Annotated in this window: 50 protein-coding genes, 2 tRNA genes and 1 riboswitch (2 of these 53 only partly in view); of the genes, 27 read left to right on the top strand and 25 right to left on the bottom strand. The window is 52.4% G+C overall.

Going from position 1 to position 57,671, the window contains the following annotated elements; all coding sequences use genetic code 11:
* The 3 genes from dsrO to K1V27_RS05335 all read left to right on the top strand — a co-directional run.
* Positions 1–246, top strand: the end of a protein-coding gene (gene dsrO / locus K1V27_RS05345) for a sulfate reduction electron transfer complex DsrMKJOP subunit DsrO (protein WP_258928530.1). Its footprint begins 540 nt before the window's first position; the window shows 246 of its 786 coding nt (coding positions 541–786); its start codon lies off the left edge, out of view; the stop codon is at positions 244–246.
* 10 nt (positions 247–256) lie between these two features.
* Positions 257–1,420 carry a sulfate reduction electron transfer complex DsrMKJOP subunit DsrP gene (dsrP, locus tag K1V27_RS05340; protein WP_258928529.1) on the top strand — a complete coding sequence of 388 codons (1,164 nt, stop codon included), beginning with the start codon at positions 257–259 and terminating at the stop codon, positions 1,418–1,420.
* 89 nt (positions 1,421–1,509) lie between these two features.
* Positions 1,510–3,252, top strand: a complete 1,743-nt coding sequence (locus tag K1V27_RS05335) for a B12-binding domain-containing radical SAM protein (RefSeq protein WP_258928528.1) — start codon at positions 1,510–1,512, stop codon at positions 3,250–3,252.
* A 62-nt stretch (positions 3,253–3,314) separates the two neighbouring features.
* Here K1V27_RS05335 and K1V27_RS05330 read toward each other — a convergent pair whose 3' ends face one another.
* Positions 3,315–3,770: a universal stress protein gene (locus tag K1V27_RS05330; RefSeq protein WP_258928527.1), complete on the bottom strand. Its 456-nt coding sequence runs from the start codon at positions 3,768–3,770 to the stop codon at positions 3,315–3,317.
* Between the two features lie 238 nt (positions 3,771–4,008).
* Between K1V27_RS05330 and K1V27_RS05325 the strand changes: the two genes are divergently transcribed.
* From K1V27_RS05325 to K1V27_RS05315, 3 genes are read left to right on the top strand one after another with little or no spacing between them, the layout of a single operon-like run.
* Entirely contained in the window at positions 4,009–4,713 is a 705-nt protein-coding gene (locus tag K1V27_RS05325; protein WP_258928526.1) for an ABC transporter ATP-binding protein, read from the top strand.
* Positions 4,701–7,292: an FtsX-like permease family protein gene (locus K1V27_RS05320; protein WP_258928525.1), complete on the top strand. Its 2,592-nt coding sequence runs from the start codon at positions 4,701–4,703 to the stop codon at positions 7,290–7,292. Before K1V27_RS05325 ends, K1V27_RS05320 begins: the two co-directional genes overlap by 13 nt.
* Positions 7,293–7,318: 26 nt before the next feature.
* Positions 7,319–8,452 carry a lipocalin-like domain-containing protein gene (locus tag K1V27_RS05315; protein WP_258928524.1) on the top strand — a complete coding sequence of 378 codons (1,134 nt, stop codon included), beginning with the start codon at positions 7,319–7,321 and terminating at the stop codon, positions 8,450–8,452.
* 126 nt (positions 8,453–8,578) lie between these two features.
* On the opposite strand, the gene K1V27_RS05310 is transcribed toward K1V27_RS05315, so the two are convergent.
* The 3 genes from K1V27_RS05310 to K1V27_RS05300 form a co-directional block, all read right to left on the bottom strand.
* Complete coding sequence (locus K1V27_RS05310) at positions 8,579–9,766, bottom strand: 4Fe-4S dicluster domain-containing protein (RefSeq protein WP_258928523.1); 1,188 nt, start codon at positions 9,764–9,766, stop codon at positions 8,579–8,581.
* 150 nt (positions 9,767–9,916) lie between these two features.
* The gene (locus K1V27_RS05305) at positions 9,917–12,133 is read right to left on the bottom strand and encodes an FAD-dependent oxidoreductase (RefSeq protein WP_258928521.1); all 2,217 of its coding nucleotides are present in this window, start codon (positions 12,131–12,133) and stop codon (positions 9,917–9,919) included.
* A 5-nt stretch (positions 12,134–12,138) separates the two neighbouring features.
* Positions 12,139–13,401 (bottom strand): CoB--CoM heterodisulfide reductase iron-sulfur subunit A family protein, encoded by a 1,263-nt coding sequence (locus K1V27_RS05300; RefSeq protein ID WP_258928519.1) that lies wholly within the window; start codon positions 13,399–13,401, stop codon positions 12,139–12,141.
* Positions 13,402–13,562: 161 nt separating this feature from the next.
* Here K1V27_RS05300 and K1V27_RS05295 point away from each other — a divergent pair, with 161 nt between their 5' ends.
* From K1V27_RS05295 to K1V27_RS05285, 3 genes are all read left to right on the top strand, one after another.
* The gene (locus K1V27_RS05295) at positions 13,563–13,790 is read left to right on the top strand and encodes a hypothetical protein (RefSeq protein WP_258928517.1); all 228 of its coding nucleotides are present in this window, start codon (positions 13,563–13,565) and stop codon (positions 13,788–13,790) included.
* Between the two features lie 23 nt (positions 13,791–13,813).
* Positions 13,814–14,014: a hypothetical protein gene (locus K1V27_RS05290; RefSeq protein ID WP_258928515.1), complete on the top strand. Its 201-nt coding sequence runs from the start codon at positions 13,814–13,816 to the stop codon at positions 14,012–14,014.
* Between the two features lie 204 nt (positions 14,015–14,218).
* On the top strand, positions 14,219–14,569 hold the full coding sequence (locus tag K1V27_RS05285) for a cupin domain-containing protein (protein ID WP_258928513.1): 351 nt from the start codon (positions 14,219–14,221) through the stop codon (positions 14,567–14,569).
* A gap of 237 nt (positions 14,570–14,806) precedes the next feature.
* On the opposite strand, the gene K1V27_RS05280 is transcribed toward K1V27_RS05285, so the two are convergent.
* Together K1V27_RS05280 and K1V27_RS05275 are read right to left on the bottom strand one after the other, a co-directional pair.
* Positions 14,807–16,288 carry a DNA recombination protein RmuC gene (locus K1V27_RS05280; protein ID WP_258928512.1) on the bottom strand — a complete coding sequence of 494 codons (1,482 nt, stop codon included), beginning with the start codon at positions 16,286–16,288 and terminating at the stop codon, positions 14,807–14,809.
* 294 nt (positions 16,289–16,582) lie between these two features.
* Positions 16,583–16,658 (bottom strand) — tRNA-Ala (locus K1V27_RS05275).
* A gap of 277 nt (positions 16,659–16,935) precedes the next feature.
* On the opposite strand from K1V27_RS05275, the gene K1V27_RS05270 reads away from it, so the two are divergent.
* Positions 16,936–17,023 (top strand) — tRNA-Leu (locus K1V27_RS05270).
* A gap of 344 nt (positions 17,024–17,367) precedes the next feature.
* Here the strand turns inward: K1V27_RS05270 and tsaE are convergent.
* The 7 genes from tsaE to K1V27_RS05235 form a co-directional block, all read right to left on the bottom strand.
* Complete coding sequence (tsaE, locus tag K1V27_RS05265) at positions 17,368–17,844, bottom strand: tRNA (adenosine(37)-N6)-threonylcarbamoyltransferase complex ATPase subunit type 1 TsaE (protein WP_258928510.1); 477 nt, start codon at positions 17,842–17,844, stop codon at positions 17,368–17,370.
* Positions 17,841–19,406, bottom strand: a complete 1,566-nt coding sequence (locus K1V27_RS05260) for an NAD(P)H-hydrate dehydratase (RefSeq protein ID WP_258928508.1) — start codon at positions 19,404–19,406, stop codon at positions 17,841–17,843. The genes tsaE and K1V27_RS05260 overlap by 4 nt, the downstream gene beginning before the upstream one ends.
* Before the next feature lie 116 nt (positions 19,407–19,522).
* Positions 19,523–19,903, bottom strand: coding sequence for a holo-ACP synthase (acpS, locus tag K1V27_RS05255; RefSeq protein ID WP_258928507.1), 381 nt, complete (start codon positions 19,901–19,903; stop codon positions 19,523–19,525).
* Entirely contained in the window at positions 19,904–20,620 is a 717-nt protein-coding gene (locus K1V27_RS05250) for a pyridoxine 5'-phosphate synthase (RefSeq protein WP_258928506.1), read from the bottom strand.
* Between the two features lie 15 nt (positions 20,621–20,635).
* A complete protein-coding gene (gene ybeY / locus K1V27_RS05245; protein ID WP_258928505.1) occupies positions 20,636–21,127 on the bottom strand; it encodes an rRNA maturation RNase YbeY in 492 nt (163 codons plus the stop codon).
* Positions 21,024–23,480, bottom strand: a complete 2,457-nt coding sequence (locus K1V27_RS05240; protein WP_258928504.1) for an HD family phosphohydrolase — start codon at positions 23,478–23,480, stop codon at positions 21,024–21,026. Before K1V27_RS05240 ends, ybeY begins: the two co-directional genes overlap by 104 nt.
* A gap of 13 nt (positions 23,481–23,493) precedes the next feature.
* Positions 23,494–24,507: a PhoH family protein gene (locus K1V27_RS05235; protein ID WP_435051660.1), complete on the bottom strand. Its 1,014-nt coding sequence runs from the start codon at positions 24,505–24,507 to the stop codon at positions 23,494–23,496.
* A 347-nt stretch (positions 24,508–24,854) separates the two neighbouring features.
* Here K1V27_RS05235 and K1V27_RS05230 point away from each other — a divergent pair, with 347 nt between their 5' ends.
* Entirely contained in the window at positions 24,855–25,445 is a 591-nt protein-coding gene (locus tag K1V27_RS05230) for a CvpA family protein (protein WP_258928502.1), read from the top strand.
* On the top strand, positions 25,442–26,161 hold the full coding sequence (locus K1V27_RS05225) for a MazG family protein (protein WP_258928501.1): 720 nt from the start codon (positions 25,442–25,444) through the stop codon (positions 26,159–26,161). Before K1V27_RS05230 ends, K1V27_RS05225 begins: the two co-directional genes overlap by 4 nt.
* Before the next feature lie 118 nt (positions 26,162–26,279).
* Here K1V27_RS05225 and K1V27_RS05220 read toward each other — a convergent pair whose 3' ends face one another.
* Positions 26,280–26,990, bottom strand: coding sequence for an NAD-binding protein (locus tag K1V27_RS05220; protein WP_258928500.1), 711 nt, complete (start codon positions 26,988–26,990; stop codon positions 26,280–26,282).
* A gap of 90 nt (positions 26,991–27,080) precedes the next feature.
* On the opposite strand from K1V27_RS05220, the gene K1V27_RS05215 reads away from it, so the two are divergent.
* The 7 genes from K1V27_RS05215 (at position 27,081) to K1V27_RS05185 (ending at position 34,864) form a co-directional block, all read left to right on the top strand.
* Positions 27,081–27,482 (top strand): DnaJ family domain-containing protein, encoded by a 402-nt coding sequence (locus K1V27_RS05215; protein ID WP_258928499.1) that lies wholly within the window; start codon positions 27,081–27,083, stop codon positions 27,480–27,482.
* 281 nt (positions 27,483–27,763) lie between these two features.
* Positions 27,764–27,953: riboswitch (cobalamin riboswitch) on the top strand.
* 140 nt (positions 27,954–28,093) lie between these two features.
* Entirely contained in the window at positions 28,094–28,795 is a 702-nt protein-coding gene (locus K1V27_RS05210; RefSeq protein ID WP_258928498.1) for a precorrin-8X methylmutase, read from the top strand.
* A gap of 14 nt (positions 28,796–28,809) precedes the next feature.
* On the top strand, positions 28,810–29,532 hold the full coding sequence (gene cobI, locus K1V27_RS05205; protein ID WP_258928496.1) for a precorrin-2 C(20)-methyltransferase: 723 nt from the start codon (positions 28,810–28,812) through the stop codon (positions 29,530–29,532).
* Between the two features lie 293 nt (positions 29,533–29,825).
* The gene (locus tag K1V27_RS05200) at positions 29,826–30,818 is read left to right on the top strand and encodes a FecCD family ABC transporter permease (protein ID WP_258928495.1); all 993 of its coding nucleotides are present in this window, start codon (positions 29,826–29,828) and stop codon (positions 30,816–30,818) included.
* A 5-nt stretch (positions 30,819–30,823) separates the two neighbouring features.
* Entirely contained in the window at positions 30,824–31,585 is a 762-nt protein-coding gene (locus tag K1V27_RS05195) for an ABC transporter ATP-binding protein (protein WP_258928574.1), read from the top strand.
* A gap of 30 nt (positions 31,586–31,615) precedes the next feature.
* A complete protein-coding gene (locus K1V27_RS05190; RefSeq protein ID WP_258928494.1) occupies positions 31,616–32,584 on the top strand; it encodes an ABC transporter substrate-binding protein in 969 nt (322 codons plus the stop codon).
* Between the two features lie 12 nt (positions 32,585–32,596).
* Complete coding sequence (locus K1V27_RS05185; protein ID WP_258928493.1) at positions 32,597–34,864, top strand: STT3 domain-containing protein; 2,268 nt, start codon at positions 32,597–32,599, stop codon at positions 34,862–34,864.
* Here K1V27_RS05185 and K1V27_RS05180 read toward each other — a convergent pair.
* Together K1V27_RS05180 and K1V27_RS05175 are read right to left on the bottom strand one after the other, a co-directional pair.
* On the bottom strand, positions 34,825–36,012 hold the full coding sequence (locus tag K1V27_RS05180) for a glycosyltransferase (protein ID WP_258928492.1): 1,188 nt from the start codon (positions 36,010–36,012) through the stop codon (positions 34,825–34,827). The genes K1V27_RS05185 and K1V27_RS05180 overlap by 40 nt on opposite strands.
* Positions 36,013–36,016: 4 nt before the next feature.
* Positions 36,017–37,138 (bottom strand): glycosyltransferase family 4 protein, encoded by a 1,122-nt coding sequence (locus K1V27_RS05175; protein ID WP_258928491.1) that lies wholly within the window; start codon positions 37,136–37,138, stop codon positions 36,017–36,019.
* A 497-nt stretch (positions 37,139–37,635) separates the two neighbouring features.
* Between K1V27_RS05175 and K1V27_RS05170 the strand changes: the two genes are divergently transcribed.
* Positions 37,636–39,522 carry a methyltransferase domain-containing protein gene (locus K1V27_RS05170; RefSeq protein ID WP_258928490.1) on the top strand — a complete coding sequence of 629 codons (1,887 nt, stop codon included), beginning with the start codon at positions 37,636–37,638 and terminating at the stop codon, positions 39,520–39,522.
* A gap of 51 nt (positions 39,523–39,573) precedes the next feature.
* On the top strand, positions 39,574–43,716 hold the full coding sequence (locus K1V27_RS05165; protein WP_258928489.1) for a glycosyltransferase: 4,143 nt from the start codon (positions 39,574–39,576) through the stop codon (positions 43,714–43,716).
* A 5-nt stretch (positions 43,717–43,721) separates the two neighbouring features.
* Here the strand turns inward: K1V27_RS05165 and K1V27_RS05160 are convergent, their stop codons facing one another.
* From K1V27_RS05160 to K1V27_RS05140, 5 genes are all read right to left on the bottom strand, one after another.
* Positions 43,722–45,041 carry an ABC transporter ATP-binding protein gene (locus K1V27_RS05160; RefSeq protein WP_258928488.1) on the bottom strand — a complete coding sequence of 440 codons (1,320 nt, stop codon included), beginning with the start codon at positions 45,039–45,041 and terminating at the stop codon, positions 43,722–43,724.
* Positions 44,962–45,981: a GDP-mannose 4,6-dehydratase gene (locus K1V27_RS05155; RefSeq protein ID WP_258928487.1), complete on the bottom strand. Its 1,020-nt coding sequence runs from the start codon at positions 45,979–45,981 to the stop codon at positions 44,962–44,964. The genes K1V27_RS05160 and K1V27_RS05155 overlap by 80 nt, the downstream gene beginning before the upstream one ends.
* A gap of 327 nt (positions 45,982–46,308) precedes the next feature.
* Positions 46,309–47,079, bottom strand: coding sequence for an ABC transporter permease (locus tag K1V27_RS05150; protein ID WP_258928486.1), 771 nt, complete (start codon positions 47,077–47,079; stop codon positions 46,309–46,311).
* A 252-nt stretch (positions 47,080–47,331) separates the two neighbouring features.
* Complete coding sequence (locus K1V27_RS05145; RefSeq protein ID WP_258928485.1) at positions 47,332–48,192, bottom strand: sugar phosphate isomerase/epimerase family protein; 861 nt, start codon at positions 48,190–48,192, stop codon at positions 47,332–47,334.
* Between the two features lie 88 nt (positions 48,193–48,280).
* Positions 48,281–48,991, bottom strand: a complete 711-nt coding sequence (locus K1V27_RS05140; RefSeq protein WP_258928484.1) for a lipid-binding SYLF domain-containing protein — start codon at positions 48,989–48,991, stop codon at positions 48,281–48,283.
* Between the two features lie 203 nt (positions 48,992–49,194).
* Here K1V27_RS05140 and K1V27_RS05135 point away from each other — a divergent pair, with 203 nt between their 5' ends.
* Positions 49,195–50,505, top strand: coding sequence for a mechanosensitive ion channel family protein (locus K1V27_RS05135; RefSeq protein ID WP_258928483.1), 1,311 nt, complete (start codon positions 49,195–49,197; stop codon positions 50,503–50,505).
* A gap of 311 nt (positions 50,506–50,816) precedes the next feature.
* On the opposite strand, the gene K1V27_RS05130 is transcribed toward K1V27_RS05135, so the two are convergent.
* Entirely contained in the window at positions 50,817–51,386 is a 570-nt protein-coding gene (locus tag K1V27_RS05130; protein WP_258927476.1) for a tetratricopeptide repeat protein, read from the bottom strand.
* 26 nt (positions 51,387–51,412) lie between these two features.
* Here K1V27_RS05130 and K1V27_RS05125 point away from each other — a divergent pair, with 26 nt between their 5' ends.
* The 5 genes from K1V27_RS05125 to K1V27_RS05105 all read left to right on the top strand — a co-directional run bounded on the left by K1V27_RS05125 (position 51,413) and on the right by K1V27_RS05105 (position 55,634).
* The gene (locus K1V27_RS05125) at positions 51,413–52,093 is read left to right on the top strand and encodes a DUF6431 domain-containing protein (RefSeq protein WP_258927475.1); all 681 of its coding nucleotides are present in this window, start codon (positions 51,413–51,415) and stop codon (positions 52,091–52,093) included.
* Positions 52,094–52,131: 38 nt separating this feature from the next.
* The gene (locus tag K1V27_RS05120) at positions 52,132–53,688 is read left to right on the top strand and encodes a helix-turn-helix domain-containing protein (protein WP_258927474.1); all 1,557 of its coding nucleotides are present in this window, start codon (positions 52,132–52,134) and stop codon (positions 53,686–53,688) included.
* A gap of 5 nt (positions 53,689–53,693) precedes the next feature.
* On the top strand, positions 53,694–54,485 hold the full coding sequence (locus K1V27_RS05115; RefSeq protein WP_258927473.1) for an ExeA family protein: 792 nt from the start codon (positions 53,694–53,696) through the stop codon (positions 54,483–54,485).
* Positions 54,486–54,496: 11 nt separating this feature from the next.
* Positions 54,497–54,784: a CHC2 zinc finger domain-containing protein gene (locus K1V27_RS05110; RefSeq protein ID WP_258927472.1), complete on the top strand. Its 288-nt coding sequence runs from the start codon at positions 54,497–54,499 to the stop codon at positions 54,782–54,784.
* Between the two features lie 238 nt (positions 54,785–55,022).
* A complete protein-coding gene (locus K1V27_RS05105; RefSeq protein WP_258928482.1) occupies positions 55,023–55,634 on the top strand; it encodes a MamS/MamX family magnetosome protein in 612 nt (203 codons plus the stop codon).
* Positions 55,635–55,637: 3 nt separating this feature from the next.
* Here the strand turns inward: K1V27_RS05105 and K1V27_RS05100 are convergent, their stop codons facing one another.
* The 3 genes from K1V27_RS05100 to K1V27_RS05090 all read right to left on the bottom strand — a co-directional run.
* A complete protein-coding gene (locus tag K1V27_RS05100) occupies positions 55,638–55,898 on the bottom strand; it encodes a hypothetical protein (protein ID WP_258928481.1) in 261 nt (86 codons plus the stop codon).
* Between the two features lie 54 nt (positions 55,899–55,952).
* Positions 55,953–57,029, bottom strand: a complete 1,077-nt coding sequence (locus tag K1V27_RS05095; protein WP_258928480.1) for a DUF72 domain-containing protein — start codon at positions 57,027–57,029, stop codon at positions 55,953–55,955.
* 218 nt (positions 57,030–57,247) lie between these two features.
* On the bottom strand, positions 57,248–57,671 hold the 3' portion of the coding sequence (locus K1V27_RS05090; RefSeq protein ID WP_258928479.1) for a class I SAM-dependent methyltransferase. 143 nt of this gene lie beyond the right edge of the window; 424 of the gene's 567 nt are visible here — the last part of the coding sequence; its start codon lies off the right edge, out of view; it ends in the stop codon at positions 57,248–57,250.

Below are 57,671 nucleotides of genomic sequence, written 5' to 3'. Positions count from 1 at the left end.
AAGACCGAGTTGAACATGCGATTCCCAACTCGCGAGCGCGGTGTGGTGGAAAAATGCAACTTCTGCGCGGAAAGACTGGCAGAAGGTTTGCTGCCGGCTTGCGTCGAAGCGTGCAAGGTTGGAGCTCTTTCCTTCGGGGATCTAGCCGACCCCAATTCGGTCGTTCGCAAACTGCTCGCATCCCATTTCACGATGCGGCGCAAGCCGGAACTTGGCACACAACCCAATGTTTACTACATAGTATGAGGGGTGTAATATGCTTGAGAGAGCACTGACAGGAGATAAAAGATATTATCGATGGCTGATGTTCTTGCTTGTCCTGATGGGTTTGGGATTTGCTTCCTATCTTTATCAGTTCAACAAAGGTTTGACCATCACCGGCCTGAGCAGAGACGTGTCGTGGGGATTCTATATTGCGCAGTTCACTTTCCTTGTCGGCGTCGCCGCTTCAGCCGTCATGGTCGTCCTGCCATACTATCTGCACAACGTTAAAGTATTCGGAAAAATAACCATTCTAGGCGAGTTTCTGGCCATTGCTTCGGTGACCATGTGCCTGTTGTTCATTATCGTCGACCTGGGCAAGCCCATGCGTTTGCTCAATGTTTTGCTCTACCCGACGCCCAATTCCATCCTGTTTTGGGACATGGTCGTTCTGAACGGTTATCTGTTCTTGAACCTTTTGATCGGCTGGAACGTGTTGGAGGCCGAACGCAAAGGGGTTCATTATCCCAACTGGGTGAAGCCCCTGATCTATATCTCCATACCCTGGGCTGTGAGTATCCATACGGTCACGGCATTCTTGTACGCCGGTCTGCCGGGCAGGCACTACTGGCTGACCGCTATCATGGCCGCCCGCTTCTTGGCCTCCGCGTTCGCTTCCGGTCCTGCGCTGCTGATCTTGCTGGCCTTCCTGGTGAAAAAGTACACCAAGTTCGATCCGGGCAAAGAAGCCATAGACAAATTGTCGCAAATCATTACCTACGCCATGATCATCAGCTTGTTCTTTGTCGGCCTGGAAGTGTTCACGGCCTTCTACAGCAACATTCCATCCCATATGGAAGCCATCGAATACCTCTTCTTTGGTATCCATGGGCATGGCCGGCTTGTACCCTTCATGTGGCTGTTCCTCATACTGGCAATTGTAGCTTTGGTGCTATTGATCAATCCCAACACACGCAAACAGGAGAAGACCCTTAAAATTGCCTGCCTGGCTACATTCTTTTCCATGTGGTTGGAAAAGGGCCTCGGCCTGGTCATCGCCGGATTCATCCCGAACCCCTTTAATGAAGTGCGCGAATATGCGCCGACCATTCCCGAATTGATGATCGCTATCGGTGTATGGGCTACGGGGTTCTTTGTTCTCACAATCCTGTACAAGATCGCTACTTCGGTTAAGGAAGAAACGGCCCCATCCATTTGAAGGGCGCCACAGGATTGACATGTTGATCACGAGGGCTCATTTCCTGCGAACTGAGCCCTCTTTGTTTGTGCCGGCAAAATCGGTCTCCAATGAAGGTACTACTCGTCTATCCTTATTGCCTCGAGGAACGCTACTACGAGGAAAATATCGCCGCCCTCCCCATAGGCCTCTATTACCTTGCAGCTCTACTCAAAACGCATGGCTGCGAGGTTGACATTGTTAATCTTTATGACATGCGCAATGACCCGGCCAGGGTAGAGGAACTGCTCCGCAGTCATCAGCCCGATGTCATCGGCTTCTCTGTTTTCAACGCCAATCGATGGGGCGCCATCGACATCGCTGCCCTGGCCAAACGGCTCAATCCCGAGGTGCAGGTGGTCTTTGGCGGCGTTTCAGCAACTTACCTTTGGAACCACTTCCTCACACACTTCCCCCAAGTGGATTTTGTCGTTCTGGGCGAAGGCGAAAACAGCTTTGTGGAACTGCTGCACTGCCTGGAGCGTGGTGATTTCGTCAAACTGAAGACTGTTGAGGGTATCGCCTTCAGAGAAGAGGGACGGATTGTCACAACGGGATTGCCAAGACTTATAAATGACCTCGATCAACTCCCCAACCCGGCCGGACACTTTTCCTACCAGTACGTGGCTTTGACCCGCGGTTGTCCCGCCAACTGCAGTTTTTGTGGCTCACCAAAATTTTGGAAAAGGCGAGTGAGGTGGCATTCGCCTGATTATTTTGTAGAGCAACTGGAACTGCTGTACCGAAAAGGGGTCAACTTTTTCTATTTTTCAGATGATACCCTTACTCTCAAGAAAAGTGCCGTTATTGAGACCTGCCAAAAAATACTGGCCAAGGGGCTCAATATCCGCTGGTATGCAATTTCGCGCGTCGATCAGGTCGATGAGGAGATTTTATACTGGATGCGCCGCGCCGGCTGTATCCAGATCAGCTACGGGGTAGAAAGCGGCTCAGACACAATCAGAAAACACCTCAATAAAAACATCAGCGCCGAACAGATCAAACGAGCGTTTCACCTGACCACCAGTTTTGGAATACTGGCGCGCGCCTACTTCATTTATGGATGTCCTGGAGAAACCTCGCAAACCATTCAGGAATCCATTGATCTCATCAATGAAATCAAGCCGTTCAGCGTGATATTTTATGTTCTGCGCCTGTTTCCCGGTACGGCGCTCTACTCTGATCTTAAGGCGCGCACCGGGCTGACGGATGATGTGTGGTTGCAGCGCATTGAAGACATATTGTACTACCAGCATGATCCCAATTTATCCGCACAGCAGGTTACTCATTTTGGAGAACTGCTGCGCACCAGCTATTACAAAGCACTTCCTTCCTTTGTCGATGAACTCGAGCTACGCGACGACCTTAAGGAACTTTATCCCCTGCATGCCGACTTCTGCTCCCGCCTTGGCATGACCTTCAGCCATGGCGACTATGCTCAAATTGAATCGATTCCCGATAAAGATTCCGTTGCCGCCAAGCTCTTTGAAAAAGCCCTGCGCTACTATCCCGACCATCGGGCATATCTCGGGCTCGGTATTCTCCAACAGAAGCACAGGCAGTATCAGGAATCCATTGCTCTGCTGACTGAAGGCACACGCTGTTTTCCTGAGAGTGAAATGCTGCACCTTTGCCTGGGCATCAGCTATATGAATATTGCGAGGTATGACGGCGCTATCGCCGTTTTCTCCAAATTCCCCGATTCCCGCGAATCCATCACTCATATCGCACATTGCTACAGGGCGCTGGGAGACACAACAAACGAATCTCTCTTTCGCGCCAAGCTGCAGCGCTTATCCCCAACACAGGCATAGCACCTCCCTCACGCCCACCAATCCAGCCCGTTCGCCACTGCAGTCCACAAAACTGTAATGTGCTACCTCTGGGCTCGCCCCGGATTAATCGTGAGAACGGGCACCGGGGAGTTCTTCACGACGCGCTCGGCGACACTGCCAAAAGGGAAATTGCTCTTCATCCCATGGGTTGCCATGACTACCAGATCCGGACGTATTTCATCGATCGTCTTCAGTATTTCCTTGGCCGGATCGCCGCGCGTAATGTGTATCTCATAGCGTGGACACCCGGTTAGCTTTTCTTTGCAGAGCTGCTCGAGCCGCTCCTGCGAAACCTTCACCGCAAAGTCATTAAGCTCCTCGATGTGCTTGCTGTCCGGACCACTTCCCCAGTAATGTTCATATTGGGTCAAATCCTCAGCCACATGAATCAAATGAATCTCCGCACTGAATTGTTGTGACAGTCCCTGAACATAAGATTCGGCTACCGCCGCGGCGGCGGAAAAATCTGTCGGCCACAAAATCTTTTTTACCACCATGACTTTAAACCTCCCTGTCCCTTTTCCGATTATGATTCACAGTGAAATTATCCTCATACCGGCTTCATTTCATTGCGTCCCAAATGCCGGTACTGCATAATCTCATCGACACTTTCAAGGTTGTGCTCATAAAAATAAGCTCTCAGGTTGTCTCATGCAATTTTGCCGGTCCCGTAAGACCGTCTTGATGAACAAGCTTGGCTGCTCAATCCTAACGAGTCTGGAGAATCGCTAATCCATGCTGATCAATGATGACAGTGCAATCATCCGCGCCGAAGGCCTAACTCGTGTATACTCAATGGGTGCCACTGAAGTGACCGGCATTAGAGATGTCAGCCTCCGCATCGGCAGAGGCGAATTTGTTGTGCTGAAGGGTAACAGTGGTTCAGGAAAGAGTACTTTGCTGGCTCTGCTCGCAGGCTTGGATCAACCCACCCGGGGTCGTCTTGTTGTCGCCCAACATGATCTGCAGGATGCCTCACAGGCAGAGCTCGTCCGGTATCGGAGGGAGATAGTGGGGATCATTTTCCAGTCTTTTAACCTGCTTCCCACCCTGACTGTGTTGGAAAACGTATGTCTTCCCGCGCTGCTCGCGGGCGATCCACTGGTCCAGGTCAAACCAAGGGCAAGGCAGCTGATCGATTGGCTGAATCTAAAATCCCGGGATAACCATCGACCCGCTCAACTGTCCGGCGGTGAAATGCAGCGCACCGCCATTGCCCGATCATTGATTAACGATCCCGAGATTATTTTGGCCGATGAACCCACCGGCAACCTGGACAGCCTCAACGGTCAGACAGTGATTGAATTGCTCTCAGAGCTCAATCGCAATTCGCGCAGGACCGTAATTGTCGCAACCCACAGTTCCCTTGCCGACCCTTATGCCACCTCTCACATCTGCCTCAAAGACGGGCTGATTACCGAATCCCTATGCGAAGTTTGACTCTTTTTTTAAGGCTCTGGACGTGGTTCAGTTATCGTCAGCTTTATGCCCATCGCTGGCGTGCTTTGGCGGTACTGCTGGGAATCGGCCTGGGGGCGGCCGTGTTCACCAGCGTCAGGCTGGCTGTCAATGCTTCGTTGCACTCATTCACACAGAGCATGGACACCATTTCCGGTCGGGCTGACTGGTCAGTGGTAAAGCCGGGAGGGCGGGTACCGGAAACCTTGATCTCCGATCTGTTGAAAAATCCAAGCGTCAAGACCGCGTCCCCATTACTGAAAACATATGTGCAGGCGGGGGAACAAGCTGCCAGAGAATTCCTGCTGATCGGACTTGACCCGATTCTCGACCGCGCGCTTCGCCCCTGGCAGATGGATGCAGATGCTCTGTCGGCCTCCACCTGGCTTGATTTGATAGGGCAGCCCGGAACCCTGCTGTTGACCCACAAGCTGATGGCGAGTCTTCGCCTGGAGAGCGGCGGCGACATCAAATTAAAGTACTTCGGCCGTTCCAGCAAATTTCGCATCCTGGGTGTGCTTAATTCCCAGGGTCTGGCACTGGCCGACGCCGGATATGTCGCAATCACTGACATTGCAAGCATGCAGGAGTTTACAGGACTGCATGGAGTTGTCGACCGAATTGATATCCTTCTCAAATCCACTGCAACCGTGAGAGACATCGAAAGGATCCGCGCTGCTCTCCCTGCCGGAGTCATTTTATCGCGACCATCGGAGGCAAGAGAAGCCGGTCGAATGATGATCGATGCCTACCGGCTCAATCTTTCGGTATTAAGCTTCGTCTCGCTGTTCGTAGGGATGTTTCTCGTGTACAGCCTGGTCTCCCTCAATGCAACCTCGCGCCGGCACGAACTGGCAATCCTGCGTTCCCTGGGGGCCTCCTCCAAGGAGTTGTTTTGGCTTTTCATTACCGAAGGGGCATTTCTGGGGATCGTTGGATGGCTCCTGGCCATACCTATCAGTTCATTTATGGTACACAAATTATTGCATAGTGTGAGCGCCACTATTACTCACCTATTCGTTCGGGTAAATGTGGATCGATTGAAACTCGATCCATGGGAAGTGCTGCTGTCCTTTTGTGTCACTCTCCTGATATCGGTTTTGGCCGCTTATCAGCCTGCTCGAGAAGCAGTGCGCGTTCCTCCCAAAGAAGCCTTTCTCATGCACGACCGGTCACTGCCTGGTCACAAGCCGTTAATTTTTCCGGCCTTTGTGGGCCTGTTCTTGATCACAATCGTTTTGCCGTTACCGAAGCTGGCTGGAGTTTCTCATGTTCCATTTTCCGGTTATGTAGCGACATTCTTCCTGTTCGCCGGCTTTTCGCTGCTATCCCCCTGGTTCCTCGCGTTTATGGGGACATTTTTACCCCCTCTGCTCAGGTATGTGGGGGGGCAACCCGCCTATCTCGGAAGTCGCTATATGAGGGATGCGGGCAGCCGAATAGCCATTTCGGTGGGGGCCCTCATCACTGCTATGGCCCTTTATGTTGCGCTGGTCATCATGGTGCACAGTTTTCGCAATACGGTAGAGACCTGGGTCAATCAGAGTATCAGGGGTGACGTGTTCCTGCAGACACAAACGGGAAGCGTCAATGAATATCGCGACCCTCTGCCCGGCAAGGTTGTCGAACAGCTCGAGAGCATGCAGGACCGCATCGACCTCTTGCCTTACAGGCGAGTATATCTCTATGAAGGAAACATCCGCTACTTGTTTGAAGCCATCGACTTCAGCATTTTTTCGAAGTACGGCAGGCTGCTTTTTCTGGAAGGTGATTCACCGGCAATAATGCAGCAACTGGCCAAGGGGGAAGGGGTGATCGTCTCCGAGGTGATGGCAAACCAGCTGAATTTAAAGATCGGTGAATATTTTCACGCCAAAGTAGGCGGTGCCGATTTCAACATGCCGATCCTGGGCATCTATAGGGATTATCGCACCCAGGGCGGAGTTCTTCATTATTCACTCAAACATTACCAGAAGCTCACCGGGGATCTCACGTGGACAGGAACGCGCGTCTTTTTGCGAAATGACCAGCCGCCCCCTCGCCCCTCCAGGGAGGCAATTATGCAGCAATTGTACCGCATTGTGAGACACACCCCGGGTGTTGTTGTCACCATTGGAAGTGACCTGCGGCGCGAGATTCTCAGAATATTCGATGAGACCTTTGCCATCACGACCGTCTTATTACTCATTGCACTATTCGTAGCGGCTCTTGGCATCACCACCACTTTGACGGTTCTGGTACTCGAACGTACCCGTGAGCTCAACACCCTACTCGCCATTGGAGCTTCATTCAGACAGATACGCGCAATGATATTTTGGGAAGCGGTGCTCATGGTTACCGCTGGGCAGATCCTCGGCGCGGGCTGTGGATTTATCCTTTCCCGCCTGCTCATTTATGTGATCAATCGGCAGTCTTTCGGCTGGACATTTCTTTATAGCGTGGATTGGGGTTCGCTCTCCGCCTCACTCCCTTTGATCTTCACTACCGCGCTGCTGGCTGCAATACCGGCAAGCCGCATGGCTTTCCGGCAATCCCCTGCATCTTTGCTGCGCGAGCGCTAACCCCTCGGATCCATAAGGATGATCCCATGGTGTGGATAACAAAACTTCTGCTGCTGCCCGTTATGTTCTTTTTGGGCGCCGCATTGCCCACCTCAGGCTATGCTGAAAAGCAATTCAAAAGCGTTACAGGTCCGTGCAATCTTCACTTTCCAAGAGATCATGGTCCACACCAGGATTTTCGCACGGAATGGTGGTACTACACAGGCCACCTGGAAAGCGAAGAGGGGCATGGATTCGGCTTTCAGCTGACTTTCTTCCGTAGTCGAGTGACTCCACCCGCCACGGTCAGGTATCCACCCGAATCGCCTTCGGCGTGGCGCACTGATCAGTTGTATCTGGCTCACGCCGCGCTCACAGACATCCCCGGACAAGACTTTTTCCATGCCGAGCAGATGGCGCGAGCGGCCCTCGGGATGGCGGGAGCGAGCCAGGAGGGTGACAGCACCAGCATTTTCCTGAAGCACTGGTACGCCAGGATTGAGCCCCACATACACAAGCTCGGTGCCGAAACCGACGATTTTTCCGTGCAGCTGACCCTGAAGCCCGCCAAGTCTCCTGTCCCCCACGGCAATTCTGGATACAGCTTGAAAGGCCGCAAAAAGGAAAGCGCCAGCTGCTATTACTCCATGACCCGCCTGCAGGCAACCGGCTCTGTTTTCCTCCAGAACGAGGAATACCCTGTAAAAGGGCTTGCGTGGATGGATCACGAGTTTAGCTCGGCACCCCTGGAAGCGGATCTTGTCGGGTGGGATTGGTTCAGTCTGCAATTTAACGATAACACGGAATTGATGATCTACTTATTGAGGCAAGACGACGGAGAATACAGCCCGGCTTCGAGCGGCACTTTTGTGGAGCCGGCCGGGCGGGTACAACATCTTTCGCGAGAAATGATTGATGTAGAGATCCTGGAGGTCTGGGAAAGCCCCCGTTCTGCTGCCATTTATCCAGCCCGATGGCGCATTCGCATCAAGCCCCTGGACTTGGAACTTATCGTCCGTCCCACTCTGGCAGACCAGGAAATGCTCACCCCCGAAAGCACCCGGGTCACCTATTGGGAGGGAAGCGTCTCGGCAAATGGCAGCATTGAGGGCAACGCACTGCACGGGGCGGGCTACGTTGAACTGACGGGCTATGCAAAGAAGTTCGACGCACCGATGTGAACACGGCAACAGTGAAAAAAGGCCACGTAACCTCTGTGAGGTTCGTGGCCAAAGTTCACTTGCAGGTCACACCACCCTCATCAGGCGGTGCTCCCTCCACAATCATGCTGCATCATCGAGCCGGCACTATTCCGATGCCACAGCCTCAGCGGAAGCCACCTCGGCAGATACCTCTTCCGCTCCCACTGGTTGTTCCTGCAAATAGGCTTCCTTCACCTTGAGCAGGTAGAGTACCAGCGGGCGATAGGCCAAGTGTGCCCACTTGGCGAAGGGCACTTCCAATACCAGCATCGGTACCGCAACCATCATGTGCACAATGTAAAGACCGTAGGTTGGCAAAGGCCAGTCCACAAGTCTGGTGATATGCACGAAAATACCCGTAAGGGTGGTCAGTTGCAGCAGAATGAGAAACATCCAGTCGGTCGGATGCGAATTCTTATAGGGGGCTTTGGATTTCTTCAGACGTCCTATGATGGCGTAGGTCGTTCCGTACATGATGGCAAAAGTCGAATAGTAACCCACCAGCCGCCACGGGTGCCACAAAGGATAAATCACATCCCGCTGGAACTTGAGGTTCTCGATGGTGAGTCCGTTTATGAACACAACCACCATGAGAAACACTGAGGCATAACCCGTCATGATCATGAGATGCACAAACCACTGCATCCTGTCGGTGCATTTGCCAAACTTTTTCTGGGTAAGCGTATGCACTATCAGCTCTTTGAGCTTACTGGCGTAGATCTTCACAGGAATCTTGAAAGCCAGGTCGCCCATGATGAACCGAAAACAGCGAAACACATTGGTCAACAGCAAAAACGACAAGATGGCAGCCATGCCCAGATCGGCCAGTTCGATCGCATGCGACGGCCATACGGAGTTCAGATGGGCATGCTCCCAATTGGGATTGCCCGTGTTGAAAAGCAGCATCCCCAGACCGACCAGTATGGCGACCGCCAAAATGGCAATGATCTCGAACTTTTCCGACGTATAAAACTTTCTGGAAAATCCCGTCCAATCGTACAGGGAAGTGAGATATCGCCTGGTCACCATCATTGCCTCACCAGGATCGGCGCCCCGCGGGCAATTGGTTGAACAATCGCCGCAGTAATAGCAGAGCCAGGGCTCCGGCGCATGCAGAATCTTGTCCTTTTGCCCGAGCTGAATATAGCGTACAAACCTCCTGGGAAAAGGATTTTCGGGTGTCGAGAGCGGGCACACCGCCGTGCAATTCCCGCAATGGAAGCACTTATGGGCGTCTTTCAGCCCAAAATGTTTGAGATCTTTCATAATACTGGTGTCAACTTTGGCGCTCATCCATTTGCCTCCTTATGTCATCTTTCCAGATATAATCCTCTTTCTGGAAGCGCTGCACCCGGCGCGCGAATCGAGAGCCCATAAAAAGCCTCGGACTCTCGATTCCCCCTGCGGCACTTCCGCTTTTTCTTGAACGATGCGACAGCCGACCTAATAACCTTTGTATGGGTTAGGTCCAACTCCTTCCAGTGTCTCGGCAAATTCATCCAGGAGAGCAGGGAGCTTGTGATAGTCAGTAATGGATATCGTTTCAAAGGTGACACGCTCAGATTCGAGCACCAGACGATCAAGAGTCTCTTTGACTTTGCTCAAGCGTATTTCGGCCAGTTCGCTGCCCTTAATGAAATGGCACTGATAGTTGTCCCCGTGCTGGCAACCCAACAGCAGGATGCCATCGATGCCCTTGGACAACGAGTCGGCAATCCACACCAAGTTCATCGAACCGAGGCACCTCAGGGGAACCACCCGAACCCAGGCGTTGTAGCTCATGCGGCGCAATCCGGCCATATCCAGAGCAGGGTAAGCATCATTTTCGCAAGCCAATACCACAATGCGCGGCTTTTCTTCATATTCATCCGGCACTTCGATGGCCTTGATCATGTCCCCAATCATGCCCACAGAGTAGTTCTTGAACGAAATGATCCGTTCCGGACACGCCCCCATACACACCCCGCAACGGCGGCAACGGGTAGGCTGAGGCAGAGGATTGCCCTTTTCATCTTCATTGATGGCTCCGAAAGGACATTCCTCAGTACAGCGTTTGCACTGTGTACAGCGTTGCATAAAGAATTCAGGATAGGTCATGTCACCGGCCCGAGGATGAACCGCGGCGCCCTTCATGGTGAGTTCGGTACACTGGATGGCCTTCATGGCCGCACCGGCGCCATCCTCAGCCGCACTGGCAGTGCCCATGGCGCGCCGCACGCAGCCCGCGGCGTAGATCCCGGTGCGTCGACTCTCGTAGGGAAAGCAGATGAAATGGGAATCGGGGAAACCGTAACGCAGCCCCGGCAATTCAGGTCCCTGACGATACTCCAGATTGAGAATGTCGGAAACGATGACGGTGTCTACCGGCACATCGCTGGCTTCTTCTTCACCTTCTTTTTTTACCAGTTCCTTGAAGTCCTTGCCGAATGAAGTTTCCGGAACCATTCCAGTCGCCAGGACCACCAAGTCCAAATCCTCCAGGATAACTTCTTCGCCCAGCAACTCGTCGTGAGCCTTCACTCCCAATCCGGCGCCATTGGTCAGCACCTCGGGGTCCTGGCAACGCAGAAAGAGCACGCCTTCTTCTTGGGCTTTACGGTAGAAATCCTCAGCCTGGCCCGGAGTTCTCATTTCTTTGTAGAGCACAAAAACATTGGCTTCAGGATTTTCCTGCTTGACCTGGATGGCCTGCTTGAGGGCCGTCACACAGCAAATGGTTGAGCAGTATCCCAGATGCTTCGGATCCCGCTGCCCGGCACACTGCAGAAAAGCGGCATTTTTCACCGGCTGCCCATCGCTTGGTCGTGCGATGGGACCCGCCTGCACCATTTCTTCGAACATGACATTGGTGATCACGTTAGGGGACGCGCCAAAGCCCAATTTCTTATCCAGTTTGTTCGGGTCATAAGGCCGCCAGCCTGCCGCCAGCACAACTGCCCCTATGTGATGTTCATTAGTCGCTCCATTCTGCTTGATGGAGGCATTGAACACACAGGGCCCGCCTGCAAGTTTTTCAATCTTGGCTCCGGTGTAAACGGTAATATTTTTGTTCTGTTTGACCTTTTCAATCAATTCATCGATATCGTTGGCTTTCATTTCCTTGTAGGGAAAAGTGACCTTCTGTTTGACCTTCTTTTGGAACCCGCCCAGCTGCGCTTCCTTTTCAACCAGCACCACGGAACGTCCGGCTTCTGCAGCTTCTAGAGCGGCATTCAAGCCGGTCCAGCCGCCGCCGACCACCAGTACATCCCTGGACATTTCCTGGTCCGGCTGATAGGGTTCGGGCAGTTCCATTTTGGTGGTCTTGACGATGCCCATGCGCAGGTAATCTTCGGCCATCATCTGAGTGTCTTCATCGTTAGGTTTTTGCGACCAAACCACTTGTTCCCGCAGGTTGACCCGATCCAGAACACACCCCTCAAAATTAAAAACATCATACATGACTCGCGGTGAGCAGGCCGCCACAACGATGCTGTTGACACCCTCGCTGGCGATGTCATCCTGGATGAGCTTTGCTCCTTCCTGGCTGCACAGATTCGCATGCGTTTTGCAAACGGGCACCTTGTATTCACTGGTTGCCACTTCGCTGAGCTTTTCGATGTCTAAGGCATCTCCGATGCCACACCCTGAACAAATATATACGGCGATCTTTTTCTCCATTGAGTTTACCTCCTGGCAATGGACTGGATGGCTTTAAGTGCTGCTGCCGTGCCGTCGGCAACGGTTTCATAGACACCAACAGGAGTTCTCGTGCAGCCGGCGGCATACAATCCCGGCTTGGCCCCCAATGCAGAGACAAACCCATATTCATCATACGAAACAGGGGTGGGAATTGCATCTTCAGCGGTGTTTGGCTGCATACCGGTTGCCAGCACTACCATATCCATGGTGATTTCGTGCAGGGTCCCGCTGGTAGTGTCCTCGACCCGCAGGACTAAATTATTGGTAGCGCTGTCTTCTTCAATTTTGGCCACTTTGCCTTTGAAAAAGACGATATTCTCATCTTTTTTCGCTTTTCTGTACAGATCCTCCAGCCGATCTGTTGCCCGAATGTCGATAAAGAAAATGTGAACCTTGGCATCCGGAAGTTGCTCCCGCACATAGGTCGACTGCTTCATGGAAGCCAAACAGCAGATGGACGAACAAAAGGGCAGGTGATTTTCATCGCGGGACCCGGCACACTGAACAAAGGCAATGTTTTGCGGAGCTTTGCCATCGGATGGGCGCAAAATTTTGCCCTGAGTGGGACCGTTCGAAGCGGCCAAACGTTCCATCATAACGTTGGTAACGACGTTGGGATATTTGCCGAAACCAAGGTTATCCAGCTTGGTGGCATCGTACGGCTTCCAACCGGTGGCCCAGATAATGGCGCCGACCTTAAGCTCCACCGTCTGAGGCTGCATGTCCAGATCGATGGCATCATAGGGGCATGCCTCTTTCACCTTTTGGGCTTCACCGCTTTTCACCAGGGCGGGATCCAACACGTAGCGCATGGGGAAAGCCATGTCATGGGGCAAGTAGGCGGCTTTGGTTTTGTCCATCGCATAATTGAACGGATTGTCGATTTCCATGGTGCAAGCTTCCGCACATTTATTACAGGCAGTGCATTTCTCGTTCACATAGCGCGGATCAATCTTAATGGAAACGTCCCAGTTCCCCTCTTCCCCGGATATCGATTCCACCACAGCCATGGTGTAGAATCGAAACCTGGGATTATTTTTGATACGGCGGAAATTGATCTCCAGGCCACAATAGGGGGGACACATCTTGGGGAAGTACTGATGAAGCTGAGCCACTCGTCCTCCGAGGTACGGATTCTTCTCTACCAGGTAGACTTCGTGGCCCGCTTCTGCTGCTTCGATTGCGGCGCTGAGTCCGCTCATGCCGCCTCCGACCACCAGAATACTCTGCGTTACTGCGTTTGCCATGCTTATCCTCCTAAGGTGATTGAAAAAATATATCGAGAACCCCGCTAGCGTTTGGGCGTAATCTCCGCCAACCCAATTTGCTGAGAATGTGGGCTAATTCATTTGGGTTAGATTATCATGTGCATATATACACAATGAGGTGATTCCATGCAAATAAAAAGATGGGACAACTTCAGAAGTTTTCCCTTTATTTGGGAATTGTTGGCGTCTTTGAGCACTGGCAAGAGGCAGCCGTTGGGGAAGAAATTGTGAAAAAAAGATCACCAAGCCGGTCATTCCCCTTGCAAAAAGGCGCTATCTCGCTTATGTTTTTGAGCCGAGCACTTCTTCCAGGAAAAGAATTGCCTTATCTTTTTAGTCAAAGAAAAGCCGTGTTCGGGCAATGCTAACCATACAAAAATGGAGTGGGAGTATGGAAGAAAGACAGGATCAAACCAAAAAATGGATCGAGATAGGAATTAAGCTGGCCTTGTCCTTGGCACTGTTATTTCCGGTTTATGTCCTGCTTTATGCGACGTTCCCGGCATCGATCTTGGCCATTTATCTGATTTCAGCGGTAGTCTTCGCCCTCTTCGCCCCATGGGATGACCTCAGAAAAAAATTTTTATCCTGACATCTTCTTGTCACTCAAGGACCCCTCGCGGCTCTTGTGTGAGTCTTTTTCACCCGGTTGCCGGCCGGTTCGTGAGAGTCGGCGGCATTAAAGGGTGCAGGGGGTCCTTTGCGGTTTGGCCTGTGCTCCACCCAACACCGTACCATGTCCTGCCGGCAAGGCTGGTTGTTTCCACGCAACTTTTCAACTTTCAAGGAAGATGGCATGAAAGTGATTCATTATTCCGCAGCCGAAGCAAAAGTGTTCAATGCTGATCCGGCCAAGGGAGTGACCGGTCGGGTCGTCATCGGCCAGGCGGACGGTGCAGCCAATTTTTGCATGCGAATCTTTGAGCTCTCGCCTGACGGGCACACCCCTAAACATTCACACAGCTGGGAACATGAGATATTCGTGCACGCGGGGACGGGAGCAGTCTGGAGAGACGGCGCGTGGGTTGAAATCGCCCGGGGCAGCGTCATATTCGTTCCGGGCAATGAAGAACACCAGCTGAAAAACACCGGTACAGAAGTACTGACTTTTGTCTGCCTGATACCCTCCGGAGTAGAGGAGATCTAAAAGCGCGTTGTGGAAGGCCGGCCCTACATCATGCCGACGTTGCACCACCACGGCGGCAGCAATTCAACACAACCGCATGATTGCCACATTCCGGCGTTTGTGCCGGGCTCGATGCGGGGATCCAAGGAATGGCGGAATGGCGCGCACTCAACCCCCCGACGGTCTCCTGCTCGGTGTGATGAGACTTGATCTCTCAGCACCCGATTCAAAACACCTGACCGTTTGATTCACCGGAATTCAATCGCCCTTTTTCGTCTCAGCACCGGCAGGGAGATCTGACTGATCGAGGCCGTGCATATTGCGGGTCTTGGTGCTGACGGTCTGCAAGGGTGCAATATCCTCCCCGCTCGCAGCACCCAAATCTTTGAACCGCCTGGCGGCGACCATCACTCTTCCCTCCATCGAACCGACCGCCCTGTTATAGGCGTACACTGCCTTGTCCAGTCCCTTGCGCATTTCTGAGAAATGTCCGACGAGGGCCCGAATGCGATCGTACAGAACTTTACCCAACTCGCTGATCGCCTGCGCATTTTGAGCAATTTGCTCTTGCCGCCAACCGTAAGCAATGGCCCGCAGCAGGGCGATGAGGGTAGTCGGCGTCGCCAAAATCACTCCGCGTTCAACCCCGAATTCGATGAGACCGGGGTCTTGTTCCAGCGCCGCACTGAAAAAAGTTTCACCGGGCAAGAAAAGAACGGCAAATTCCGGAGTCGGATTGAATTGATCCCAATAGGCTTTACTCGACAGCTGCAACAGGTGTGAGCGAATTTGACGAGCATGTTCTTGCAGTTTCTGCACGCGGTTCGCCTCATCCTGCGTTTCCAACGCTTCCAGATATGCCTGCAAGGGGGCCTTGGCATCGACCACGACGTTCTTGTGATTGGGCAGCCTGATGATCATGTCCGGTCGCAATCGTCCGCCGTCGGTTGTCACCGATTGCTGCTGCACAAAGTCGCAATTTTCAAGCATCCCGGCAACCTCTACCACCCGCTTCAGCTGAATTTCTCCCCAGCGTCCCCGCACATTGGGCGCGCGCAAAGCCCGCACAAGATTAGAGGTCTCTTTTTGCAACTGCAGCTGAGTTTGAGAGAGCGATTTGACCTGTTCATACAGGCTTGCATAAGCATGCGTTCGAGCCTGTTCGATTGCTCGAATCTTATCATCCACTTTGTCTAAAGCCTCTTTCAAGGGCGAGACCAATTCGCCAATGGCCTTGCGGCGCGAATCCAAATCATTTCTTGCGCTTTCTTGGAATTTCTCCAGGGTAGCCTTGGCAAGATCGATGAAGGACTGATTGTTCGAGCGCAAAGCCTGCGCGGAAAGCGCCCTGAATGCATCTGCCAGTTGTGTCTGCGCCGCGTTCAGAAGACTCAGCTTCTCCCCGGAAATTTTGCGCTCATCTTCAAATTTTGCGGTAACTTCTGATAGTCTGACAGCCAATTGACTCTTTTCCGCCTGCAATTGCGCAATGTGTTCATGGGCTTCCGCATGCAATCTTTCCAGCTCCGGAATCCGCAAGTTTCGCTCTTCAGCTCTCACCCGCCGTTCGGACTGCAGCTCCAGTTCACTTCTCAAGCCGGTGCATTGAGAGAAAGCATCGTCGAGGGAATTTTTCAATTCTACGATGTATTGGTCTTTGGCCGCCAGGCGCTCGCTCATGGACGATTGTGCCAAATCCAAAGCGGACTGGGCGCGCTCTTCAAGCCGCTCGATTCTCATTCGGAAAAACCACCAGGAGAACAAAAGGCCGACTAAGAAGCAGACCGCGGGAATGAGCCAAGGTAAAATAAACGGCACAACTTCCTGCATGGCAACAACTCTTTTCCCATATTTTTTCTAATGACGCCGGCGATGGCATTGCGATTTGGATCGGTGGGTAGCGGGGTGCCTATCCGAAATATTGGGATTCCCACCATCCAGCCTGTTGAAAGTAACGGGAAACGCTCGATGCCGGGGGGGGGATCCGTACAAATAAAAAAGGCCGGGGCACTACCTCCGGGCCATTCATTGTTGTGGTGGAGCTGAGGGGAGTCGAACCCCTGACCTCTTGAATGCCATTCAAGCGCTCTCCCAACTGAGCTACAGCCCCAAAGGTGGCGTATGAATACAAAAAACGACCGGGAATGTCAACTTTTTTCTTGGCTCGGCCCTTTGACCACCCAACTATTTGCTCGATGCGGCCGGTGATCTCCGTTCTGTATCCGTGTTTCCGAGTCACCATCGATGGCACGCCAAACGCAGCAGCGTGTTCCGGTCTGAAGAAGAATTTGCTTTGGTGTCCCTTCAAAATGGACCGGCAGCGGCCCAATACGGGTGGAATTTTTCTTGACACGATGAAGCCATTTGGCTATTTAGGTATCCTCTTGGCCGGAGTGGTGAAACTGGTAGACGCGCTGGACTCAAAATCCAGTGGGCCTTGCGCCCGTGAGAGTTCGAGTCTCTCCTCCGGCACCAGAGTTGCCTAACGACCACCCGTACTTAGCTTTCGTCGGTGGTCATTGGTTTGCGGGGCAGTGGTGGTCCGGTAGTCCGAGTTAAAGCAAACTCTCCACGCAGTTCCTTAAAGCTCACCTGAAAGTACCTTTCCAATGCAGCCGTGGTTTTGTCTCCAACCAGTCTCTGGATGTCAGCAGAGCCAAGATGCTCCCGCAATGCCTGCGCCGAACTGTGCCAAGTCCCCGGATAGATGGACACGCCTTCAATGCCCAATCCTCACGTAGCTCCTCTATTCCTCATACCATCCCGGAAGATTTTTGCAGACGACTCCAACGACCGGCACCAATGCCGCAGAAAGAAGCCTAAGCAAGCTTGCCGGACCACGCAGCCAGGCGTTCTGACAGAAGGTCCCCATGCGCGATGATATCAATGCTACGACTTGCATCACCGGTGATGGTGATGCGCACATCAAAGCGTTCCTCGGGGAGATAGGGTCCCAGCCTGTCCGGCCATTCGATGATGGCCACGCCTGTACCATAGAGGGCTTCACGCCACGGGAGAGTATCCAGCTCATCCCAGTCGCCGAGCCTGTATAGGTCCAGATGATACAAATGCAGTCGGCCGTGGTACTCGTTTATGAAAGTAAAGGTAGGACTGGTTACCGGAATGGACGACGGCACACCCAATCCTCGAGCTATACCGCGGGCAAGCAGCGTCTTGCCGGCACCCAGTTCCCCCCACAGGGCAAGAATATCCCCCGTCGCCAGCATTGCTCCTATGCGCCGGCCAAGCTCACAGCTGTAATCCTCATTTGCAGAGCTGAGCGTCAGGTGCTTCATCTGCTCTTTGAGCTGCCTTCAAGGCAGCCAATAACATGTGCAATTTCATCCAAAATTTGGGATGCCAGAAGGCCCCGTGAAGCCACTTTGGCCATGCGCCGATCCGCCGACGCACCGTGTACGAAAACGCCCAGGCAGGCCGCTTGGTAAGGGTCCAATCCCTGTGCCAGGAAACCTGCTATCATGCCGGTCAGGATGTCTCCCATGCCGCCGCTGGCCATGGCGGGGTTGCCGGTACCGTTGACGGCCAGTCTGCCGTCAGGAGCTGCGATGATGCTTCGATGACCCTTAAGTACCAGAGTCACGCCCCATTGGCGACTGAATTCCGCTGCAATAGCAAGACGATTCTGCTGCACCTCCGACGCGGAGCAACGAATCAGGCGAGCCATTTCACCCGGATGGGGAGTCAGAATCAAAGGTTGACTCGTTGCCCTGAGCAACTCAAGCCGGTCGGCCAAGATAGTGAGGGCATCGGCATCCAGCACCATGGGGCACGGCGCTTGCGGCAAAAGTCCCGCTACCAGGGTTCGAGTGCCCGGATGGAGAGAAATCCCCGGCCCCACTGCCAGCACCTGCTTCTGTTGCATAAATGTCAGGATTTCGGGAAGCGCCGCTTGGTCCGGCGATTGTTCCTCCGTTTCGGGGATGGGGAGCGTCATCATCTCCGTCAATTTGACTTCGACTATGGGATTCAGGCTGGCCGGGATAAACAGGGTCACCAAACCGGCCCCGACGTGAGCGGCCCCTTCGCAGATCAACGTTGCCGCTCCCGTCTTGCCTCTCGACCCCGACAGGACCCCCACATGGCCGGCCTGCCCTTTATGCACTGACGCACTCCTGCGGGAAAGCCAGCCGGACAGGTAATCTTCATCCATCCAATAGCGTTGTGGAGCATTTGCTTCAAGAACCAGCTTGGGAATCCCGATATCAATCACTTTGAGGGTCCCGACGTACTCTTCCCCGGGATCGACTATCTGACCAATTTTGGCCAGACCAAAGGTGGCTGTCGCCCTCGCTCGGATGGCGGCCCCTAGTACTTTACCCGTACTCGCATCGAGCCCAGAGGGAACGTCCACAGCCAAAACCGGCAAATTGAGCTCGTTGACTGCCTCGATTATTGCTCTAAAAAGGCCGCGCACGTCGCTGTTGAGACCCGTCCCCAGTATAGCATCAACGATAACATCGGTTGCTTTGATGCTCTCGAACTGTTTTTCAAATTCTGCGGCCTCATCCCACACCATGACGGGCACCTGCAACTTGGACAGTATCTGGAAGTTGACAAGGGCGTCGCCTTTGAGCTTCTCCGGAGGCCGCAGGCACACGACACTCACTGCAGCACCTCGATCATGGAAGAGGCGTGCCAGAACAAATCCATCTCCGCCGTTGTTCCCGCTGCCGGCTAAGATTGTGATACGACATTCGAGAAGGTTCGGTATCACTTGTTGAAAAAACTCTGCCGCCCCACGGCCGGCGTTTTCCATCAGCACGATGCCCGGAACACCCACTTCCTCTATGGTTATTCTGTCCAGCCGTGCCATTTCCGAGGCAGTTACAAGCCGCATCGCTACTCTCCTGATCCTGTCTATCGCATGGGGGCATAGCCAGCCCGTGGCTGATCGGCGGGTGCGGAAGATGAATCGCTTGGTTAAAGCCCTGGCGGTGATGGTCCGCGGTCCATCTACCTTTCGACAACCACAACGGCCGCACCGTACCTTCCATCATCCGTAAGGCTCAGGTGCCAGCCTGTGATACCGACTTCTTCACAGAAACGCAGTGCGCGCTGTGAGAGAAAAATCTCGGGCTTCCCCAATTGGTCGTTGCGGACCTCGATATCAAGCCAGCGTACAGGGGTTCGCATGCCGGTTCCCAGGGCCTTGACAAAAGCCTCTTTGGCCGCAAAGCGCATGGCCAGGCAGGCGGCTTGATCTTTTTTATCCGCACAGACCCTGCATTCAAAGGGGGTAAAAACTCGTTTTTCGAAGCGCTTCCCCCATCGGCTCAACATGGCTTGATGCCGGTCGAGCTGAACCAGATCAATGCCTATGCCATAAATCGCCATCTATCCATTCACCAAAGCAATCATTTCCCGCACTGCGCGTTCTATCCCGACCAGCACCGCCCGGGCGATCACCGCATGGCCGATACTGTATTCTTCTATCTCGGCAATGTTTCTCAGCCAAAAGATGTTCTGATAGTCGATCCCGTGGCCGGCATGCACGCCCAATCTTAATTCGTCCGCCAGTTTGACGGCGGCCACAATGCGATCGTATTCTTCCTGTCGCCTGAAAAGGGTCTTCGCATCAGCAAAGGTGCCGGTGTGAATCTCAACAAAATCCGCTTCGACCCGCTGGGCTGTTTCGACGTGAAGCGGATCCGGATTGATGAAAAGACTGACCGCAATGCCACCGTCATGCAACACCCGCAGAGCCTCCTTCAGAGAGCTCTCTTGTGCAACCACGTCGAGCCCGCCCTCGGTGGTCAGTTCCTGTCTTTTCTCGGGAACCAGAGTGACCAGATCGGGTTTGATGCGCAGAGCGATATCGATCATTTCCTTGGTCGCAGCCATTTCCAGATTGAGTCTCGTCTTGACGGTCTGTCGCAGGAGTTCGACATCGCGATCCTTAATGTGACGTCTATCTTCACGCAAGTGCACCACGATTCCCTGAGCTCCGGCCAGTTCAGCCAAGGCTGCTGCGGTGACCGGATCGGGTTCGGCACCCAGTCGTGCCTGCCGTACGGTGGCGACGTGATCCACGTTGATTGCTAATTTGGCCACAATTCCTCCTCCATGTTAACTGAACAGCTGAGCACCATGATTCCAAAACCAATCAAAATGGGTTTCCCGGTGACCCAGCAATTTCATGAGCTCCATGGTCTTCATGTCCATTCGCTGGGCTGGTTCGTCTCCTTGTTCATGGTCATAGCCGACCAGGTGCAAGATCCCGTGAACAAGCAGGAGATCCAGCACTGAGGCAAGCGCCACATTGTGTTGTCTGCTGATCCATTCAGCCGTCGGGGCGGAGATGACCACATCGCCCAGCATGTGGGGTTCGACATCGGCGAATTCCCCTTCGGTGAGAGAAAACGACAGTACGTCCGTTGTGGAATCCTCTCCCCGATATTGCCGATTCAACGATAACATCTCCGCATCGTCAACAATTGTTATGCTCAATTCTGCGTCAGTGTAGCCCAAGGCGTTTAAGGTCGCCCTGGCCGCCCTCTCGAGCCGGAGATGATCGATCTTTATCCTGCTTTGGTTCACGCTGACTTGAATCACCGGCATCGGTCTTAGCCTTTCCATTAGCAGCCTGGGCGACTGGGTATTCAACCCTTCGGTGGTGCACAGTAGCCAGGACCTGATTGAAATGCTTGGCTATTTGATGGAGATCCTTCAGTGTCAGTTCGCATTCTTCCAGTTGGCCATCGCTGAAAATATTGTTGATCAGTCGATTAACCAATCCTTTAATCCTTGCCGGCGTCGGATCGGAGAGAGAGCGGCACGCCGCTTCCACCACATCGGCCAGCATGACCAGGCCCGCTTCCTTGGTCTGGGGCTTGGGACCGGGATAACGATAGTCATCTATATCAATGGGGGGGAGCTCTGAACGCTTGCTCGTTTGCGCCTTTTCCCTGGCGTCCAGGGCTTTGTTATAAAAAAATGAGATAAAGCTCTTGCCGTGATGTTGGCTGATGATGTCAATAATCGACTTTCCCAGGCGATGCTGCCGGGCCAGTTCGACCCCTTCCTTGACGTGCGACATCAAAATAAGACTGCTCATGGAAGGAGCAAGTTTGTGATGAGGGTTTTGGCAGTCAAATTGATTTTCTATGTAATAATGAGGTTTTCTGATTTTACCAATGTCATGGTAGTAACCGGCCACTCTCGCCAACAGTGAATTAGCGCCAATGGATCTAGCCGCTCCTTCGACCATGTTGCCTACAATAATACTGTGATGGTACGTTCCGGGAGCCTGCATCATCAATTCCTGAAGCAGAGGCTGGTCCATAGAGGCCAGTTCGAGGAGTTGGATATCAGTGGTGTAACCGAACACCATTTCGGCGAGAGGGGTAAGGCCTGTAACAAGAATGCCGGAAAAAATACCGCCACAAAATCCAAAGAAGGCATTCATCAGAATTTTCAAAATGACCCAATCCTGGTTGAGGAGAGCGCTCAGCACGATCAATATGACGTTGCCGGCCCCCACCAGAAGGCCCGCCTTAATGGGGATCATCCGATTTCTGCAGGGTGTTACGGCATGAGCGGCCACGAACGAGCCAAATAAAAAATAAAAGAAAAGCCAGAAATCCATGCCAAACAGCATGCCGGCGAAGATCGTCGCAACCAACGAGAAAATCAGCGACACAGTGACGCCAAAGAAAATGCCGGCCAGCATGGCCCCTGCCCCCATGGGAATGGCGTAGACCAGCGCATCGCCCGTTAACACACCCGAGCTGTCTCCCACGATATCCGACATCCACAGGGTAAATCGGGCTGTCGTCAGCAGCAAGACCAGCAGCACCCCTAAAAATATTAAATCCTCAGACCCCATCCGATAGGTTGGCAAGTGCTGGCGGGAAACCAGGACTACAAGGCGGATGCAGAGTCCGCTGAAAAGAAAAATGGAGAAAAAGACGATCGAAGGGTGCCGCGTTGACCGCCCCTGTTGATACGCCTTAAGGCGCAGCATTTCGTCCGGTCCGATTTTCTGCCCTTCTCGCACGAGCATTTCATTCTTTTTCACCTGCAAATACACGGGTTTGACAGCCTCATGCACCTGTTGCCGAAGTGCCTCTGTGGCACCGATACTGAAGGTGAGATTGGGTTTGAGAAGTTGTGCTGCCAGAAAAGCGAGGGCCAGGGACTGTCCGGTTTCCAGAGATTCATCAAGTGCCCGCATGCGCACAGCTTTCCGCGCTTCCTGAAGGTCCGGAAACGGGTGAGGGGGCGGTAAAACGACCTCTTCTCCGGATGCTACATTGCGTACCACAATTTCCTTATTGAGAGCATCACGCAGCAGAGCCTGGTTGGCTACGATTTTTTGTTCAAATGCATTCTTGAGCAGTTGGCATAAAATGTTTTCCATCTGCTCGTTAAATCCTCCCTCGGCGAGGGTAAGAAAGACCTCGTCTTTCAGATGGACACCCAATACAACTTCAAAATCTCTTTTTAACCCAAGGACCTCCTGGTCGGAGGGGGGCGTCATGTGAGTCCCGGACTCGATAGCTCGATCAGGCGCGAGAGTGGCCCTGTCTTGCTGGGCCAACACTGCTCTCATTCTCTCGAAAGCTGCTTGCACTTTGGCAAGCGCGCTGTCAGCAACTCTTTCATCCAAATCGTACACCAGAGGCGCTTGACGCAACGCTTCTTCGCGCCTGCTCAAGGTCGCTTCCTCGTCTTCTATGAGAAAATCCCGCCTTGCCTTGATATTGCGGTCAGCTACATCGCCAAGCTCATAGGAAGGATTGCTGACTGTAAATGATGGAGTGAGCAGCACGGCTATGATAAGGCTGAGTCCCGCCAGCAGGATCCCCTTCTGAAACGAAGTGTCGCGCACAGCCAGCGGGAATATTCTGCGCTGCAAAAGTCCTCTTGTCTTGCTCTTATTTTTATCCGTGTCGCGCTTTTCCCTGCTCATGGCTTAAATTCCGTTAACTGGCATCAGACCTAAGCCTGCGGCCCTCGACCCGCTCGTAAGCCTGGATGATCTCTTGAACCAGGCGGTGGCGCACAACATCCCGGTTGGAAAAAAACACGAATCCTATGCCTTGAATACCTCGCAGAAGCTCGATGGCTTCCACCAGGCCGGAAGTCTTGTTTTCGGGCAAATCGATCTGGGTGATGTCGCCGGTAATGACCGCCTTGGAGCTCAAGCCCAACCGGGTCAAAAACATCTTCATCTGTTCGGTGGTGGTGTTCTGAGCTTCATCAAGAATCACAAAAGCATCATTCAGTGTGCGTCCTCGCATGAACGCCAGGGGAGCAACCTCAATTGCTCCCCGCTGAATGAGACCGGAGGCCTTTTCAAAATCCATCATATCGTGGAGGGCATCATACAGGGGGCGCAAGTACGGATTGACTTTTTCTGCCAGATCGCCCGGCAGGAATCCCAGCTTCTCTCCGGCCTCGACCGCCGGGCGAACCAGCACCACACGACGAACCAGCTCTTTGCTCATGGCCGCCACCGCCATGGCCATGGCCAGATACGTCTTGCCGGTCCCGGCGGGCCCAATGCCAAATACGATGTCATGCTGCCGAATGGCTTCAATGTATTCTTTTTGCTTTACGCTCTTGGGTGTTATTGTGCGCTTGTTGGAGGCGATAAAAACACGATCGAGGAAGATGTCTTTTAAGCTGCGGTTCATGTTTTCGCTGAGAATGCGGATAGCATACACAATGTCGCTTGCATAGAGGGGGTGACCACTCTGTATCAAGTCCGCCAGTTCTTTAAGCAAACGGATTGCCAAGTCTACTTGCGCAGGATCTCCCGTGATGGAAAACTGATTCCCGCGAAGATGAACGCGCACATCGAGCTGCTTTTCAATGATTTTGATGTGGCTGTTCTGCCCTCCAGCAAGCTGTTGAACCAGCAGATTGTCGTCAAAGGAAAGCTGCGCCACTATATCCCCATATTCCTTGTTCTGAAGTCTCTTTTTCGTACTCACTCCATGAATGAAATGAGGGGTCTTCAATTCAAATTCTCAACCTGTGCAGGACTGGGTAAAGCTAAAATAGCTAACATCTATTTGCAGTCCCGACAACCTTTCTATAATTCCCCCCTGCATGAGCATGCAAATAGAAAATTTCTATTTAAAAAAATGCATTGAAATTGAGTGAGTTACACGTGCCTATGGGGGGCGGATCCGGGCCTAACCCTGCGTCATGCCCGCCAAATACCGCCAAGGAGGCAGCCGTCCATTGGGTTACTCTGGGCGAGACTGGACGTGATCCGGCTTGTGTGGAATAATAGGGGGCAAGTGTGAGTGAGTGGACAAGGAGTATGGAAAAAACGATGAACTCTCTCGATTGGATTCTTCTGGGCGTAACCGTCATTTGTGTTGTGCGGGGAATTTGGCGCGGGGCTGTCGCCCAGATATTCGGTATCGCCAGCCTATGCGGCGGGTTCCTGACGGCAGCACACTATTATGAAGGTGTCGCAGCCAGGCTTGCGCATGCATTTCCAAATCTGACGGCCGTCCACGTCATCAGTTTCATCACGTTATTTCTTCTGGCCTGGTTCTGCGTAGGCCTATTTGGCTTCGGGATATCAAAATTGCTGTACAGAACCGGGCTGGGCTTTTTCGACCGATTTTTTGGGGTCGGGGTAGGCCTCGGCAAGGCGCTTGCCTTCAGTATCATTGTCATTTCCACGCTCACCTTTTTTATCTCCGCCAAGAGCCCCCTCCTCCACAAATCGTACTTGGCCCCTCACATTCAGGGGATGGCAAGAATTGTGATCCAGGCGACGCCTGCGAGCGTCCAGCAACTGTTCGAACGCAAACGGCTGGAAATCGAGCGCTATTGGACGGCTTACGAGAAGACCAGAGCAGCAGGAATTGCATGGCAGGATAGAGACAACCGAGGGGTGAAATTCCAACAATGACCGAAGCCGAAAACTTACGATGGGAAAAAGTTCAACAAATTTGGAAGATTATCAAGCAACTTCGGAGTGAATCAGGGTGTCCATGGGACCGCAAACAAACCCCCGAAAGCGTGCAGACGTATCTCATCGAAGAGGCTCATGAAGCTGCGGCGGCGGTGCGCAGCGGCTTGCCCCAGGAAGCTGCAGAAGAACTTGGGGATCTGCTTTTCATGGTGTTCTTTTTGATCCGTCTGTATGAGGAGAACAATGATTTTTTACTCGATGATGTCTGTGATCTCATCACTGCAAAAATGATACGGCGGCACCCGCATGTGTTTGGCAATGCCAGTGCCCGAACTCCCCAAGAAGTTCGCCTCAACTGGGAAAAGATAAAGGCCGGCGAAAGAGCTTCCGGCAATAAGTCCAACGGCGACATACCTGAAACCTTACCGGCACTCATGCGAGCTTATCGGCTTCTGTCACGTTCATCGCACGATAAGAGTACTCGCTTGAATGACATGCATCATCAAGTCCAGGATTTTTCTATCAAAAGCCATTTACTTGTAAAAAGACTGGAGAGTGGAGAACAATTATCTGCAGGAGCCATTGCAGAACTTTTCATCAGTTTGGTGAATCTGGCGCGCCTGGAAGGGTATCGGGCAGAAGATATTCTGCACAGCGCCCTGCAGCCGATGCAGGAATCTCTAAACAGCAGAGATCCCGCCCTTGCCGGGTGACCGTGCGGTTCAACCGCAGCCGCAGGCGGGAGTATCAAAGGATCGGCATCTGATCACGGCCCCCCGGCGCCGGCCCTTCCTTCCGCCGAACATGGCAAGCGGGCAAAGGGATCACACATCAGTTTGAATCAGACCATCCGAGCGCATCTATGACCCCGTGGCAGCGACAACTAGTGGCGATGAGGTAATTGCCTGGAGTGCACTGGATTGCCTCGAGAGCACCCGTGAGAGAACTACCCGGATAGCCTCCAACGCCGGGCGCCAGTTGCCAACTGCGCACAACCACGATAGCAAAGCCGGGCACTTCCACCCGCGTCAAATCGTCAAATAGATTCCCCTGCCTGGGTTCACCCGTATAGGTACAGATCTCGTCCGGTTCATTGCATGCATCGGGGCATTTGAACGTGGCATAGCTGGCGTACAGCGTCTTGCTGTTCATCCTGAACGGATGCGGAACTTTTTTGTCCACCGCCTGGGGAACGCCCATCTGATTGACGGTATGCACCGACTTGAGTTGGTACATCAGCCACTGGAAAGCTACGTGCACGGGGATTGCCGGAATGATCCATTGATCTTCTGAAAACCGGTTTGAGCAAAGGTAGGAGACTGCTTCCGCGTGCACCACCGGCAGGGAGAATTCTTCTTCTATCCTGGAAAGGTTTTCTGTGCTCGAATCGATGACAAGAATCGAGGCCTCCGCGTAACGGCGGCTTAACCGCTGACTCGCCACGCGGCCAAAGTGGCCGGCTCCCAAGATGTAGATTTGCCTGGGGGGAAAATGAGGCGGCTGTGATGACGAAACGTCTTGAATCTTTTTGTCAAATTGCATAGTAGCTGTACCTAATCACTTCAGCAAATTTTGCTATAATGGTTGACGGCCCTCTCAGTGAAGGAACAATAACTTATTCATGGGATCGCAATGAGCAACATATTTCACATATTCGACAAAATTGCCGACCAGAAGATCCGCGAAGCGATGGAGCGCGGGGAATTTGAAGACCTCCCCGGGCAAGGTCAGCCTTTGAACCTGGAAGATGACAGCCACCTACCCCAGGATCTCCGCCTGGCTTATAAAATCCTTAAAAACGCCGACTGCATTCCTCCGGAATTGGAATTGCGCAAAGAAATCCACAACACTGAAGCACTGCTCGCGGGCATTCAGGACACTCAGGAGAAGTATAAGCAGATGAAAAAGCTCAACTACCTCATGATGAAGCTCAGCATGACTCGAAAAGGCTCCCTCTTGCTTGAAGAAAACCAGCATTACTACGAAAAGGTATTGGACAAAGTAAAAGTCAACCGCCAGGACAAACCCAGCTGACCAGCGAACTGCCCGCTACCAGTCCGCCGCACGAAGATTATCATTTTCTGGATCGCGCGGGTATACTACCCGCACCACTGTTTCAGAGCAAGCAAATTGCCTTCCGCGCGGGGATGCAAGATTTTGAGAAAGGTGGATAAGCCTGCCATTGACGCAGCATTTCAAATAAGATAGAGATATAGACTGTCAATTCTGCAGGTTTGCTGCACGGTTTTTGCCCTAAGCTCGGTGTTGAGCTGTATATGCTGCCGGTTAACGATACAGAACGGACATCGGTTCTTTGAAAAATAGCAGGTTCAGGTATCCTGAGTCCGGGATTTAATAGGGAAGACGGTGAAAATCCGTCGTGGGCCCGCCGCTGTGAACGGGGACGAAAGCCACAAAGACCACTGGCAACATCACATTGCCGGGAAGGAGTGGCCAGTAGACCGATCCGTAAGCCAGAAAACCTGCCTGAAGCCGAAGTTGATGCTAACAACAATGTATGGATTAGACGTGGGGGACGAGGATTTTTCCTCCATGAAGCAGAGGATCAAGTAAGCTGGGTGCAGTCCTTGCGATCCCACCTTCCCAGGTGAGGTCCAAGGACTTTTTTGCTTTTGGAGGAAATTTTGCGGGGTGAAAGCGAGGAAGGAATGACGGAGATGGCCTCGGAGTCCAAAGATTGTGCCGAAGCGAGTCGCCCGGGGTTGGTGAATGCAGGGCAAACTATAGAGGACAAGAGCTTCAACATCATCGACGCAGAAATGGGGCCGCATGAATTTCAGCCTGATCAATGGCAAATCGTCAGGCGCATCATTCATACTACAGGTGATTTTGATTACGCCCGCTGGGTTCGGTTTCACCCGCTATCGATTGATGCCGCCATGAAGGCCCTGAGAAGGGGCGAAAAAGTCATTACCGATACCCGAATGATTCACACAGGCCTCTCGCCCTGGCGGCTGAATTGGTTCGGGACCAGAGTGATAACACCCGCGACGGACAGCGCATCGCAGTTGTGGGCGGAACAACTGGGGACAACGCGATCGGTAGCCGCCTTCCGAAAGTATTCAGAGCAGCTTGAGGGAAGTATCCTGGCCATTGGAAACGCACCAACAGCCCTGCTTGAGATACTGCGTTTGGTTAAGGAAGAAGGCATTCGGCCGGCTGTTGTCATCGGAGTTCCCGTAGGCTTCGTCCAGGCAGCAGAGTCCAAGGATGCCCTTTGGGAGCACAAGGAGCAACCATCGATAACCGTGCTCGGCCGAAAAGGCGGAAGCACCGTAGCCGTTGCGATTCTGCATGCTTTGATGGAATTGGCCAGACCTGAGTGAACAGAGGGAAAGTTATGCTTGGTACATTGTATGGCATCGGAGTTGGGCCGGGAGACCCTGAGCTTTTGACTCTCAAGGCGGTCAACGTTTTGGGCAAGGTGGCGCATGTTTTTGCTGCTGCCTCCAGTAAGAATGATTACAGCCTGGCTTATGAGATTGTAAAGGGTCATCTGCCAGGGAACGTTCCGGTTGATCAACTGAATTTCCCGATGACATTCAACCCGGAAAGCCTGGAAACAGCGTGGCAAACCAATTGTGAGAAGGTGGTAGAGATCCTGAAAGAGGGAAAACATGTGGCCTTTCTAACTCTCGGGGATCCACTCACATTCAGCACTTTCATTTATCTGATGCGAAAAATACGCGAGCGATTGCCGCAGGTTGTCATTTCCATTGTACCGGGAATCACTTCATTCCAGGCGGCGGCGGCTTGTGCCACTGTACCGCTGGCAGAGGCCGAAGAGGTTTTCACTGTGGTATCAGGAGCCAAGGGCGGCGATCGCCTCAAGGAAGTGATTGCGGCTTCAGACAACGTGGTCTTGATGAAGACCTATAAGCAGTTCCCTCAGATACTGCAGCGGGTTGAAGAAATGGGATTGCAGGATTGTTGCTGCTTCATCAGCCGATGTGGCCTGGATGGCGAGATCATCGAGCAGGATTTCAAAAAGCTCGTTGAGATGCCGCAGCCGAACTATTTGTCTTTGATGATCATCAAGAAGCGCGGCCTGGAAGCCCGGTAGATGGAGGCGAGCCTGCATTTGCTGGAAGGTGCGGTGGTTGTTTTGTTGCATGACAGGATGCATTCTTTCTGCCGCATATTATCCTGCTTGTGCGATGCCCGGACCCGCTCCGGTTCATGCCTGATTCCGCTTTCCTGAAACATCGAAGGACTCCAGGCGGGGAAAACGAGATGGGAAGCAGCATAAGTCGGTGGCCCAACGAAAAACCACCAGAAAAATCTTATCGGATACTGGGCCATTGGTTTCGATCCCGTTGTTCCCTTGGTTTTCTTTATTGGTTTGCGGCCCTTTTGATGATTGCTCTGAGCGCCTTTTTGACATCCGGGATCGGCAGCTTCGACACCACTTATGATGTGATCTGGCGATCCTGGGCAGCTCCATTGCATCCCCAGTGGGCAGAGGGAATAGACGAAAGGGTGCGCTACATTGTGGTCCATGTCAGGTTGGCCCGCATTTGTCTCGCCCTAGCGGTGGGAGGATCGCTGGCACTGGCGGGCGCGGTCTATCAGGGGGTGCTTCTCAACCCTTTGGCCGATCCTTTTACTCTTGGGGTCTCTACCGGGGCGGCCTTTGGCGCCTCGCTTTATATTCTGTTCGGCTGGGCAGGGGGCCATTTCTGGGGTATGAGCTCTTTGCCTATCGCCGCTTTTCTCGGAGCACTGGCAGCCCTCTATCTTGTCTATGCATTGGGCAGAGTAGATGGTCAGATCCACACAACGACACTCATTCTCGCCGGCATTATCGTGTCAACATTCTTGTCCGCCTGGATTGGGGTGTTGAAAAGCCTTAACGAAGACTCGGTGTCCACTATTGTTTTCTGGGTCATGGGCAGCTTGTCAGGCAAGAGTTGGGGACATGTGCTGCTGGTTTTGCCCTACCTTGTCGCAGGGGGGGCTGTGATCCTTTACTATGCGAGGGAGCTTGACCTGCTCACCCTGGGTGACGTGCCAGCCCAACAGCTGGGAGTCGATGTGCAGCAGATACGATTCAGACTCATGCTCGCAGCCTCACTGGTCACAGCCGCCGCCGTCTCGGTCAGTGGAGTAATAGGGTTTGTTGGGCTGGTGGTGCCTCATTTGGTGAGGTTAGGCTTGGGACCGCATCATAGGCGCCTGTTGCCGGCCGTTTTTCTGGCGGGCGCTGTTCTTCTGCTGATGTCGGACACACTAGCTCGCAGCTCTCTTCCCAATGGTCAGGAATTACCTGTGGGAGTGGTGACCGCTATCCTCGGAGGTCCTTTTTTTTGCTATCTAATGCTTCATCGAAAAAAATACCTGCAACTGTAATACATGTGCACGACCTGCGCTGTGGGTATCGGCAGAGGTCCGTACTCAGAGGAATTTCATTTGATGTGCAGCAAGGCGAATTCATTGGCCTGCTGGGACCCAACGGTTCCGGCAAGACCACCCTGCTGCTGGCTTTAAGCGGTGTGATTCCCGCTCAGAGCGGCCGGATTAACGTTATGCAGCAGCCAATATTCCAGGTCAAACCTAAAGAACGCGCCCGCCGCATGGCTGTGGTGACCCAGGATACGGCCGTGCATTTCCCGTTCGTGTGTGAAGAGGTGGTGCGGATGGGGCGTTATCCGCATCAAAGCCGCTGGCAGTTGGAAGATGCTCAGGATGCGGCAGTCGTGCAACGGGCTATGCAATTGACTGACACCGAGACCCTTTCACAACGACTGATCACGGCCATCAGCGGCGGTGAAAAGCAGAGAGTATCAATGGCAAAAGCGCTGGCGCAGGAAACGCCCATCCTGCTGTTGGATGAAGCGACCTCAGCCATGGACATCCACAGAAAATTACAGATTTTCAGGGTATTGCGGCATCTAAACCAGGAGGGGGAACTGACCATCATCGCCGTACTGCATGACATCAACCTGGCTGCACTCTTTTGCCGCCGACTCATGCTGTTAAAGGAAGGCCTGCTGGTCGCCGATGGTCAGACTGGAAGGGTTATGACCTCGGAGATCCTGCAAGAAGTCTACGATGCTGAAGTATTGGTCCACGAGGTTGCGGAGACCGGCAAAAAGCAGGTCGTTTTTCTGCCTTAGCGATGACATCCGGTTGCACGAGTCTATTCTATGCGAAACAACCTTAATCTTCTGACAGTACTGGTGTTTTGGGGAGCCATCGAATGCGTATTTTTAGTGCCGGCATTTGCCATGCAAGTTTCGGATGATCAAGGCAGGATCATCTCTCTGGAGAAGCCTGCGCAGCGCATCATTCCGCTATATGGAGCCTTTGCCGAAATGCTTTTTGCCATAGGCGCCGGGGAACAGGTGATAGCCAGAACACAGGCGGATGCTTTTCCGGAAGGAGTGAAAATGCTTCCCTCGGTTGGCACCCATATGAAACCCAATGTGGAAATGATTATCGGACTGAAGCCTGATCTGGTGATTCAGAGCGCCAGTCGACGGGAGGCGATTCCCGGGATGGACAGCCTCGAGCAGGCAGGCATACCGGTTGCGGTCTTTGCCCCCAGGAACTTCTCCGGGATTTTTGCCACGATATCGAGACTGGGGCAGTTGACTGGGAGGGAACAGCAGGCCGAGTCGCTGCTGGAAGATCTGCGCAAGCGCCTTGCCAGAGTACAGTTCCATCTCGGTCTCAATCAGGCGGAAAGTGTTTTGGCAGGAACCGACAAGCGCATTCTTGCTCGTTGTACCATCAAAAGACGCCGCACGGTGTTCTTCGAAGTGCGGGCAGAGCCCCTCACCGCCGCCGGGCAAGGTTCAATGGTACAAGACATATTGAATCTCGCCGGCGCGAATAATGTCGTAAAAAGCGAGAAGTCTCTGCTGATCTATAACCTGGAATCCCTTTTGCTCAGTGATCCCGACTTCTACCTGGTGCAAACCGGTCCCATGAACCGCAATCCCGTTGATCCGAGAAAACGAGTCCATTTCGAAAAATTGCGGGCGACGCGCGACGGCAACGTTTTGTATGTCGATGAATTTCTTTACTCGCGGCCCGGCCCGCGCTGCGTCAACGCCGTGGAACAGTTGGCCGCAACACTTTATCCGGAATGCTTTCGGGCGGGCACACAATGAGGGTTGGTCCATATGTCGAAGTCCGTTGTGCCTGTGGAGCGATCCATCCAGGCAAGCCGGCAACATCCTGAATCTGGTCAAGACACAGAGGAATCGCATCAGCAGAAATTTCCCCTACCCATTAAGCCAACCACTCGACCTCTAAGAAATTTGCGTATCTCATCGGGTTCAAGCAGTTCCGCCATAAAAACTTCGCCTGTCAAGACCTTGTGCCTCCTGCTGCTGGCAGGATTTTGTTTTTCTCTGTGTCTGCAATTCAGTCACCTGCGCTTCTGGTGGGGCAGTGCGGGAGGCATTGCACTCCATGCACCAACAATGACCACCTTGGATGCCTATCACTATCTCACTATCACCAGGCAGCTACTGAACCGGCAGAATGTCAGTTCGGCCGGCTCGTCTGAAGGTGGCCGGCATCTCCAAGAGATACCTCTGTTGGCAACCATCACCGCGGCCATTCACAAGTGGACCGATCTTTCCATCGAACAGGTGGCTTTTTACCTGCCGCCAGTTTTGGGCTCACTTATGGTCATCGTCTACACCTGCTGGGGATACACCATATCCGGCCCCGTTACGGCCCTGCTCAGCAGTCTGGCGGGAGTTTCCAGTTTCTACTGGTATAGCCGTACCTGTCTCGGGCGCTTTGACACCGATAGTTTGAATCCCTTCTTCGTTTTTCTGATTCTTTTTTGCGTTTATCGATTTGCCGTCGATAAAGGGCGCACCAGGATTCTTTACCTGTTATCGGCCCTCATGACAGCCCACATGTTCCATTTATGGTGGCTGCAAGTCCCCTACTTCGGGTTTTTTCTGGCCATATTGGCGTATTGCCTGAGCGTTTTCCTGCCTTCCTCCAAAGTGGAGCGAGCCATCAAAATGGCTCTCATTTTCCTGGTCGGATCAGCCGTTTTCTATGCCTTAAGTGGTTTCAGTGAGTCATTGCCCCATCAGCTGAAAGGTTTCATTAATGGGTACGCAGGGCAGTTGGGTCTCATTGGCAACAAAGCTGCCTTGATTTCAACTTTTCCCAATATCGGCTTGTCCATCAGCGAGCTGCAGCCTCTACCCCTGCCACTGATTATCGAGCAAACGGGGGGGCATGCGGTGCCTTTTGCCATTGCGCTCATCGGGCTGTTTTTTCTTGGCGGGAAAAATAAGGAAGCAGCCGCTTTTCTGGGCATCGGGCTGATTGTTGCCCTGCTCAGTGTACTGGCAAGGAGATTTCTCATTTTTTTCATTCCGCTTTATGCGTTGGGGATGGGCTACTTCGTGGGCGAAATTTGTTTTAGGAGCACACTGCTGGCGAAGATTCCAAGTAACTTCTTGAAATGGGGCTTGCTCTTACTGGTTTCGGTTGCGCTGCTCCTGCCCAGTGTCTCCATGAGCTTCTCCAGGCACAGAGGCCCTACGCTCACGAAGCACGACATGGCCCTGGCCCAAGTCATCAAGGAACGAGCAGCACCCCGGGATTTGATCTGGACATGGTGGGATTATGGATATTTCCTGCACTATCATACGGGCCTTAAGACATTTGTCGACGGTGGCTCTCAAACCGGCGAAAGAAGCTACATTGCGGCATTTCCTTTGAGTTGCGGTAATCCCCTTTTGGCACGGAATTGGATACGTTTTTTTGCCGCCCATGATTTACAGGGACTACGCGAAGTGGAATCCTTTGTGGGATCCCGAAAAAAAGCCCTGGCTTTTCTGCAGAACATTCTTGCTCGTCCGGACAATGCGGAAACCTTCCTCAAGCAATATGGGATACAAAATGTGCAAGGCTGGAAGGAATTTTTTTTCCCGAGCGTGAAGGTGTGGCTCTTCCTCAATGAGGATTTCATCAACAAGACTTACTGGTGGTATTATTTTGGCACATGGGATCCGATGCAAGGGAGCGGAGCCCATCCGCTGTTCCGGCTGTTAGGGGGGCAGTCGACTCAACAGATCCGCACAACCTGCACGACAGGAAACAGTGAAGGTGCGCTCAAGGTTGATGCCATTCTGTACGTCAGCGTAGCGGAGGGGACACCCGGGAACCAGGCAAGCCTGGTTGCCTGCGGAGAAGAAAAGAGGCGACTCCCGTTTCAGCACACAGGTCACGAATCGGTTAAAGGCATTGACCTGGTTGCTGTCGTGCTCCAGGGTTCCGATGTGGTCTACGTTGTGGAATCAGCAGTCCTGCAATCATTGGCCGCCCGGCTCGTCTTCGGTTCGCCCTGGGACACGGCAGGATTCCAGTCCATCGGTTATGCTGCGCCACTGAGTGGTGTTTGGAGAGTCGAATAAAGGCTCATTATCTTTTCTGAAACCGTTTGAATGCGGAACAGGCCGTTGAAGCGTTGACGAGCTCGATGACCCATCTCCAAACGCACTGCAGGATTGTTGAGCAGCGCCTTGATCCCCTCCGCCAAAGCGGCTGCGTCGGCCGAGCGCACCACCAGGCCCGTTTCCCCTGCCACGTTGACCCAGTTGACACCGGAACCTTCGATGTCCGTTGTGATCAACGGCTTGCCGAATGTCATGGCCTCCAGGAGCACAATCCCAAAGGATTCTGTTCGTTCGATGGAGGGCAGACAGAAGAGGTCACAAGCGGCCATCAGGCTATGAAGTTCCTTATCGGACAAAGAACCGGGCAGGAAAAATCGGTTGTCGAGGCCCGCCTGCACAATTTTGTCGATCATCGTGTTGCGCAAAGGGCCGTCTCCCACAATGACAAAGCTTGCTTCAGGGACATCTGCAGCCGCACGGATCAGGTATTGAAACCCTTTGTAGTAGGTGAAGCGACCCGCCGAGAGAATCAGGAAATGACCGAATTTGCGTTTCACCCTCCTGATTTCCTCCGTGTCAGGGCAGTAGATGCGATCCGGATTCAGCCCCAGGGGAATAACCGCAGTTTTCCCCCTAAATGCTTGCAGGCATTCACTTCCATGCAAGTAATTCTCAGAGGAAACGATCACTGCCTGCGCCCGCTCCAACAGCTTCCTCTCAAGGATCCGGTACGCCGGATAGAATAGCGAGAGCCTCTTGTCCACCTTCGAGGGCACTACGTCGGACTGCCATTGCATCACGACGGGAGCTCTGGTGTTGATGAGCAGGATCCAGAAAGCCGACAGGTTGGGAAGATGCAAATGAATGATTTCCGGTTGTACGCCGGAAATGGCTTTCGCCAGATGATAACCGAAAGTGGGCGCCAGGGGAGCGTAAACCAGTTGGCCCAAGGAGAGTGTCCTGGTGACGGAAACGTCCTTAACCGTCTCATGACCGGTCAGCTCCAGCCCATGATGGTTGTGGGCGATGACCGAAGCATTGAGGCCGCTGGCTGTTTGCTGCAAAACCAGGTCGGTGAGAAAATTTTCCATTCCCCCGTGGTACGGATAAAAGAATTTTCCAACGTGAAGGATCTTCATAGCATGCGAAGTTTGAAGGTCAGCCACCACCCTACAACATCTTTTCAAAAACATTGAGTGTTTGACGCGCCGTCTTTTCCCATGAAAATAGAGCGGCCCGGGCCAGTCCCTGGTGAGAAAGTCGTTCTCGCCACGGTTTATCCGAGGCAACTTGTTGCAAAAGCTTTCCCAGACCCTCCCAGTCTTTGGGGTCATCGAGATACACAGCAGCATCACCGGCCACTTCCGGAATGCTCGCCGCGCGACTGCAAATGACCGGGCAACCGCACGCCATCGCCTCCAGGATGGGCAGGCCGAAGCCTTCGTATAAACTGGGATAGATCAGAGCTGTCGCACCTGAATAGAGACCGGCGAGGTCTTCGTTGGGCACATATCCCAGTGGGATTACCCGCCCCTGGCAGGTCTTCTTCTGCGTCCATCCGGACCAGCCCACAACCACCAGGGGGATGTTTAAACCGGCCGCTTGCAGGGCCAAGGGAATAATCCCCATGTTCTTGCGAGGATCTCCCGAACCCACGGCAATAAAGTAATTTTCGGCAAGTGCATAGCGTTTCCTTATCGTATCCACAACGTTACGATCGGTGGGATAAAAAATGCTCGAATCATGTGCAAGGGGGACGACCCCGATTCTGTTGGCTTCGATGCCCAAGTAATGCACGATTTCGTCCTTGATAAACCGGGAGTCTGTCAGAAATTGCTCCACCAGCGCGCAGCGCCGGCGCATGAAGATGCGCGAAAACAGAACTCTTTCTCGAGGATGGAACTGGGGGAACCGAATCAAAGAGAGGTCGTGCAGCGTGAAAACCGTTTTTACCCCGCCGGGAGGCCGAAATGGGAAAAAAGCCGCTTCGTGATAAACATCATAATTTTTGGCGGCCTTCCTGAAGTACAGCTCCCTTTGCCAGTGGGAAAGCATCCTCAACGCCAGAGCGGGATAGGCCGGCAGCTTCCAAAACAGGTCCACGTGCGACGTCCATCGGCCAATATTCGAGGGGCCGGCCGGGCGTCGGCAGGCACTTCGTGTTCCGTCGAAGTAGCCTAATCGGACCCGGTCTGCACATTGTTCCTCCAGCCGGGCGTACAGACAATCGAGGTATCTACTGATTCCCGTGCTGATGTTCAACAAGGGAATGGCATTGACCAGAATATTCACAAAATTCTATCTTATCCTTGCTGATCGTCTAGCTGTGATAATGACTATGTGGTGAAAGCTGCTCACCTGAGCCACAATTTATCCCTGTATCCGGACAACACCCATCACCCAGCCCACCGAGGAGGCGAGGCCCAATCTCTTTAGTTGAATCCCTGAAGTGGTTACCTTCTTACCTCAAAACCCAGACAATATCAATTATCGTGCGGCTTGAAGCGCTTTGGATTCTCTTTATCAAAAACCGTCTCTATGACCTCTATGACTTGCTTTTCTCAGCAATTTATGCGAGGACCAAGGCGAAACGAGGACCAAACAATAACCACTTTTCGTTGGTGCCAGCCGGTAATCATCGGCGGCATGATTGTAGTTCGATCCCGAGGCAATAAAACAGCTACCAGTTGTTTTGTGTCAACTTGCGGGTGGGACGCAGGCAGGAGAAGTGCCATTCTGGTTGTCATCCCCCTTAGTTTTTTGACATTGAATGTACCAAGGAAATAGCAATGACGGAAGTGACCAATCAAAACATCAAGGTGTCGGATTTGATGACTCTCGTCAGGAAAGAGGCAGAACAGCGACGAAAAGAGAAACTGGAGTCGCGGAACTTCCCAATTCATTTGAGCCTGCCACGGCTCAATTCGCAGCAAAGGATAAGCGCGAAGCCCGGTGGCTATCACCTCAATGATTTCCTGCAGTTTCACGACAGGGACTTCATTGTCAATGCCTATCGCGGACTTCTCCTGCGCGACCCCGACATCCCCAGCCTGGATTATTACCTTGCACGACTGAGGGATGCAAGCCAGTCGAAGACAGAGATTCTTGGCCGCCTCCGTTTCTCACCCGAGGGTCGTCTGAAAGGCGTCAAGGTTTCCGGACTGATCATTCCCCTGACCGCGACCATGCTCTACAAGATACCCATAATTGGCTGGATTATACGGGTCATAACGGGAATCTTGAGGTTACCTGTCATCATAAGAAATATGTCTCGTTTTGAAGCTCATACGATGATGCTTGCCGGCCAGCACCGCAACACGTTTAACCAACTTTCAGAAAGGATCGAGGGCGCATGGGAGCAGCTTGGCCGCCAAATGCAAACTCTTTACGAGGGAAGATTTAAGCCCGGTGACCTGGATGAGATAGTATCTCAGCTGGGAATTATCGAGAAAGAATTGCAGGCGTTGCGTGACAGCCAAATGAAAACCGCAAAGAAAGTAGAGGCGCTGCGCAACAATCAGATCGATCGAGAGAAACAGGATCTTCTCATGGAATTTATCGACAGGGTTAAGGTACTGGAAGATTCTCTCGTTCTCAAAGCAGACACTTATGAAGTGAATCAACTGAAGGATTCCACTGCCGCCGCAATAGTCGACAAAGCAGACAGTTATGAAGTGAACCGGATAAAGGAAGAATTTACTGCTGCCATAGCCAATAAGGCCGATGCCCATGAAATCGTTGAACTGCGCGACGGCCTCTTGGCAATGTTGGCCGACAAAGCGAACAGCCAAGAGTTTACTGAGATCAGGGATAGACTGGATGCTTTCAGCAGAGCTCTTGCGGAACTGGATGTCAAGGACTCGACAATTCACAAGCTGCTCACCCGTCAAAAACGCGATATTATTCTGCAGGAAAGACGCATCAATTTCATCTTAGAAGAGGCCAGAGCGCGATTGCCCGAACCTTTCGACAAAGAGCAGTTGAACAAGTTGGACAACGAATACCAGCATCGCTTGGATGCGCTTTATGTGAGCTTCGAGGATGAATTTCGTGGCACACGGGAAGAGATCAAGGAACGTGCCAGGATATACCTTCCAATCGTTACGGAAGCCGGCGCAGGAACGCAGGAACGGCCCATTTTGGATATCGGCTGCGGCCGGGGAGAATGGCTGGAATTATTGCATGAAGAAGGGCTAACCGCGTTCGGCATTGACCTGAACCGGGTATTGGTTCAACAATGTGCTGATATCGGTTTAACAGTATATGAAGCGGAGGCCCTTTGCTATTTGCGCGAATCACCCGACAACAGCCTGGGTGCCATAACGGGGATCCACATCATCGAGCACTTGTCCTTCGATAATCTGGTGGCCCTGCTGGATGAATGCCTCCGGGCCCTGAAGCCAGGTGGGTTGCTGATATTCGAGACTCCCAATCCGGAGAATTTAATCGTCGGAGCATGCAATTTTTACTTTGATCCGACTCACTTGAGACCTCTTCCACCTCCCTCCATGGAATATATGCTGGAAACAAGGGGCTTCCTCAACTTAAAGATCATTCGCCAGAATCCCATGTCGCCTGAAATGTTTGCCAAGCCATCCTTGGCACTCGATTCTAATCCACTGTTGGAATTTTTTCTCAAGGAACAAGATTACGCTATCCTCGGTTACAAGCCATAAGGCTTTGTTATTAATATGGGATCACTGGCAGGCCGAAAGAGAGTATAACGGATGCATGTATTGCTCGCGCATGAACGCTTCTTGTTTCGATTTGGTGTGGACCGAGTGCTGATCCTGTATGGCATTGGACTCAAAGCCCTCGGTTGGACGATTTCGGTGATTGCAAACCGGCTCGATCAGGATGTCATTGAAACATTTGCCGACCAAGTCATTTGGGTGCCGGAAAGTCCCGAATATAAGGATGGCAATGAATTCACCCTCAAATGGCTGGAGGAGCATTGGGAAATCCTTTTTCCAGTAAAGACAAACGGCCCCGATGTCATCATAGTGGGAGGCTGGCCCTTTGTTAGCTCTGTCCCGTTCTGGAAAAAGAAGGGGATCAAGGTGGTTTTTTCAGATCACGGAGTGGTTCCAACAACGGGTTACGCCGGCTATCATTTGGAGGTTTTGCAAAAATTACAGCGGCTTCGCCGAGAAAATATGCCATGGTGCGATGCTGTAATAGCAGTCAGCAATTTTATTCGCACCTCCCAGAGCAATCCGGATGCCGGTGACACTGTCGAGAAGATCACAGTACATAACGGCGCCGACCATATGGACTGCGCCATCTGGCAGGAAGTGAATGCAGCCGGTACACGCAAGGCAAAGGAAGCTCTGGAGAACATCGTCAGGCAAAAGAGTGAAGGCAAAAAGTTTGTCTTGAGTTTAGGGCGATGGGAAGAGGGAAATTATAAAAACTGCAGCACGCTCTTTGACATTGTCGGACAAATTGCCGGCGTCATTCCTGATCTTGAGGTGGGGGTGCTGGCCAGGACGGAGGATATTACTATTCCGCCCGATCTTGAGGAAATCATAGTCCCTCTCGACTTTCCGGGAGACGATCAGCTCCAGGAACTCATGGGGCATGCTGATCTGGGGCTTTCGGTATCGCTTTGGGAAGGGTTCAATCTGCCTCTGGGCGAAATGCAGTGGCTCGGTCGACCGGTTCTGGCGTTTGCTATAGGCGCTCATCCGGAAGTTATCATGCACCCCTGGCTGCTTTGCAGCGATCCAGCAGAGATGGCGAGAAAATCCATCGAACTGCTGACAACCGCTGCGTTGCCGATTGATATCTCGACCGCGGCACAAACCTTCAGGAATAAGTTCACTTGGCGCAGGAGCATTGCTCGCCTGCATGACGAACTGCTCAGAATTTGTGCCACAGGAATCGCTGCCCCCGTTCCCTTCTGGGTGTTGATGGACGTCTCAAACGCTGCAAGAGATCCGGCGAACTCGGGCGTTATTCGAGTGACTCGACAGATTGCGAGGAAAATTCAAGACTATGCCAGATCCCTCTTGCTTGTCTGGGATGAAGCCCTGGAGGGCTATCGCTTTCCGACAAAGAAGGAGTATGACCAGCTGGGTGAATATAATGGTCCGAAAAGACCTGATTCTGCAGCAGTATCAACTCCGGAGGACCCGGTTTTACTGGACGACTTTCTTGCCCATTTGGAAGATCAGCCGGCCTGGCTGCTTTTTTCAGAGACCGTCGCCGAACAGTACGCACACAAAGCTCGCTCCTATGCAAAAAAGCACGGTTTTAAAATCGCCGCTGTGTTCCATGATTCGATTGCCCTGCTGCGCCCCGAACTGGTTCGTGATGAAGCGATCCGCATGAATCACCCCGCCTATATGCGAGGACTTGCCGAGTGTGATGTAATTCTGCCAAATTCACACTTTTCCGCGGCGTGCCTCAGTGATTTTTTTGCGCAGCACGAATTGAAGTCCCACAGAATTGTGCCCAATCAGCTGCCAGGTGAATTGGTGGGGCGCCCTCGCACCTCCCAAGCGAACGCTTCATTGAGTGAACCGATAAAAATCCTTTGTGTCTCCACCTTGGAACCGAGGAAGAACCATGCGCAATTGATCGCCGCGTGCGAACAGCTCGGCATTTTACGACCCGATTTGGATTGGCGCTTGATTCTGATAGGAAACAAATATGCCGGGGCTTACGATCTTGCCGATTGGATTCAACGAAAATGTGAAGAAAACCCTAATATCCAATGGCTGGGAATAGTAGATGATGAGACCCTCCATGAGCATTACTCGGAATGCACATTCACGGTCTATCCTTCTGAAATTGAGGGGTTCGGCTTGCCGATTATGGAGAGCATCTGGCATGGCAAACCGTGCATATGCCACGAACAGGGTGTGATGGCAGAACTTGCAGGCGAGGGCGGCTGCTTGACAACCAATGTGACAGATTTTGGGCAGCTCTCTGAAACGATTCTACGCTTGGCTACAGATCCAGACCTTTATGCCGACCTGGTAAAACAGGCGGCGGCCAGGAGCATAAAGTCATGGGACGAATACCTCAGAGCAATGATTTTTGCCATGCTGGCGGACACCAATTTGCCCGCTTCGCAAACTATCGATAGCCACGAAAAGCAGCCATTCAGCGCTGTTAAAACGCCTTCGTTCACCGGCAAATTCAGTCGCCAAAACAAACCGTCCGCATTTTACCAAATCAATGAGCCTGTCCCCATTGATGCGGACAGAATACAAAAGAAGCGGATTCTTGTTTGTTCCAATTTTTATCCTCCCCATTTTATTGGTGGAGCCGAGCTAATCGCCCACTATCAGGCCAAAGAGTTTTGTAAACAAGGGCACCAGGTAGAAGTATTTGCAGGAAAATCCGAAGCGAAGGGTGACCGGCATGCAATTTACACGGAAGATTACGAGGGAATAAGAGTCCACCGGGTAGTGCTCACCCCGGAAGATTTTGACCTATCCCGTGAAGACTTCCGAAAGGCCAAAGTCGAACATCACTTTACGGGGATACTAAAGCAATTTCAACCGGATATAATCCATTTTCACAATATGACGGGACTGGCTCCGGCATTGCTTCGAGTGGCCGGGAAACACGCCTGTTTCACTGCTTTAACCGTGCATGATTATTGGGGTTTTTGTCACAAGAACACGTTGGAGAAAGAACCCTCATCACTGTGTACATCGATGAATGAATGCCACAATTGTCTACCCGCCATCCAGCTGGAGAGCGGTCAACAGGTGCCTGTGTCCCTCAGGCAGAGCTATCTGCGCTACCTTTTTGATTCGGTAGATGCCATCGTTTCCCCCTCCGGTTATTTGGCCAGGACCTACGTACGCGCAGGCTTCCCCGCGGCAAAGATGCATGTCGTCTGGAATGGCATCGACCTGGATCGATTCGCTTCGGTAGCAAAGGCAGCCTCTCCCGATCAATGCCGTTTCACCTTCATCGGGCATTTTGGCAGACACAAAGGGCTGCATGTTCTCTTGGAAGCCCTGCTCTATCTGACCAATCGCAAAAAGATCCGGCTGAATTTGGTTGGTGACGGAGAGGAGCGACGCAACCTGGAGATGTTTGTCAAAGAGCATGGTCTGCAAGAAACCATCCGGTTCTGGGGCAAGGTAGACAATGCGAGAATCGAGGAGGTGCTTTCTCAAACCGACGTTCTGGTTTTGCCTTCCGTTTGGCCGGAGAACCAACCGGTTAGCATTACCGAGGCCATGGCATCCCGTACGCCGGTGATCGCAACCAACATTGGTGGAATCCCGGAATTGATTGAAGACAGCAAGAGCGGAATGCTGTTTGAGCTAGGCAACAGCAAACAACTTGCTGAAAAAATGGACTTTCTGGCAGCCAATCCCAGGGTGATCGAAGAACTTGGTGAACAAGCTTATCGACGCATCGCCAATTTCACCTATTCCAAGCAGATTCAGCGTTTGCTGAGTGTTTATCAGGGCAGTGGGGGAACTCCCTGCAGCCATGAGGCTGTGCCTCCAACTCCCCTGGTTGCCATGGATTTTGCGGAAGGGATAGAGCCGGTGGCAGAACAATTTTTAAAAGAGAACGTCGCACGGTCGTTGAGCGCTCATTTTGTGTTGGCAAAATGGCTGGATGCCGAGGACCTTCCCGAAGCACGCTTTGCGTGGCTGACGGGAGCATCCGATCACAATGACCGGCTTGCACAATATCTTCAGGCCCATTTGCCAATTCTGGTTCCGGCATCGGATCAGAAATTAGTTGAACTCTGTGAAGCAGGCAACTGCGGTCTCTATTATCGTGACATAGAGGAACTTGAAGTGTGCCTCGAGTTACTCCTGGACCACCCTGCAATTGCCAAAGAACTTGGCAGATGCGCCTTCACGCTCATTTCTCAATTAGTCGGATAAGCTCGTCAACTGTGCCTTTGGGCAAGGGATGCGTCATCCACGGCAGTGCCTCCAGCATGTTCAACAGCAACATGAGGTTTCAATCGCGATAAACCGATAAAGCCATAATCGGCAGCACTGACTACCTCGAACGACTTCACGGTGTCATTCCATTGGTAGCAATCAAGAACGTGGGACTCGGACTTGTGGGCAGCGACTGTCAAGGTGTATTTTCCCGGTCCGATGTTGAGCTCATCGATAATATACTTCACCCTGTATTTTTCTCCTCGCCTCATGTTGAGGGGAAAATTTTGATAATAGGTGTTGGTGCCAAAAATGTCCTGCCCAAATTTATCTCTAATGAGAATGCCGACGGTAAGATCGTCCACCTTTTCATTAGCCTTAAGATCGATCAGAATGTTGCAAGGTCTGCCCGTGACAAAGCACTCGGCACCGTCTCCTTGTTCGTTGGTCAATTGAACATCACAAATTTCCACCTTGAAGTTGCCATAGGATTGAGTTTCACCCGCTTCATTGGTCTGAATGCGAATTTCCTGCCGCTCGGATTTTTTTGCGAGCAGGAAATTATAGGCCGCAATCACCCCGTCCGGCCCACCTCGCTCAACAATCGAGCCATGATCCAACAACAGTGCCTCGTCGCAAAAAACCTTCACAGCATTCATGTCATGTGAGACGAAAACGATGGATCCTCCCCGTATCTTGAACTCTTTGATTCTTTGCATGCACTTTTGCTGAAAGTAAGCATCCCCAACCGACAGGGCTTCATCCACCACAAATGCCTTCGGTTCAGCATGTATGGCCACTGAAAACGCCAGACGCATGATCATTCCACTTGAATAGGTCTTCAAAGGCCTTTGAATAAACTGGCCCAATTCGGTGAAGTCAATGATTTGACTTAATTTATTACGAATCTCATGCTTATTCATGCCGAGCAGGGTACCGTTCAGGTAAATATTCTCCAGGCCGCTGCACTCCATATTAAACCCTGTGCCCAACTCGAGCAGGCCGGTTATTTTTCCGTCAATGTCAATTTCCCCGCTATCCGGATGAAGAATGCCTGTCAAAATCTTCAGAAGGGTGGATTTCCCCGCTCCGTTCTGTCCAATGATGCCAAGGGTTTTCCCGGAATCGACTTGAAAACTGATCCCTGTGAGAGCTGCAAACTCCTGGCAGTACTGCCTGCGGGTTATGATCTCCTTGAGCCGCTCGGTGGGGGAATTGTACAATTTAAAGGTCTTGGATAAATTAGTGACTTTGATCATGTTGTGACCCAAAACCAATACCGGCGCGGCATTGATCAGCAACGAAGCGTAAGTCGGAATCAACCATTTCCTGCACTAAATCCGTAAAGGATCGATCATAATTCCAGCCCATGACGTTTTGAGCTTTTGAGCAATCGCCCATCAGCACATCGACCTCCGCCGGGCGAAAAAATCGTTCGTCCACGACGACGTAATCTTCGTAATGGAGACCGGCGTGAGAAAAGGCAATGTCGCAAAACTCCCGCACCGTATGACAGCTTCCTGTGCTGATAACATAGTCATCGGGTTGTTCCTGTTGCAGCATGAGCCACATGGCTCTTACGTAATCGGCCGCATGGCCCCAGTCACGTTTGGCCTCGAGGTTGCCAAGACGCAATTGGCTGTCAAGTCCGAGCTTGATCCTTGCCAGCTGGTGAGAAATTTTGCGCGTGACGAATTCAAATCCCCGCCGTGGAGACTCATGATTATACAGTATGCCACATGAAGCGTGTAGCCCGTAGGCTTCGCGATAATTGCGGGTGAGGTGAAACCCCGCGACCTTGGAAATGCCGTAGGACGATCTGGGGTGAAAAGGGGTTTGTTCATTTTGGGGCACCTCCGCAGCCTTGCCAAACATTTCGCTGGATGCAGCAAAATAAAACCGGCAGCGAGGAGCCGCCTCCTTGATTGCCGAGAGCATGTAATGCGTGCCATTGATGTTGGTGTTCAATGTCGAAAATTCATCCTCAAAGGAGTAGCTCACGAAGCTCTGTGCAGCCAGGTGGTAACACTCGGCCGGTTGAACCTGGCGGACCACGTTGAACAGGCTTGGATAACTCTCCAGGGAGGCCGAGTGCAGATGGATGTCTTCAAGCAGATGTCTGATCCTCCACATGCGGTGTTGGGGGTCCTCAAGCGCAACCCGCCGCACTATCCCGTGCACCTGGTATCCTTCACCAAGGAGAAGCTCCGCCAGATAGGAACCATCTTGACCGGTAATACCCGTGATCAAAGCCTTTTTCATGAATCATGCTCCGTAGTGGAATTCGGTTCGCAAACACTGAATGGTTGCTGGCTCCCGGTTAAACTTCAAAAGTTAACCGCGGTGGAAAAGAAACTGAGTCAATTGCCTGACGTAATCAGCAAAAACCCTCGCAGACTTTATAGCCGCATAGCCGCCAGGGTTAACGAAGCTTTTTCAGAAGAGGGAAGAGGTAAAATACGCCGCTCAGAAAAATCGCGCTGTAAATGAGCAATAAGTAAACTTTTTCATGTTGCTCCATTTTCGTCCAGGAAAGGTACGTCACCGCCATCATCAACCCCGTCCAACACAGCAACCCAATCACCGCTATCATAGAAAATCTCTTACATCTTTCTCAAGACTGCGAAAAATGAGATAGGAAATCATAACCAAAACGTGTGTCAAAAGCGTAAGCACCATGAGTGACCGATATGAAGGATCATCATTGAACACGAATATCCTCTGGTAGGATTCCACCAGAATATAGGCCGGATTAAACACCAATATCTTCTCAATCACGTCAGGCAATATGTCACGCACGTAAATGATCGGCGTGAACCAAAACCAGAATTGAAGAACGACGCCTACGATTTCCTTGACGTCACGAATGAAGACCGTCAGTGTTGCCGCCAGCAGGCCGATCCCAAAAGTCAACAGTTGCTGCAGATAATAGATGAAGGGCACCAGGAAAATGTTCAGGTTGAATTGGTAGTCGGTGAGCAAAAGAAAAATGAAGAAAAAGACCATGGAAAATATAAAGGTTACTGTCTCTGATAAAATGATGTAAATCAAAAGCGAAGGCAATGAGATGTTGATTTTGGAAATGAGGTGCTTTTTCTCCAGGAAAACGTTGGAACAGCGACTAATGGCTCCGGCAAAGGCGGCCCATGGAACCAGTCCCACTGTCAAATAAACGCTGTAAGCATAGACATTGGAAGTTCCGGGAAGTCGTCCTCCCATCATTTTACCAAATATGACGATGTAAATGAGCAGGTTGACCAGGGGCCAGATGAGTGCCCACACCGCGCCAAGAAGCGAACCGGCGAACCGTTCGGAAAAATCCCTTTTGGTTAATTCCCATACCAGCGAAACGTTGAACATTTAAAAGGTCTCTGTCGCCCTCTTATTTTCTCTCAGATTGTACAACCAACCCGGGGAGTCAGACAACCAAGCATAATGCATCAAATCCGGGGCGACGCACAATTAACAGATCTCAGGAATTAGAGCAAGGCCATCTTGCCGGCTGAACCCGTTGTCAATCAACTGATCGAGAATTATCCACCATAAAGCGTGCGAATGAGGGTTGCTTGATGGGGCTCTGCTGGTCGCTTTACCACCAGATCGACAAAAAGCTCAAGGCAGCTCCCCCATTTCGGCAGACCGCCGGCGAACGAGAGGCTCCAGGAAATCGTAAGCCCGCCGGGCGGCGGCCACTCCCTCGTGGCTGTGGCGGCTCAGTTCCACGTGCACTCCCCCTTGGTAGTCTGCATCATCCAATGCCCTGATAATGGGAGGAAAATCCATTTCACCTTGACCGAACATGAGGTGCTCATGCACACCCATTCGCATGTCTTCGATATGAACGTTCACAATCCTGTGCCCCCAGCGTGAGATGTGCGCGGCGATGGGCGTTTCTCCCGAACAGTGCAGATGGCCCACATCGAGTGTCAGTTGAAAGTATGGACTGTCGAGAAAACCTGACAATTTTTGGAAACGGTCCATGGTATCGATAAACATCCCCGGCTCGGGCTCAAAACCTAGCACAACTCCGCGTCGGACGGCGTACTCCAACACTCGCCCCAATCCTCGCACCAGCCGGGAAAATCCTTGATCCTCGGGAATCGGCTCGCGCAGACTTCCGGACCATAAGGAAACACAGTCACTGCCAAGCTCTTTGGCAATATCAATGGTGCGGCGATAAAAATCGATGCGCAGGTTCCTTTCTTCCACATTGGCTGCCATCAGTGTCGGTTCATGCTTGACCCTTGGATTCAATAGGAACCGGGCACCCGTCTCCAAGACCGAGCGCAACCCCTTGCACCCAAGGTTCGCACCCAGCCGGCGGATGTGCTTGTTCAGCCTTGGTCCATAAGGATTCAAACTATGCTGATCAATGGTGATGGCAACACTTTGGTAACCGATTTCCGCCAGGATTTCGACAGCGTCGAATAAGTCGTGGTGCGCCAAACCGTTGGTGTTGTACCCGAGCAGCATGTTACCCCTCAGTCAAACCATGAGATGACGAGCAAAAATTGCCGGCCACCAATGATGGCTGGCGGTGTCGATGTCTTTCCACCAAGGATCACTCCCCCGCAGCGGCCTGTCGCACCCACTGTTTGAGGCCGTCTGCCTGGCGATTGTTTACGTTCCGCTGCACCAAGATGTCGGTCGCATTGACCTTCTTGCCGTAATAGGCTTCATTGAGCCCGTCTCGTGTGGCGACCACCGCTCCATCCAGAGAAACACCGCCAAAAAGCCCTTTAGAACGGGAAAAGCTTATGATATCGGCACTGAGGTTGGCGGTGGCTGCGGCGGCACCGGCCCCAACCGGTCCCACGGCCAGGCCGACATCCGCCCCAAGCTTCAGACTGTTGCTCAGGAAGGCCGTTACTCCGCGCCCGGTCATAGCCAGCAGAACCACCTCCGAGGCGGTTCCCCCCGCCTGCAAACCAAAACTCGCCCCACCTATGGTGTAGAAGGCGGGACCATACCACTCATTGCTTTTGTCGTCACGCGCCAGCATGACGCCGCTACCGCCCGATGCCCCGATAATGAAAGCTCCCTTCAGCACTTGAGGTGCAATAAACACCCCTTTCGCCGTTTTCATTAGATCTCGAAAAGCACCCATCTCTTCAGCGTTTTCAAAGTTTTGGAATGTCATTGCTGCCTTTTGCACAAGCTGAATCGATTCCGTAGCATCGTCCGCCAAGACTTGGGCACCCCAGCTTAACAGCACCAAAACCGTCAATAAAGCACCCGCAAGACTCCTTGACCTCGTGTAGAACCGCTCCATCCCCGCTGCCTCCTTTCATGTCATGAACCGTTGCAAACCATATTTACCCAGTTTCCAATTTGCCCACTCGCCACACTTAATGCAATCAATTTATGGAAAGATGCATTAATAGTTTGATTTTCCTACAACAAACAAATATTAGTTAGGCTCATCCCTTAACATAGAAGTGATGATCTATCCACCTCCAGGAAAGCATTGAAACGATGGATAACCTAGAGACAATCCTGATGAGAATCAGGCAAGCCGGTTCCGACGCTCTCTTCATCAGAATCCTTCTGACGATTTCGGCAGTTCTGGTTTTGTTTTTCGTGCTGAAAATGATCAACGGTGTTGCTCGCAAGATCACACGAGACTTGGATTCCTGGAGCGGGGTCCACATTCCCCCGATCAAGATTCAAAGCTTCGAATTGATTTCGACCAAACGCGTTGCTGAAATACTGAAAGCATTGGTCAGAGCGGGCCGTTTTGCTTTGTGGGTGATCACCCTGTATGTTTTCATTCCGATCGTTTTGAGCTTCTTCCCTCGCACACGCGAGATTGTACGAACTTATCTGAGCTATATCATTGCTCCTTTCAATACGATCTTGCAGGGATTCTTGTCATTCATACCCAATCTTTTCTTCCTCGGCCTTGTTGGGCTGGCAACGCGTTACGTACTGAAGTTCACCCGGCTGTTTTTCTGTGAGATGGAAAGAGGCAGGATTGCTTTTTCCGGATTTCATCAAGAATGGGTGCAGCCCACCCACAAGCTGCTGCGACTGCTGATCATCGTTCTCGCTGTCGTGGTGGCTTCTCCCTATCTGCCCGGATTTGGCAGTCCCGCATTTCAGGGTATCTCGATTTTTTTCGGGGTACTGCTGTCCTTGGGTTCGACTGCCGCCATTGCCAATATCGTGGCAGGCGTGGCCATCACATATATGCGTCCCTTCAAGGTTGGGGACCGAGTAAAAATTGCCGACACCATGGGGGATGTCATTGAGAAAACACTGCTCATCACCCGGGTTAGAACCATTAAAAATGTCGAGGTGACAATACCCAACTCCATGGTGTTGGGCAGCCATATGATCAATTACAGTGCACTGGCCGGCGAAGCCGGCCTCATCCTGCACACCGCCGTAACCATTGGCTACGATGTCCCGTGGCGGCAGGTCCACGAGCTGCTCCTGGTGGCTGCGCGAGCCACCCCAGAGATACTCCGGGAACCACCCCCCTTTGTTCTGCAAACAGCTCTGAATGATTATTCCGTCTCCTATGAGCTCAACGTCTATACGGCAACGGCATCCAACCTTTTGAAAATACTTTCCGAACTGCATCAGAACATGCAAGACAAATTCAATGAGGCAAACATTGAAATAATGTCCCCTTCCTATTCAGCTCTCCGCGACGGGAACCAGCCGACCATTCCCGAAGACTACTTGCCCAAGACAACTGTATCCAAGGGATTTCGTATCCTGCCTGTAGAATCACAACAGCCCGGCCAACTCCAGAATGTCGTAAGATCAGGCCGTGATTGAGCCCTGTAAACTGTCATGTTCACGGCCTTCAACCGCGCCTGCATTGCTCACTCCAAGTCCTACGTCCCACAATATTTGATTTGAACAGTCCCAAGTAATCTGATCCCGCCTATCCCGCTATACCTCGCCATGCTTTTGCACTTTACCCTGCCTACCCCGCGCGCCGGGCGCTAACCGGTCCCAAGACCACGCCGGATAACGGCTGGGCATCAGCGGGGGCGCCGAAGCACCTCCGGAATGTCAACATTACTGGTTGTCGCAGCGCCACGAGCCTCGCCGACCACCTGCAGGCCATGGCTCGGCTGCAAGATCTATTCTGCTGATGACGATGCAGACTCCAGTTCAGAGGCTTTCTTCAGAGCCCATTCAATGGCTTCGTTGTCAAATCCTGGCCTTGAGCGCATAAAAGCGGCCGCCTTTCGGTAGTACTCAGCGGCCATCCTATTCTGCCCCTTGGCTTCATAGACCGTTGCCAGTCTGTCGAGCCCGTCAACATCGTCCGGATATTGCTCCAATAGCTTGTGACACTGAGCTTCCGCTTCGTCCAGTTTCCCGGCTTGGATGAGATCAATGACACTATTCGATAGGTTGTCCAACTCCTCCATTTGGGCATGGATCTGTTTGAAGACATCTGAAGGAGCCTGCGGCGGCCGTGTCGCTGAGACCTGTTCGCGCAACAAACAGCATTTTTTGTACTTCTTTCCACTTCCACAAGGGCAGGGCGCATTGCGGGATATCTTACTCATGGGTAACGCAACTCCTTTGTTGAAAAACCGTTGCCAAACATAGCATCTGGCGCGTCGGGCGCCGGCGGTTTTGCGCTTGCGGGCGGCGCCAGGTTGGAGTAAACGAACGGCTTTTTCGGAAACCTCTTCGATCATGACTATTCGCTCAAGTGGGAGACGCCATGTTTGCTCCATTTACCCGCTCAGATATTAGAAAATACAGCTTGAATGTGCTGCGAAACAAGATCCGCTGCGGTTTGCCCTCCTGCCCCGTCTGCAATACTCAACCGTATTTGTTCAGGCGGCATCAGGCACGCCCCCGCAAATTCCGCATTCTATGCGACGCATTGGTCCAGGTGGTAAAATGCCTTGTCATTCGGTGGAAATGCCCCGGCTGCCATAAGACCTTCACCGAACAGCCTCCTTTCGCGCTTCCCTTCAAGCGTTACACCAGCGACGCGATACTTCATCGCTCGGCAAGCTATCTGGAAGATGAGACGTCGACCTATCGGAAGACAGTCCTGGAAGAAGGCTCGGAGATCTTCCATGCCTCGACGGACGAAGGAAATACGCCGGTCGATAAAGTCCTCTCCCACACAACCCCTTACCGCTGGATCGACACTCTTGGCCGCTTCAAAGAAATCCCGCGCCGCGCTCTGGACCTCATCTTACAGAAGGATCCGGCGACAAAAGTCTACCGGGATCTCGCCGCGCTAACGATCTCCCCCAATAAGTTCGTGAAAACCGCTCGGGAAGAAACCCTCAAACGCTCTCGCCGGCTCGTCCACCTGGAGGCGGTATTCCGAGTTGTTTTTGGTGCTTCAATTTTCCCCTTCTTTGCAACAGGCTGCGCCTGGCAATGATTTATGCTCGCCTCCAACCATAAAACAAAGGAGGCGTTATGAAGCAAAAAGATGAAAAATGGGCCCTGTTCTGGTGCGATCTCCTTCGCCCCGTTCTCTTCGACGAGGTGGAGCCGGAATCGATCCAGGATTTTCTCAAAGAGATCTCTCAAAAGGAGATGGTCTTTCCCGGCGGACGTACCGGCAAGCCCTCCCTTTCCACCCTCAGGCGAAAGCTGAAGCGCTATCGAACCGGAGGATTCGATGCTCTCGCAAGAAAAGACCGCCATGACCGCGGCCATGCCAGGGCCGCACCCGCAGAAATCATTGCAACCGCCATCGAGCTTAAATGCGAGCAGCCCAAGCGCTCCCCTGCCACCATCAACCGATTCCTAAAGGACCTCTATGGCGTTACGCTCTCCCGCTCTACTTTGTATCGCCATCTTAAAGGTGCGGGCGCAACCCGCCTCAAGCTCGGCGTTGTCAAAAACAAGGTGAGAAAACGTTGGACCAGAGACCATACCCATGATCTCTGGGTTGGGGACTTCGAGGAAGGCCCCTATGTTGTTTTCGGCCGGGAGGTCCTGCCCACCTATCTTTCCGCTTTCATCGACTGCCACAGCAGGTATATCGTCGAGGCCCGCTACTACCTGCGCCAAAGCCTCGATATCCTCATCGACTCGCTGCTGCGCGCCCTGGCCAAGCATGGCGCCCCCGGCGAACTCTACCTCGATAACGCCAAGGTCTATCACGCAATCGGCCTCAAGGCTGCCTGCTACCGGCTCCACATCCGGCTTCGCCACCGGCCGGCCGGGGACCCTTCCCCGGGAGGACTCATTGAGCGCTTCTTTGAGACCGCCCAAGACCGGTTTGAATCCGAGGTGCGGGCACAAGATGCCATAAGCCTCGATGATCTCAACCGAGCTCTCAGCGCATGGATCTCGGTGGATTATCATAGCTCCATTCATTCCGAGACCGGCGAGACTCCCAAGGACCGCTATCATACCGGACTTTCCGTCATCCGCCACGTGGAAATGGACCAGGTGCTCGCTTCCTTTCTTAGAAAGGTCACTCGGGTCGTCCACAAGGATTTTTCCGACATTAGCCTCGATAAGCGGCTCTACCGGGTCGATCCAGCTTTAAGGGGAGACAAGGTCTGGGTCCACTACGATCCCTTCTCGTCTTCAGATAGCGTGAAGATCTTTTCCCTGAAAGGCGAATACCAGGGATCGGGCGTGCTCCATCACCGCGAGGCCGAGCAACCGCCCCTTCCCGCACAAGCTCGGGGAAAACCCAAGCATAACCTCATCGATCTCCTCGTTCGCGAGCACCGGGAGCAGCTCGCCGCAAACACTCGCGGCATCGATTACCGCAAGGTCGTCTCCGTGCGGCCGTGGCCGTTTCATGCCTTTGTCAAAGCCTTTGCCCGGCTGCTCGGAAAAGAAGTGGGCATCTCCGCCTTCACGGCACAGGAGCTCGAAACGCTCAAAAAACTCTACAATCAAAACGTTCAGCTCACAGAATCCGTGCTCACGCAGGCCTTTGCCCGAGTGCCTAACAAGTCGTTCCCCCACCTCGTCGGTGAGCTCAAACAAATCCTACAGCAAAAGGAGTAACCACCATGTTCCTCGATCATTTCAAAATGAACAGCCATCCCTTCCAGGAACGCCCTCCCGTGGAATGGATCCTCAACGACCACCGCATCTCCCAGTCCCTGGCCAGACTCGACTACTTTGCCCGGCAAGGGACCCTGGCCCTCCTCATCGGACCAACCGGTGCCGGAAAATCCACACTCTTAAGGCTCTTCATCCATAACCTCTCTAAAAACCGCTACCGCCCCGTTTATCTCCACTTCACCGGAATCCCGTCATCCAGCCTGCTTCGCCTAATCGTGACTCAGTTGGGAGAAGCCCCCCGGCGAGGCAAGGATCATCTCTTTTTACAAATTCTCGATCGCACCGCAAAAGAAGATCTCTCAACGGTGCTTATCATCGACGAAGCCCACCTTATAGATCCGCAAGCTTTGACCGATCTGCGCCTCCTGGTTAGCTCAGCCCTCGATACCGATACTCCCGTAAAGATCGTCCTCAGCGGTCAGGAGCCCCTCGCCAAGCTCCTTGCCCGTGCCTCTCTTAGCGATCTTGTCAACCGAATCACCGTCCGATGTCACCTCGGCGCCTTAACCTCGGACCAGACCACCTCCTATATCGACTCCAGGATGCGTTTCGCGGGGAGCAACGAGAAGGTCTTCGAGCCCGAAGCCAAATCCCTCATCCATGACTATGCCAGCGGCATCCCAAGGCAGATTAATAACATCGCTACCGCCTGCCTCCTCAATGCCGCCGCCCAAAATCTCAACAAGATCAACGAAGCCCTGGTCACCGACACCATGGCCGAATTCCGCCTTCCCTAGGAGAAGACATCATGACAAAGCTCTATTCCAAGCAAAAACTCCGGATACTGCGTAATCAGATCCCCATCTCCCGGCTCATCTCTGATTTTCTGCGCATCCCCTGCAAAGTATCAGACGGGTATTTTCGCTTTCTATGCCCCCTGTGCTCTGAGTTTCAAACCGCCACCAACCCCAAAACCAACCTGGCCCGGTGCTTCCGGTGCCAGAAAAACTTCAATCCCATCGACATGGTCATGGCCGTCAAATGCTGCAACTTCCGTGAGGCTGTTGAAATGATCGACGGCTTACAAGACTGCTAAAATACTCACGTCTTCCCTCACAAGCTCCCACCAACTTGTGGGGGAGGACATCTTCATCTAAACTGGGACTCTCAGAGTCAAATATTGTGAGACTTAGCACTCCAAGCATTGTTCGACACCCGCGACGGCCGACGGTTTAGCTTGAAAGTGTTGCGCCGTAGAGGTAAAAGCGTAACACGACCCTGTTGAATAAAACAGCTTACCATCAGCATTGTTCTCAGAAGGAGACGCTTCACACATGGCGACAAGAGTAACAAGAATAACGCTGGCATTCCTGATTCTATCATCAGTTGGCAGTTTTTACAGCGCACCAGAGGTAATTGCAGCCGAGCAAATTGCAACCACGGGTTGGGAAAAGGGCTCTGCCTACCAGAAGCTCTACAAGCCTCAAAACTATCAAGCGTTTAAAGGAACCGTGACGGAGATCATTGAAGTGACTCCAATATCCGGCATGGCGCCGGGCGCCGGGCTCTTGGTGCGCACCCGGAAAGGGACAGAAATCCCGGTGCACCTGGGACCCAAAGCATTTGTCGACGTCAGTGTCATCGGCCTCAAAAAAGGAGATAAGGTCAAGGTCATGGGCGTATTCGCCGGTCTCGCAAAGGACAAGTTCTTCATCGCATCCAAAGTCAAGAAAGGAGAATTCGTTCAGGTCAAGCTGCGCAGGACCAGTGACGGTATGCCCTTTTGGGCGATGAGTGTCAGAGAATTGGCGGAATTTACTGCAGAATTTGGTCCTCCATCGGATGCCGAAAAGTCCCGAAGCGGCCCCCGATTCTTCACCACCGAACCCGTGAAAAGAATGCCTCAAACGCCAAAGAAAGAGTTCCTGGACGACAAAGTACGGTGACTACTACGCCATCAGATCTTCCATGTTGTCGATTCCCTGCCCTTTTATGGAAACCAGCATCGTGGAGGCCACTACCGAGTTGATCTCCCCTTGGCGCTGTTGTGCGGAAAACTTCTCGATGGCTTTGTGCCCCTTAATTTTGACCAGTTTGGCCCCCGGTTGCGCAGCGGCAAATGCCGGATTGGTGAAAAACATCAACATCGATTGGAGCAGCGGCGAGTCCGTCACGATTTCGATGTCAATCGACTTGTCAGTGTTCTCCACACAGTAATGTCGCGACGCACTGACTCCGCCTCCCATGAAAGCGATGGAGGCAAATTACCGGCTTACGCCCTGCTCCTGCCTGACCATGAATTCTTTCGATATCAGTTGAACAATTTGCGGCGCATTGCCGCCGGCACGATTGTTGACAATGACATTGATTGCAACGCCTCGACTGACACTCGTCAGCATCAGTTCAACCGTATCCTTGATCATCCCTGCCTGCAACATATCCGTCTGCAGCTTGTCGAATGGATGCGCTCTGGCATAAGCCTCTTCGTAGCGCATTCCCATCGGTGTCATCAAACGAACCACCTGCTGATTTGCGGCATTGAAGAAGCGATGATCCGCCTTGGCGAACTGCTTCGTGAGGGGCGACAACCAGGTCCAGTGGGAAAGCACCTGCCCGATGCCATGCTTTGCTAAGACCCTAAACAGTGGTTCGCGCAAATAGTATTCGGTCCGCAATTCAATGTGGTAGCGGCTGTCCCTGGGCAAAGCCGAAAAAAACTTATCGAGCGACTCGGCAAGATCCTCTACGGGGATACGTGCATCTCGACGCTGGTATTCTTGTTCAAAAATAAAACCTTTCAGGTTGGCTCCCAAAAGCTCTTCAGCCGGCCGATAGAATTGTTCCAAAAAAGCCCGCACATCAAGGAACTGTGGATTTTGCACATAACTTTTGCCGCGCCTTAGCCGTTGGGCAAATATGAATTGAGGTACCTTCAAGAAAAGGAAATCTTCACCGGCCATGTAATCTCGATAACCGGCAAGCACATGGAAAGTGCGAGTAGGTTTGCCTGTTTCATCAAGCAGGGGTCGGTAGAAGGTATAATCGATTTCTAAAATGCTGAAGTGCTCAAAATATTCCGCCACGCTTGACACCGGCAAAACCTGCTCTGGAAAGGACTTCTCACCGACCCTGTTGGTCCTCTTCGTAATCTGCCGGTCATAGCGCCCTTGCGCATAGATTTGTCCAATCCATCCTGCATATCGGTCGCTGGCGGTTCCCAATGAGACAAGAGGATGCAAACCGCGGAAGAAGAAACGGTCGCAATTGAAGTCAGGGCGTGCGGCCACCATCATCCCCTCTGACGCCGTTTCGATTGTGCCGAGGTCTGGGCACAGCCGCATGAGACATTCGATGAGTGTGGGCAGACCGGTTACCGGGCTCGTGGTTGCACGAAGGTAGATGCCGATTTATTGCAGTCTTGATATGAACTGTAACCTTAAACTTTGGGAGTCTTTATACCGGAGATGAATGAAGTAATCTTCTCTTCGGCAGTAAGAGTAAAGAAGATTACTTCATTCACCTTTGCTTTGACAAAATTTGCACGGTTCTTTCTGCACTTCTATTTGGTGGCTTCATAAATGCGCATGGGAGGTACGTTCATCAACTCGAACTTGCAGGACACCGAAGGAAAGAGACGATCCAGATGCACCTTGAGATGTTGATCGGTCTGAAAGCAGGTTTGGTAGACTAAAAATTTACCCCCAATCTTTAAAGCGTTATAGGTATTGCATAGAATTTTGTCGCGCAACCCGTTGCGAAGCCAGAAAAAGGGAATACCTGACAGAATGTAATCCGCCTGGGATTCTCGGCAATTGCGCAAGGCTTCCAGAACATTGGCTGCGCTATCATTGACAATAACCACTCTCGGATCACGGATGGTTTTCTTGAGTATCGAGCTGAAATTCTTGTTGAGTTCAATGAGTATCAGCTTGGCATCCGGTTTCATGTTATTCAGCAGGTAATTGGTGAAGACTCCGGTTCCC

It is taken from the genome of Desulfoferrobacter suflitae, from assembly GCF_022603395.1.
Lineage (GTDB): Bacteria > Desulfobacterota > Syntrophobacteria > Syntrophobacterales > Syntrophobacteraceae > Desulfoferrobacter > Desulfoferrobacter suflitae.
The sequence above is the reverse complement of the archived record's forward strand: the minus strand, read 5'-3'. Positions and strand labels throughout refer to the sequence as shown.

What these genes read in the sequence shown, in the direction of transcription:
- dsrP (WP_258928529.1), top strand. Translation starts at nt 257, where the DNA reads ATGCTTGAGAGAGCACTGACAGGAGATAAAAGATATTATCGATGGCTG.
- K1V27_RS05335 (WP_258928528.1), top strand. Translation starts at nt 1,510, where the DNA reads ATGAAGGTACTACTCGTCTATCCTTATTGCCTCGAGGAACGCTACTAC.
- K1V27_RS05330 (WP_258928527.1), bottom strand. Translation starts at nt 3,770, where the DNA reads ATGGTGGTAAAAAAGATTTTGTGGCCGACAGATTTTTCCGCCGCCGCG.
- K1V27_RS05325 (WP_258928526.1), top strand. Translation starts at nt 4,009, where the DNA reads ATGCTGATCAATGATGACAGTGCAATCATCCGCGCCGAAGGCCTAACT.
- K1V27_RS05320 (WP_258928525.1), top strand. Translation starts at nt 4,701, where the DNA reads ATGCGAAGTTTGACTCTTTTTTTAAGGCTCTGGACGTGGTTCAGTTAT.
- K1V27_RS05315 (WP_258928524.1), top strand. Translation starts at nt 7,319, where the DNA reads ATGGTGTGGATAACAAAACTTCTGCTGCTGCCCGTTATGTTCTTTTTG.
- K1V27_RS05310 (WP_258928523.1), bottom strand. Translation starts at nt 9,766, where the DNA reads ATGAGCGCCAAAGTTGACACCAGTATTATGAAAGATCTCAAACATTTT.
- K1V27_RS05305 (WP_258928521.1), bottom strand. Translation starts at nt 12,133, where the DNA reads ATGGAGAAAAAGATCGCCGTATATATTTGTTCAGGGTGTGGCATCGGA.
- K1V27_RS05300 (WP_258928519.1), bottom strand. Translation starts at nt 13,401, where the DNA reads ATGGCAAACGCAGTAACGCAGAGTATTCTGGTGGTCGGAGGCGGCATG.
- K1V27_RS05295 (WP_258928517.1), top strand. Translation starts at nt 13,563, where the DNA reads ATGGGACAACTTCAGAAGTTTTCCCTTTATTTGGGAATTGTTGGCGTC.
- K1V27_RS05290 (WP_258928515.1), top strand. Translation starts at nt 13,814, where the DNA reads ATGGAAGAAAGACAGGATCAAACCAAAAAATGGATCGAGATAGGAATT.
- K1V27_RS05285 (WP_258928513.1), top strand. Translation starts at nt 14,219, where the DNA reads ATGAAAGTGATTCATTATTCCGCAGCCGAAGCAAAAGTGTTCAATGCT.
- K1V27_RS05280 (WP_258928512.1), bottom strand. Translation starts at nt 16,288, where the DNA reads ATGAGAATCGAGCGGCTTGAAGAGCGCGCCCAGTCCGCTTTGGATTTG.
- tsaE (WP_258928510.1), bottom strand. Translation starts at nt 17,844, where the DNA reads ATGAAGCACCTGACGCTCAGCTCTGCAAATGAGGATTACAGCTGTGAG.
- K1V27_RS05260 (WP_258928508.1), bottom strand. Translation starts at nt 19,406, where the DNA reads ATGCGGCTTGTAACTGCCTCGGAAATGGCACGGCTGGACAGAATAACC.
- acpS (WP_258928507.1), bottom strand. Translation starts at nt 19,903, where the DNA reads ATGGCGATTTATGGCATAGGCATTGATCTGGTTCAGCTCGACCGGCAT.
- ybeY (WP_258928505.1), bottom strand. Translation starts at nt 21,127, where the DNA reads ATGCCGGTGATTCAAGTCAGCGTGAACCAAAGCAGGATAAAGATCGAT.
- K1V27_RS05240 (WP_258928504.1), bottom strand. Translation starts at nt 23,480, where the DNA reads ATGAGCAGGGAAAAGCGCGACACGGATAAAAATAAGAGCAAGACAAGA.
- K1V27_RS05230 (WP_258928502.1), top strand. Translation starts at nt 24,855, where the DNA reads ATGAACTCTCTCGATTGGATTCTTCTGGGCGTAACCGTCATTTGTGTT.
- K1V27_RS05225 (WP_258928501.1), top strand. Translation starts at nt 25,442, where the DNA reads ATGACCGAAGCCGAAAACTTACGATGGGAAAAAGTTCAACAAATTTGG.
- K1V27_RS05220 (WP_258928500.1), bottom strand. Translation starts at nt 26,990, where the DNA reads ATGCAATTTGACAAAAAGATTCAAGACGTTTCGTCATCACAGCCGCCT.
- K1V27_RS05215 (WP_258928499.1), top strand. Translation starts at nt 27,081, where the DNA reads ATGAGCAACATATTTCACATATTCGACAAAATTGCCGACCAGAAGATC.
- cobI (WP_258928496.1), top strand. Translation starts at nt 28,810, where the DNA reads ATGCTTGGTACATTGTATGGCATCGGAGTTGGGCCGGGAGACCCTGAG.
- K1V27_RS05200 (WP_258928495.1), top strand. Translation starts at nt 29,826, where the DNA reads ATGATTGCTCTGAGCGCCTTTTTGACATCCGGGATCGGCAGCTTCGAC.
- K1V27_RS05190 (WP_258928494.1), top strand. Translation starts at nt 31,616, where the DNA reads ATGCGAAACAACCTTAATCTTCTGACAGTACTGGTGTTTTGGGGAGCC.
- K1V27_RS05185 (WP_258928493.1), top strand. Translation starts at nt 32,597, where the DNA reads ATGTCGAAGTCCGTTGTGCCTGTGGAGCGATCCATCCAGGCAAGCCGG.
- K1V27_RS05170 (WP_258928490.1), top strand. Translation starts at nt 37,636, where the DNA reads ATGACGGAAGTGACCAATCAAAACATCAAGGTGTCGGATTTGATGACT.
- K1V27_RS05165 (WP_258928489.1), top strand. Translation starts at nt 39,574, where the DNA reads ATGCATGTATTGCTCGCGCATGAACGCTTCTTGTTTCGATTTGGTGTG.
- K1V27_RS05155 (WP_258928487.1), bottom strand. Translation starts at nt 45,981, where the DNA reads ATGAAAAAGGCTTTGATCACGGGTATTACCGGTCAAGATGGTTCCTAT.
- K1V27_RS05150 (WP_258928486.1), bottom strand. Translation starts at nt 47,079, where the DNA reads ATGTTCAACGTTTCGCTGGTATGGGAATTAACCAAAAGGGATTTTTCC.
- K1V27_RS05145 (WP_258928485.1), bottom strand. Translation starts at nt 48,192, where the DNA reads ATGCTGCTCGGGTACAACACCAACGGTTTGGCGCACCACGACTTATTC.
- K1V27_RS05140 (WP_258928484.1), bottom strand. Translation starts at nt 48,991, where the DNA reads ATGGAGCGGTTCTACACGAGGTCAAGGAGTCTTGCGGGTGCTTTATTG.
- K1V27_RS05135 (WP_258928483.1), top strand. Translation starts at nt 49,195, where the DNA reads ATGGATAACCTAGAGACAATCCTGATGAGAATCAGGCAAGCCGGTTCC.
- K1V27_RS05130 (WP_258927476.1), bottom strand. Translation starts at nt 51,386, where the DNA reads ATGATCGAAGAGGTTTCCGAAAAAGCCGTTCGTTTACTCCAACCTGGC.
- K1V27_RS05125 (WP_258927475.1), top strand. Translation starts at nt 51,413, where the DNA reads ATGTTTGCTCCATTTACCCGCTCAGATATTAGAAAATACAGCTTGAAT.
- K1V27_RS05120 (WP_258927474.1), top strand. Translation starts at nt 52,132, where the DNA reads ATGAAGCAAAAAGATGAAAAATGGGCCCTGTTCTGGTGCGATCTCCTT.
- K1V27_RS05115 (WP_258927473.1), top strand. Translation starts at nt 53,694, where the DNA reads ATGTTCCTCGATCATTTCAAAATGAACAGCCATCCCTTCCAGGAACGC.
- K1V27_RS05110 (WP_258927472.1), top strand. Translation starts at nt 54,497, where the DNA reads ATGACAAAGCTCTATTCCAAGCAAAAACTCCGGATACTGCGTAATCAG.
- K1V27_RS05105 (WP_258928482.1), top strand. Translation starts at nt 55,023, where the DNA reads ATGGCGACAAGAGTAACAAGAATAACGCTGGCATTCCTGATTCTATCA.
- K1V27_RS05095 (WP_258928480.1), bottom strand. Translation starts at nt 57,029, where the DNA reads ATGCGGCTGTGCCCAGACCTCGGCACAATCGAAACGGCGTCAGAGGGG.